This is a genomic window from Nocardioides ganghwensis, assembly GCF_014779655.1.
Classification (GTDB): Bacteria; Actinomycetota; Actinomycetes; order Propionibacteriales; family Nocardioidaceae; genus Nocardioides; species Nocardioides ganghwensis.
Genome location: NZ_JACXYX010000008.1, coordinates 1 through 57,671, shown reverse-complemented (window position 1 = coordinate 57,671; position 57,671 = coordinate 1). Strand labels below are relative to the sequence as shown.

The 57,671-nt window shown below is 69.1% G+C and carries 41 protein-coding genes and 1 pseudogene (1 of these 42 running past the window's edge); 29 read left to right on the top strand and 13 right to left on the bottom strand.

Annotation, left to right across the window (positions count from 1 at the left end):
- A protein-coding gene (locus IEZ24_RS11130) for a hemolysin family protein (RefSeq protein WP_129454042.1) crosses the window boundary here: on the bottom strand, positions 1-1,088 show its 5' portion. Its footprint begins 292 nt before the window's first position; 1,088 of the gene's 1,380 nt are visible here — the first part of the coding sequence; the start codon lies at positions 1,086-1,088; its stop codon lies off the left edge, out of view.
- Between the two features lie 234 nt (positions 1,089-1,322).
- Here IEZ24_RS11130 and IEZ24_RS11125 point away from each other — a divergent pair, with 234 nt between their 5' ends.
- Both IEZ24_RS11125 and IEZ24_RS11120 read left to right on the top strand, forming a co-directional pair.
- Complete coding sequence (locus IEZ24_RS11125) at positions 1,323-2,834, top strand: sulfatase-like hydrolase/transferase (protein WP_129454043.1); 1,512 nt, start codon at positions 1,323-1,325, stop codon at positions 2,832-2,834.
- Between the two features lie 4 nt (positions 2,835-2,838).
- The gene (locus IEZ24_RS11120; RefSeq protein ID WP_165356008.1) at positions 2,839-2,991 is read left to right on the top strand and encodes a hypothetical protein; all 153 of its coding nucleotides are present in this window, start codon (positions 2,839-2,841) and stop codon (positions 2,989-2,991) included.
- A gap of 106 nt (positions 2,992-3,097) precedes the next feature.
- Here the strand turns inward: IEZ24_RS11120 and IEZ24_RS11115 are convergent, their stop codons facing one another.
- The gene (locus IEZ24_RS11115) at positions 3,098-3,382 is read right to left on the bottom strand and encodes a hypothetical protein (protein WP_129454044.1); all 285 of its coding nucleotides are present in this window, start codon (positions 3,380-3,382) and stop codon (positions 3,098-3,100) included.
- Here IEZ24_RS11115 and IEZ24_RS22335 point away from each other — a divergent pair.
- Together IEZ24_RS22335 and IEZ24_RS11105 are read left to right on the top strand one after the other, a co-directional pair.
- Entirely contained in the window at positions 3,348-3,983 is a 636-nt protein-coding gene (locus tag IEZ24_RS22335; protein ID WP_129454045.1) for an STAS domain-containing protein, read from the top strand. The two genes, IEZ24_RS11115 and IEZ24_RS22335, sit on opposite strands and share 35 nt — an antisense overlap.
- Entirely contained in the window at positions 3,980-4,450 is a 471-nt protein-coding gene (locus IEZ24_RS11105) for a hypothetical protein (protein WP_129454046.1), read from the top strand. Before IEZ24_RS22335 ends, IEZ24_RS11105 begins: the two co-directional genes overlap by 4 nt.
- A gap of 33 nt (positions 4,451-4,483) precedes the next feature.
- Here IEZ24_RS11105 and IEZ24_RS11100 read toward each other — a convergent pair whose 3' ends face one another.
- The 3 genes from IEZ24_RS11100 to IEZ24_RS11090 are packed head-to-tail and all read right to left on the bottom strand — an operon-like array spanning position 4,484 to position 7,214.
- Positions 4,484-5,128 (bottom strand): GerMN domain-containing protein, encoded by a 645-nt coding sequence (locus tag IEZ24_RS11100; protein ID WP_129454047.1) that lies wholly within the window; start codon positions 5,126-5,128, stop codon positions 4,484-4,486.
- On the bottom strand, positions 5,125-6,498 hold the full coding sequence (locus tag IEZ24_RS22330; RefSeq protein WP_129454048.1) for an ATP-binding protein: 1,374 nt from the start codon (positions 6,496-6,498) through the stop codon (positions 5,125-5,127). Before IEZ24_RS22330 ends, IEZ24_RS11100 begins: the two co-directional genes overlap by 4 nt.
- Positions 6,495-7,214, bottom strand: a complete 720-nt coding sequence (locus IEZ24_RS11090) for a response regulator transcription factor (protein WP_129454049.1) — start codon at positions 7,212-7,214, stop codon at positions 6,495-6,497. The genes IEZ24_RS22330 and IEZ24_RS11090 overlap by 4 nt, the downstream gene beginning before the upstream one ends.
- A 261-nt stretch (positions 7,215-7,475) precedes the next feature.
- Between IEZ24_RS11090 and IEZ24_RS11085 the strand changes: the two genes are divergently transcribed.
- On the top strand, positions 7,476-8,402 hold the full coding sequence (locus IEZ24_RS11085; protein ID WP_207206726.1) for a threonine/serine dehydratase: 927 nt from the start codon (positions 7,476-7,478) through the stop codon (positions 8,400-8,402).
- Between the two features lie 242 nt (positions 8,403-8,644).
- Here IEZ24_RS11085 and IEZ24_RS11080 read toward each other — a convergent pair whose 3' ends face one another.
- Positions 8,645-10,132, bottom strand: a complete 1,488-nt coding sequence (locus IEZ24_RS11080; RefSeq protein ID WP_165356010.1) for a phospholipase D-like domain-containing protein — start codon at positions 10,130-10,132, stop codon at positions 8,645-8,647.
- Between the two features lie 247 nt (positions 10,133-10,379).
- On the opposite strand from IEZ24_RS11080, the gene IEZ24_RS11075 reads away from it, so the two are divergent.
- Positions 10,380-10,916, top strand: a complete 537-nt coding sequence (locus IEZ24_RS11075; RefSeq protein WP_165356011.1) for an AAA family ATPase — start codon at positions 10,380-10,382, stop codon at positions 10,914-10,916.
- 360 nt (positions 10,917-11,276) lie between these two features.
- Here the strand turns inward: IEZ24_RS11075 and IEZ24_RS22325 are convergent, their stop codons facing one another.
- A complete protein-coding gene (locus IEZ24_RS22325) occupies positions 11,277-12,998 on the bottom strand; it encodes a KGGVGR-motif variant AAA ATPase (RefSeq protein ID WP_129454051.1) in 1,722 nt (573 codons plus the stop codon).
- Positions 12,995-14,263 carry an FxsC protein gene (gene fsxC, locus IEZ24_RS11065; RefSeq protein WP_129454052.1) on the bottom strand — a complete coding sequence of 423 codons (1,269 nt, stop codon included), beginning with the start codon at positions 14,261-14,263 and terminating at the stop codon, positions 12,995-12,997. Before fsxC ends, IEZ24_RS22325 begins: the two co-directional genes overlap by 4 nt.
- 484 nt (positions 14,264-14,747) lie before the next feature.
- Between fsxC and IEZ24_RS11060 the strand changes: the two genes are divergently transcribed.
- Both IEZ24_RS11060 and IEZ24_RS11055 read left to right on the top strand, forming a co-directional pair.
- Positions 14,748-15,851 carry a hypothetical protein gene (locus tag IEZ24_RS11060; protein WP_129454053.1) on the top strand — a complete coding sequence of 368 codons (1,104 nt, stop codon included), beginning with the start codon at positions 14,748-14,750 and terminating at the stop codon, positions 15,849-15,851.
- Positions 15,852-15,880: 29 nt separating this feature from the next.
- Entirely contained in the window at positions 15,881-16,546 is a 666-nt protein-coding gene (locus tag IEZ24_RS11055) for a hypothetical protein (protein WP_129454054.1), read from the top strand.
- 290 nt (positions 16,547-16,836) lie between these two features.
- On the opposite strand, the gene IEZ24_RS11050 is transcribed toward IEZ24_RS11055, so the two are convergent.
- A complete protein-coding gene (locus IEZ24_RS11050; protein ID WP_129454055.1) occupies positions 16,837-19,416 on the bottom strand; it encodes a hypothetical protein in 2,580 nt (859 codons plus the stop codon).
- A 268-nt stretch (positions 19,417-19,684) separates the two neighbouring features.
- On the opposite strand from IEZ24_RS11050, the gene IEZ24_RS11045 reads away from it, so the two are divergent.
- The 3 genes from IEZ24_RS11045 to IEZ24_RS11035 are packed head-to-tail and all read left to right on the top strand — an operon-like array spanning position 19,685 to position 23,807.
- Positions 19,685-20,701, top strand: coding sequence for a lipase family protein (locus IEZ24_RS11045; RefSeq protein WP_129454056.1), 1,017 nt, complete (start codon positions 19,685-19,687; stop codon positions 20,699-20,701).
- A gap of 20 nt (positions 20,702-20,721) precedes the next feature.
- Entirely contained in the window at positions 20,722-22,323 is a 1,602-nt protein-coding gene (locus IEZ24_RS11040; RefSeq protein WP_129454057.1) for a TRAFs-binding domain-containing protein, read from the top strand.
- The gene (locus tag IEZ24_RS11035) at positions 22,320-23,807 is read left to right on the top strand and encodes a hypothetical protein (RefSeq protein WP_129454058.1); all 1,488 of its coding nucleotides are present in this window, start codon (positions 22,320-22,322) and stop codon (positions 23,805-23,807) included. The genes IEZ24_RS11040 and IEZ24_RS11035 overlap by 4 nt, the downstream gene beginning before the upstream one ends.
- 122 nt (positions 23,808-23,929) lie before the next feature.
- Here IEZ24_RS11035 and IEZ24_RS11030 read toward each other — a convergent pair whose 3' ends face one another.
- The gene (locus IEZ24_RS11030) at positions 23,930-24,853 is read right to left on the bottom strand and encodes an MEDS domain-containing protein (protein ID WP_129454059.1); all 924 of its coding nucleotides are present in this window, start codon (positions 24,851-24,853) and stop codon (positions 23,930-23,932) included.
- A gap of 528 nt (positions 24,854-25,381) precedes the next feature.
- Positions 25,382-26,110: an NYN domain-containing protein gene (locus IEZ24_RS11025; protein WP_129454060.1), complete on the bottom strand. Its 729-nt coding sequence runs from the start codon at positions 26,108-26,110 to the stop codon at positions 25,382-25,384.
- 484 nt (positions 26,111-26,594) lie between these two features.
- On the opposite strand from IEZ24_RS11025, the gene IEZ24_RS11020 reads away from it, so the two are divergent.
- The 18 genes from IEZ24_RS11020 to IEZ24_RS10940 all read left to right on the top strand — a co-directional run bounded on the left by IEZ24_RS11020 (position 26,595) and on the right by IEZ24_RS10940 (position 52,698).
- Positions 26,595-27,464, top strand: coding sequence for a BTAD domain-containing putative transcriptional regulator (locus IEZ24_RS11020; protein ID WP_129454061.1), 870 nt, complete (start codon positions 26,595-26,597; stop codon positions 27,462-27,464).
- 114 nt (positions 27,465-27,578) lie between these two features.
- Positions 27,579-27,797, top strand: coding sequence for a hypothetical protein (locus IEZ24_RS11015; RefSeq protein WP_129454062.1), 219 nt, complete (start codon positions 27,579-27,581; stop codon positions 27,795-27,797).
- Between the two features lie 63 nt (positions 27,798-27,860).
- On the top strand, positions 27,861-28,472 hold the full coding sequence (locus tag IEZ24_RS11010) for a DUF4255 domain-containing protein (RefSeq protein WP_207206727.1): 612 nt from the start codon (positions 27,861-27,863) through the stop codon (positions 28,470-28,472).
- Entirely contained in the window at positions 28,472-29,518 is a 1,047-nt protein-coding gene (locus IEZ24_RS11005; protein ID WP_129454064.1) for a hypothetical protein, read from the top strand. The genes IEZ24_RS11010 and IEZ24_RS11005 overlap by 1 nt, the downstream gene beginning before the upstream one ends.
- A 20-nt stretch (positions 29,519-29,538) precedes the next feature.
- Complete coding sequence (locus IEZ24_RS11000; protein ID WP_129454065.1) at positions 29,539-30,969, top strand: phage tail sheath family protein; 1,431 nt, start codon at positions 29,539-29,541, stop codon at positions 30,967-30,969.
- 43 nt (positions 30,970-31,012) lie between these two features.
- Complete coding sequence (locus tag IEZ24_RS10995; RefSeq protein ID WP_129454066.1) at positions 31,013-31,450, top strand: phage tail protein; 438 nt, start codon at positions 31,013-31,015, stop codon at positions 31,448-31,450.
- An 8-nt stretch (positions 31,451-31,458) separates the two neighbouring features.
- Entirely contained in the window at positions 31,459-31,896 is a 438-nt protein-coding gene (locus IEZ24_RS10990; RefSeq protein WP_129454067.1) for a phage tail protein, read from the top strand.
- A gap of 40 nt (positions 31,897-31,936) precedes the next feature.
- On the top strand, positions 31,937-32,113 hold the full coding sequence (locus IEZ24_RS22545) for a DUF5908 family protein (protein WP_224745205.1): 177 nt from the start codon (positions 31,937-31,939) through the stop codon (positions 32,111-32,113).
- A gap of 2 nt (positions 32,114-32,115) precedes the next feature.
- Positions 32,116-32,823, top strand: coding sequence for a CIS tube protein (locus IEZ24_RS10985; protein ID WP_129454068.1), 708 nt, complete (start codon positions 32,116-32,118; stop codon positions 32,821-32,823).
- Positions 32,820-34,568, top strand: coding sequence for a type VI secretion system tip protein VgrG (gene vgrG, locus IEZ24_RS10980; RefSeq protein WP_129454069.1), 1,749 nt, complete (start codon positions 32,820-32,822; stop codon positions 34,566-34,568). The genes IEZ24_RS10985 and vgrG overlap by 4 nt, the downstream gene beginning before the upstream one ends.
- An 11-nt stretch (positions 34,569-34,579) precedes the next feature.
- Positions 34,580-34,849, top strand: a complete 270-nt coding sequence (locus tag IEZ24_RS10975) for a PAAR domain-containing protein (protein ID WP_129454070.1) — start codon at positions 34,580-34,582, stop codon at positions 34,847-34,849.
- Between the two features lies 1 nt (position 34,850).
- Positions 34,851-35,318, top strand: coding sequence for a GPW/gp25 family protein (locus tag IEZ24_RS10970; protein ID WP_207206728.1), 468 nt, complete (start codon positions 34,851-34,853; stop codon positions 35,316-35,318).
- Positions 35,315-38,959, top strand: coding sequence for a baseplate J/gp47 family protein (locus tag IEZ24_RS10965; RefSeq protein ID WP_129454071.1), 3,645 nt, complete (start codon positions 35,315-35,317; stop codon positions 38,957-38,959). The genes IEZ24_RS10970 and IEZ24_RS10965 overlap by 4 nt, the downstream gene beginning before the upstream one ends.
- Entirely contained in the window at positions 38,956-42,750 is a 3,795-nt protein-coding gene (locus IEZ24_RS10960) for a hypothetical protein (RefSeq protein WP_165356012.1), read from the top strand. Before IEZ24_RS10965 ends, IEZ24_RS10960 begins: the two co-directional genes overlap by 4 nt.
- 1 nt (position 42,751) lies before the next feature.
- On the top strand, positions 42,752-46,624 hold the full coding sequence (locus tag IEZ24_RS10955; RefSeq protein ID WP_129454072.1) for a hypothetical protein: 3,873 nt from the start codon (positions 42,752-42,754) through the stop codon (positions 46,622-46,624).
- Between the two features lie 3 nt (positions 46,625-46,627).
- A complete protein-coding gene (locus IEZ24_RS10950; RefSeq protein ID WP_129454073.1) occupies positions 46,628-48,088 on the top strand; it encodes a contractile injection system tape measure protein in 1,461 nt (486 codons plus the stop codon).
- A 148-nt stretch (positions 48,089-48,236) separates the two neighbouring features.
- A complete protein-coding gene (locus IEZ24_RS10945; RefSeq protein WP_207206729.1) occupies positions 48,237-51,368 on the top strand; it encodes an eCIS core domain-containing protein in 3,132 nt (1,043 codons plus the stop codon).
- A gap of 7 nt (positions 51,369-51,375) precedes the next feature.
- Positions 51,376-52,698, top strand: coding sequence for an ATP-binding protein (locus tag IEZ24_RS10940; RefSeq protein WP_129454074.1), 1,323 nt, complete (start codon positions 51,376-51,378; stop codon positions 52,696-52,698).
- Positions 52,699-53,064: 366 nt separating this feature from the next.
- On the opposite strand, the gene mobF is transcribed toward IEZ24_RS10940, so the two are convergent.
- Complete coding sequence (mobF, locus tag IEZ24_RS10935) at positions 53,065-56,646, bottom strand: MobF family relaxase (protein ID WP_207206730.1); 3,582 nt, start codon at positions 56,644-56,646, stop codon at positions 53,065-53,067.
- 581 nt (positions 56,647-57,227) lie between these two features.
- Positions 57,228-57,545 (bottom strand): annotated as a pseudogene (locus IEZ24_RS10930) (transposase); the annotation flags it as partial.
- Positions 57,546-57,671 lie beyond the last annotated feature (126 nt).

The window sequence follows — 57,671 nt, the reverse complement described above, 5'->3', positions numbered from 1 at the left end:
AGGCCGGAGAGGGTCCAGCTGCCGTCGCGGCGCTGCCGGATCCGGGCGCCGAGGCGGTCGTGCTCGTCGGAGATGTCGCCGACGATCTCCTCCACGACGTCCTCGAGCGTCACGATGCCGGCGTGGCCGCCGTACTCGTCGAGCACGACGGCCATCTGGAAGCCGTCCTGGCGCAGCAGGGCGAGGAGCGGGTCGAGCCGCAGGCTGTCCGGCACGACGACCGGCTTGACCATCACGTGCTTGATGCGGGTCGTCGAGCGCTCGTGCACGGGGACGGCGACCGCGTGCTTGACGTGCACGGTGCCGACGACGGTGTCCTCGGCGTCGAGCACGGGGAACCGCGAGTGCCCGGTCTGGCGGGCCAGGTCGATGACCGCGGAGACCCGCTCGCCCTCCTCCACCGTCGTGGTGCGTACGCGCGGCGTCATGATCTCGCCGGCGGTCCGGCTGCCGAACTCGACGGAGCGCTCCACGAGCTCGGCGGTGTCGGCGTCCAGGGTGCCCTGGTCGGCCGAGCGCTGGACGAGGGACGCGAGCTCCTGGCTGCTGCGCGCCGACCGCAGCTCCTCCTGGGGCTCGATGCCCAGGCGGCGCACGATCGCGTTGGCCGAGCCGTTGAGCACCCGGATCGGGCGGCTGGTCATGGCGGTGAAGCCCCGCATGAAGCCCTGGGTGGCCCGGGCGGTCGCCAGCGGCCGGGCGATCGCGATGTTCTTGGGCACCATCTCGCCGAAGATCATGGTGACGACCGTGCCGAGGACCAGGCCGAGGGTCAGCGCGAGCGGCGAGACCGCCCCTTCGGGCACGCCGGACGAGGCCAGCGGCTCGCGGATGAGGTCGGCGATCGCCGGCTCCGCCAGGAAGCCGATCGCCAGGTTGGTGACCGTGATGCCGACCTGGGCCCCGGAGAGCTGGGTCGACAGCGACCGGAGCGCGAGCTGGACGCCGCGGGCGCCCTCGTCGCCGTCAGCGGCAGCACGCTCGACGCTCGGCCGGTCGACGGTGACGAAGGAGAACTCCGCGGCGACGAAGAGGCCGCAGGCGGCCACGAGGGCCAGGGAGGCGAGCAGGAGCAGGAAGGGGGTCACGACGCGCACCCGGTGTCCCGTGCGGTCGTGCGGGGACTTTGACTGTCGTCCATGGCGGGTGCTGCAGGCTCCTTCGTGCGGGTCGCGCCGGGTCTCGGCGAGAGCACAGGCTAGCGGTTGGGACCATCTCGGCCACAGTCGTCGTGTCGCTTTGGGGAGCAGGCCCGACCCGTCCTACTGTTGCGCCACACAGGGGCGGACGACAGGACCCTCAGGGTCTCGGCGAGGGGCACTATGCGAGCGTGGGCACAGTCGATCACGGCTGCCCTCCTCGTCGTACTCGTCGCCACCCTCGCCACGGTCAGCACCACGGGTGACTCCGGCGGCACGGGGTCGGTGCGGATGGTGCAGGGCACGCAGTCACCGTCCGCCGCCCCGGGAGACGCATCGCGCCCCAACCTCGTCTTCGTCCTCACCGACGACATGCGCGACGACGACCTCGACCACATGCCGATCACGCGGCGGCTGCTGGCCGACCAGGGCATGGAGTTCATCGACGCGATCTCGCCCCATCCGCTGTGCTGCCCGGCGCGCGCCCAGCTCGCCACCGGGCAGTACGCCCAGAACAACGGCGTGCAGCACAACCGGGGCGAGCACGGCGGCTTCGCGGCGCTCGACCCCGCCGATGAGGCGAGCGTCTGGTTCCGCGACAGCGGCTACCAGACGGCCTTCGTCGGGAAGTTCCTCAACGGCTACGGCCCCCACGACGTACGCCCCGCCGGCTGGACCCGGTGGGACGCGCTGATGCGCGGGGTCTACGACTACGTGGACTTCTCGATGACCGGCGACGGCGACCCGCGTCGCTACACCGACAGCTACGTCACCTCGGTCATCGAGGACCACACCAACCGGGCGGTCCGCGACTTCGCGCGCACCGACGACCCGTTCGTCGTCTACGCCTGGCACCTCGCTCCGCACTACCGCATCTCGCCCGAGGGCGGCCGCGGGCATCCCCCGGCCCTGCCGCAGGACCGAGAGCTCTTCGTCGGCGAGCGGCCCGCGGCCTTCGACGACCCTGCCTTCAACGAGTCGGACGTCTCCGACCAGCCCTCCTACCTCCGCAACCGCAAGCAGGTGTCGCGGGCTGAGGTGACGGCCGAGAACACCGCCCGGCTGCGGGCGCTCCAGGCGGTCGACCGGGCCGTCGGCTCGCTCGTGGAGACCCTGGACGAGCAGGGCGTCCTCGACGAGACCTACATCGTCTTCACCTCCGACAACGGCTATTCCCTCGGCGAGCACCGCTTCGTGGGCAAGGACGTGCTCACCGACGAGGTGCTCCAGGTACCGCTCGTCGTGCGCGGCCCGGGCGTCGCGCCCGGCAGCACCTCGGACCTGCCCGCCACCCTCGTCGACCTGCCGGCCACCTTCGCCGCCCTGACCGGTGTCGTCCCCCAGTGGCAGGTGGACGGCCTGTCCCTCGCACCCACGCTGCGGGGCGAGGTCCAGCCGTTCCGCGACACCACCCTGATCCAGACCGGGCGGACGCTCGGCGACGGCTGGTCACACCGCGGCGTACGCACCGAGCGCTACCTCTACGGCAGCGACGGGACCGACGCGTTCCTCTACGACCGGCTCCTGGACCCCGACGAGCTGGTCAACGTGGTTGACGACCCGGCCTACGCGGAGGTGAGGACGGCGCTCGAGCGGCGTCGCCTCGAGCTGGTGACGTGCGCCGGATGGACCTGCAACCAGCAGTTCGGTCCGCTCCCGGGACCCACCGGCGGCGTCGCCCGCAAGCCGTCGTGAGCCGGTGACCGAGGCCCTCCACCCAGCCTCCCTCCTGGTCGAGCCCGCGGCCGCGGACGACGTACGACACCTCGTGGCGGCCCTCGTCGGGGTCAACGCCAGCGCGCTCGTCACCCCGTGGGCGTCCCTGGCGACGCTGCTCTGGCTGCAGCGGTGACGGTCCGTGCGGATCCGCTGCTCAGGCTCGCCTGTTGGGGCGCGCGCCACGCTGTGCGTCGTGGCGGCCACCCTGACGCTGGTGTGACCGCAGCGCGGCCGAAGCGTCAGCGCCTCAGGACGAACTGCACCCGGTCCCCGGGCTCGGTGCGGGCATCGAGCTCACACCCGGCGACCCGCTCCGCGGCCTCGGGGCTCAGGTAGAGACGGGCACCCTTGCGCTCCAGCACGCGGTCGCCGAGCCCAGGGCCGTTGACGGCGTGCACCTCGAGCCCGCGATCCCCACCGGACCCGGACGGGGGCGCGATCCGCACTCCCGAGCGGTGCTCCAGCTTCGGGTGGTCGGTGACGCGGGCGATGACGGACAGTGCTTCCTCGGAGATGGCGATCACAGGTCCTCCTGCGTGTGGTGAACGGTTCCGGACCCGCGGCACGGGCAGCGGGCCCACTTCCATCACGTCATGCCCGAGGGCCCCGGACAAGGGCCGGGACCGAGGTGCCGGAAGGTCGTCCGAACGCCGTCACACGACTGCAACACGACGGACCGACCGATGCCACGCACCGCGGGAAGCGTGGTGCACCATGTCGGACCGCTCGGGACCACCTCCCCCATCCCCCAGCCACGACGCCGTCGAACGGGACGCTCGTCTGGCGCTCCGCGGGCTGTGCGACGCCCGTGCCGCGGCTCGGCACCGCGCTCGCGTGCGTGAGCTGCTGCAGCACGGTCCGTCGGCGCTCGTGGTCGACCTGGGGCGACCGCGACGCCTGTCGTCGGAGACGGTGGGCCTGCTGCTCTGGCTCCACCGCGCCTGCCTCGAGCGTGGGGTGCGCATCGTGGTGACCGGACCCCCGCGCCGCGGGGTGGACCCGTTGTGGCGCAGCGGGGTGCTCGCCGTCGCGTCCGGCCGCGGTCCGGGAGGCGACCTCCACGCACCACCGGGCCCGATCCCGCCCCGCCCGGCTTCCTCCCGGCCTCCCCACGTGTCCGCATGAGCGAGGAACCGCGCGCAGTGGGAGTGTCCGGCCAGGCGGACGTGGCGGACGTGGCGGACAACGCTGCTGATGCTCCGGGGACCACCCGGTTCCACCTCCAGGGGAGTCCCACGGCGACGACCGCCGCTCGGGACCTCGTTCGGGCGTGGTGCCGGGACCGGGCCGTTCCGGGTCAGGCAGCCGATCGCCTCGTCGTCCTCGTCCAGGCCGCGACGCGCGTGGCGCTCGAGCGCGACCCGCGTCGTGTCGCGGTCGGACTGAGGTGGCTCGACCCCGATCGAATCATCCTCGACGTCCGTTCCCGGGGATGCTCGTCGCCCGGACCGGTCGCCGGTCGACACGCGCACCGGTCCGCCCAGGCCAGCCCGGCTGCCATGGTCTTCGAGGTCGCTGCCCAGGGGTGGGGATCGCGGCTACGCGCGACCGAGTCGGTGCAGTGGTTCGTGGTCGACACCACCGCGACCTGACGGGGCTGGCGACGCACCCGTCCGACGCAGCGCCTACGGGCATCCGGGCCAGCGCTCCCGGCCGGCCCCCACGGCAAGGCGCGCGTAGTCGGTGCGCCGGACCGGTGCGTCGGTGAAGGCACCTCCCGGAAGGGGCACCGCGAGCGGTTCCTGCTCGCCGTCCGTGAAGCGCACCTCCGACACGACCGCGGCAGTCGTGACGGAGAGCGTCACCTGCCCGATCGCCAGTGGCAGGCGGTCGGCGCTGGTCTGCGTCGTGGCGTCCACGGAGATCACGGCGGTGGAGCCCTCGATCGCCTCGAGAGAGAGGTCGGCGGATGGCATCCACGCGCTCGACCATCCCTCCGTCCGCACCTCGTCCGTCGGTCCGGACGACAGGAGGTCGAGGAGGTGCGCCACCTGCGCGGCAACCGGCTCGTCGCACGAGGTCGACGCCTCCGACGGCACCAGGCGGTCGTCGGCATCGACCCAGAAGACGAGGGCGCCCGAGGGCCGCGTGCTGCCAGTGGGAGGCGGGGACCCCGCGGACCGGTCGGCCGGTGCCAGCAGCCGGTAGGGCACGTCCTCGGCGTGGACCTTGGTCGCGCCGCCGTCGGGCAGGCCGCAGCCGGAGGCGACGAGACCGGCCGTCGTCGCCGCGACGGCGAGGCACCACCTGCGCTTCGACCGGGTCGTCATGCGACGACCTCCTGCGCGACCGGCAGGCGCACGACGAAGCAGGCGCCCACGTCCCGCCCCGACATGCACCACACGCTGCCGCCTTGGTTGCGGATGCCTCGCTCGACGATGCTCAGCCCGAGTCCGCTCCCGCTGCCCGGCTTGCGGCCTCCGGCGCGGGCGAAGCGCTCGAAGACGCGCTCGCGGTCGGCCTCCGCGACACCAGGACCCTGGTCCTCCACGAGCACGTCGACGAACCGGCCTCGACCGACCACGCGCACGCCGGTCAGTCCGCCACCGTGCATGTCGGCATTGGCGATCAGGTTCGCCAGTGCGCCGACCAGGGTGGGTCGGACGACTCTGACCGGGGTCCGCGAGGCCTCGCCCGCGACGAGGAGACCGGGCTCCTTGCCGCACGCGCGCAGGGCCTGGGTCACGGCGTCCCCGATCTCGATGGTCACCGGGTCGCTGTCGGCGACCGCCGCATCCAGGCGTCCCAGCAGAAGCAGGTCCCGCAGCGCCCGCGTGAACCTGTCGAGCTCGGCTGCCATCAGGTCCACGGCCTCCCGTGACGCCGGCGGCAGTCCCTGGGAGGACTGGAGCAGGCTGAGGCTCGTGGTCAACGTCGTCACGGGCGTGCGCAGCTCGTGGCTGACGTCGGCCGCGAACCGTGCGTCGTGCTCGATCCGCTCACGCAGTGCCTCGACCATGTGGTTGAACGCGCCGACCAGCGCCGCGAGGTCCGGGTCGCTCGTCGGCGGCAACCGAGCGTCGAGATCTCCCGCCGAGACGCGTACCGCGACCGTCGTCACCTGGTCGAGCGGGGCCAGGACCCGGCGACTGGCGGCGCGGCCCAGCAGGGCGCCTCCGATGGTCGTCAGCGCGGCGCAGATGGCCAGGGCGACCTGCAGGGTCGTCAGCGTCGCATCGAGCTCGCCGGCGACGGCGACCTCGTAGTAGGACGCGTCGGCCTCGGCGAGCGGAACGCCCACCACCACCGAGTGCGGTGTGGTGGCGTCGCTCCAGCCCACCACCACCGAGCCGTCGAGCACCGCCTCGCGGAACGGGCCGATCGCGTCCTCCCCCTCAGGGTCCAGCGAGGACGAGTAGCGCCGCCCGCCCCGTTCCACGACCAGGGTCGTGCCGACCGGCTGCGCGATCGCGCCCAGCACCTCGCTCACCTGAGCCCCCGAGGTGAGCAGGTTGTCCCGCACGAGGGCCGCGTCGGTGTACGCCTGCCGCAGGGCCGTGCGCTCCCGCTGCTCGACGAGGTAGTGCCGCGCGGAGAAGTACGTCCCCAGTGCGAGCGCCGTCGAGAGCACGAGGGCCCCGACCGCGAACGCGACGACCACCGACGTGCGGAGACCGACGTCGACGTGCGGCCGGTTCACCTGACGTCCAGCCGGTACCCCAGGCCGCGCACCGTGACCAGCGTCTCCGGCGCTGCCGGGTCCAGCTCGAGCTTCTTGCGCAGCCGACGCACGTGGACGTCCACGATCCGCTCGTCACCGAAGTAGCCGTGCTCCCAGACGTGCTCCAGCAAGGCGGTGCGGCTGAGGACCTGTCCCTGGTGGTCGGCGAGCACGCAGAGCAGGCGGAACTCGGTGCTGGTCAGGTGGATCTCGGCGTCGCCCCGAGCCAGGATGGCGCCGGCACGGTCGAAGACCAGCGGTCCCGCCCGGCTGTCCAGCACCGCGCGGTCCGCGGACGTCGGAGCGGGTCCGTCACCGGCGAGCGCGGGACGGCGCAGCAGGGCCCGGAGGCGCGCCTGCACCTCCTCCACCACGAAGGGCTTGGTGACGTAGTCGTCCGCGCCCGCCTCGAGGGCCGCCACGATGTCGGTCACGGCGTCGCGTGCGCTCACGACCACTATCGGCGCCTGCGACAGGGGTCGTGCTCGCCGGATGAACGAGAACCCGTCCATCCCGGTCAGCATCAGGTCCACGAGCATCAGGTCGATGCCGCTCTGCTCGTCGACGAGCGTGAGGGCGTGCTCGGCGTCCGCGGACTCCAGTACCTCGTACCCCTCGTTCTCCAGGACGAGGCGCAGGGAGGTGCGCAGCCCCACGTCGTCCTCCAGCACGAGGAGCCGTGTCGCAGCAGTCATGCCGCCATCGTTGGCGAACCCGCGGTCCGAGGGCACACCCGGGGGGTGTTTTGTCACACAACTGCAACGAGCCGGTCTGGGTGGGGTCAACCCCTGCTGGCACGGTCGTGGGTGCCGGTGGGATCAGGGGACCCACCGGCGACCAGTGGGGGATGTCGGTGGTCCGGCCGCCTGCGAGCAGCGCTGAGCTCGCCGGCGGCCGGACCCCGGCCGTCGGGGAGCGGGCGCCGGCCCAGCGGGCGAGTCTCGGATACTGGCGCGGTGATCATCACCCGCGACGACCTCCTGGCTGCCCGCGACCGGATCGCCGGGCGCGTACGGCGCACTCCCCTGCTCGCGCCCTCCGACCGTGACCGGGTCTGGCTCAAGTGCGAGCACCTCCAGCACTGCGGTGTCTTCAAGACGCGCGGCGCCTTCAACCGGCAGCTGGCTGCCCGCGAGCGCGGCGAGCTGGGAGCTGCCGGCATCGTCGTGGCCTCGGGCGGCAACGCCGGCCTCGCGCAGGCGTTCGTGGCGCGCGAGCTGGGCGTACGGGCAACCGTCTTCGTCCCCGAGACCGCACCCGCGGTGAAGGTCGAGCGCATCCGACGCTACGGCGCCGAGGTCCGGCGCGTCGGCGCGGAGTTCGCCGAGGCCCAGGAAGCCGCTGTCGCGTTCGCGCACGAGCGGGGAGCCGCGTTCGCGCACGCCTACGACCAGCCCGAGGTCGCGGCGGGAGCCGGCACGCTGGCCGAGGAGCTGCTCGACGACGAGCCCCGCATCGACACCGTCGTCGTGTCCGTCGGAGGCGGCGGCCTGTACGCCGGGGTGGCCGCAGCCGCAAGGGGACGGGCGCGGGTCGTCGCCGTGGAGCCCGAGCTCATCCCGACGCTCCACCGGGCGATGGCAGCGGGACGGCCGGTCGACGTCGACGTGTCGGGAGTCGCCGCCGACTCGCTCGGTGCACGCCGGCTCGGCGACCTCGCCCACGCCGCTGTCCTGGCCGAGCCGCCGGTCACGGTCCTGGTGGGCGACGACGACATCGTCGCCGCGCGTGAGCACCTGTGGGCCGAGCACCGGATCGCGTCCGAGCACGGCGCAGCGACCGCGATGGCCGCGCTGCTGTCGGGCGCCTACGTCCCGGCAGAGGGCGAGCGCGTGGCCGTCGTGGTGTGCGGCGCCAACACCGACCCGAGCACCCTGGCCTAGGCACCGGCGCCGGGCCGGCCCCCGACACAGCAGCGGCGCGACCCCGAGGGGGCCGCGCCGCTGTTGGTGCGTCATTTCGAGCCGTCCCACCGCCACTGGGGGGATCCGTACCTCGGCGGGAGGTCGAGGTACGGGTGGGCGGTGCTGGGCGCGACGGAAACGCGGCCGCTCACCTCCTCAGCGTCGCCCGGCAGCCTCCTGTTACGGGGTGCTCGGAGAAATCTCGAGTGGTCTGGACCGGCTCAGTCGTTCTCCCAGGTCGGCCCCGGGCGGTAGGGGTCCGGCTCGATGGTGACGACCGGGCGCCGGACGGTTCGCCACACGGTGCGCGTCGAGCCGTCCTCGTCGCGCACGGTGCGCGCGACCCGGAAGTTCACGTACGTCGTGGTGTAGGCGTTGCGCGAGTTGCGCTTCTTCTTCCACTGGTAGTCGAAGTTGCGGACGTACTTCCGGGTGAGCGTCCTGCCGCGGATGGTCATCCAGAGCTCGTCGTTGCCGGGGCTGAGGCTGGCCCAGTTCGCGGACCCCGTGACGACCATGTGCGTGTCGGGGTTGCCGTTGTAGTTGCCCTGGATCGCGACGTACTTCTGGTGGCTGTAGTAGGTCAGGATCAGGTCGTCCTTGCCGTCCTTGTTGAGGTCGTAGTCGTCGTCGGGGTTGTAGTCCAGGCCGGTCGAGCGCAGCGGGATGCGCCCGCGCGCCGTCGGAGCACCGACGACCCGCTTGGTGTGGTACCCGATCAGCCCGTACATCACGCGAACCTTGCACCCCTCGATCCACTTCTGCCGGATCGCAGAGGCGAGGTAGTCACCACGGTTGCCACGCATGGTGTGCATCGACACCGCGAGGCGGGTGCGCTTCTGCCCGCCGGAGCCGTCGGGCGTCAGGCACTGGACCTTGCCCAGCAGGTCGAGCACGAGGTCGTTCTTCGGCCCCGACGGCTTGGGCCACGCCCACACCGTGTGCTTGTCGACGGAGTCGTCGCACGCCACGCCGTTGGCAGGCGTGCCGCAGAAGAACTGCGGCGGTTGCCTGGTGTCGTGGTCCTTGCGCATGTCGTTGAACAGGCGGACGAACTGGCGGAACAGCTCGTGGTCCCCGGAGGTGAAGTAGAGGTCGTTCCACTGGTGGATGTCGGCGTTGAGCATCAGGTTGGCCGACCCGACGGCCAGGACGTCCTTCGACCGCCCGGACTGGGAGAACGAGTAGAACTTCGTGTGCATGTTGTTGTACTGGTTCTGCTTGCTCCGGCACCCCGCCTTGCAGCGGTAGATGAAGCTCGAGCGGTAGCGCTTGCCGCCGATCTCCCTGCGGACCGCCCGCATCGCCCTCGTGTACTGGTGGTCGTTGAGGATCATCTGCACCTTGACGCCCCGGCGGTGCGCCGCGATGAGCGCCCGTGCGACCGGCATGCGGTCGAACGAGTAGACCGCGATCCGGATCGTCGACCCCTTGCGAGTGTGCTTGATCGTGTCGATGACCTTGCGCTCGATCCGGAACCAGCCCTTCTTGCGACGGGGGTCGTTGAAGAACGGGCCCTGTGGCGCCTTCCACCGCTTGCGGTCCTGGGCAGTGATCCGTGCAGCGACGCTCGTCGCCACCCCCGGCTGCCCGGCGGTCATCACTCCCCCGGACGCGGGGGGCGCGACCGCCGTCGCGGCGGGCACCTCCGCGACGTGGGTGCCCAGGGCGAGGCACAGGGCGATGAGCAGGACGAACAACCTCGACACAGATACAGCCTTCCTGGCCGCCACCGTCGGTGACGACGTGGTGTTGCGGCCCCGTCCACACACCCGTGGACACGGGCGCGGACGAAGCACGTCGACCGGCCCACGGTGCACGCGGTCCGGTCCTGTCTCCAAAAGGACGACTCCCGGGCCCACAAAGTTGCGGCGGGAGCCCTTCTTCCGTGAACACGGTCGCGCCCAGCAGCGAGCGTGGCACCCGAGCAAGCCGCGGTGTGACAGGCTGGATCGCATGGGCAGCGGGGCGGCGTACGTCGTGGCAGGGCCACCGGCTGTGGGCAAGAGCACAGTGGCGAGGCTGCTCGCCGGCGCTGCGACCCGAGGGGTGCACGTGCCCGTCGACGATCTGCGCGAGATGGTGATCTCGGGACTGGTGCTCCCTTCGCCGGACTGGCCCGCGGTGCTCGCCGACCAGGTGGCCGCCGCCCGCGAGGTGGCGCTGACCGCGCTGACCGCGTACGCCGTGCGCGGCTACACGGTGGTGATCGACGACTTCGTCGACCCGGCCGGTCTGCGCGAGTACGACGACGTCGTCGGCTCCGGGGCGGTCACCGCCGTCGTGTTGCGCCCCGACCCGGAGGCAGCGATCGGGCGCGCGCGGCAGCGCGAGGTGACGGCAGAGGGCGCCGCGTACATCACCGAGGGCGTGCGCATGGTGTCCGCCCTCCTGGAGGACCTGCTCCCCCGGCTCACCACCGTGGGATGGCACGTCGTGGACAACACCGATCTGGATCCCGAGCAGACGGCGGCGCGGATCCGAGCCCTCTGATCGGAGTGCAGGCGGCTCGATACTGGCATCCCACCCGGCGGAGCCGCGCCCTGGAACGCAGAAACCCTTCCCTGACCTGCGTACATCCTGGTCAGAGAAGGGTTCCGGCTCGGTCGGGCTGACAGGATTTGAACCTGCGACCCCTTGTCCATCGACAAGGGCTCCGACAGGTCGCCGCCCATTTGCTGAAACATGCGCTGACCTGCGGAAACACCAAACCAGGTTGAGCAAAGTTTTGCACTGGCTTGCCCACGAGAGGCGGCTTTCGACCGAATACTTGGTGAATAAGTGCGGCACGCTTCAAGGCGGTCTTACCGTTCTTTGTGGCCATCGTTGCCCACCCCTCGTGCCTCGGCAGGATCAGCGCAGCAACACCAGGAGCGCCGCCACCACCGAAACCAGTGCGACTAGTGCCGAGGCGATGGCGATCCACTGCGAGCGCACGTTGACCCTCTCTGCCTTGAGCACTGACTCGATGACGTCGTCGCTGCGGGCGCTCCTGCCGTACGGCGCTGCGCTCGACGGAGCTGGGGACGGGAAAGGGTACGGTGTCGGCGCAGGGGTGGTGGGCCGGCCCTCGGAAGCCAACTCCACCGCCGCGACCAATCGGTCGATGTCGCGCTGGGTCACCGGGTCGGGCAGGACGGCGGGCGTCAACGACGCCAACCTGCCCAGACCGTGACGCTCGAGCACGTCCGGGGCCGGCAGCGTGGCCCCCCCGACCAGCACGGGAATCACCCTCCTCCCGGACTCCAGAGCGATGGTCACCTCCCTAGCCACGAAGTCGCCGGGTCCGGACTCTTCCCAGCCCGGGCCGACGACCACCAGCACGGCGGCCGACTGTGCGATCGCTCTCTCTGCGGCGGCCTGCCAGTCGTCTCCCGGGACGAAGGCACTGTCGATGAACACGCGTCGCATGCCGAGCGACTCGGCGAGCCGGTCGTAGAGGGGCGTCACGTACCGACCATCGACCCTGGAGTAGGAGACGAACACCGTGGCGCCCTCGACCGAAACCTCTGGCGACGTCGCACTGCGCCGGGCCTTGCCTTCGTAGATCGCGAGCACCTCTTGGCGCCGCGACTCCGACATGCGGACGGCGTGCACGGGTGTGTGGGGAACCGGGCCGGGGGGCCGCTCGCTGACGATCAGGTTCGCCAGCCGCTCCGCCGCGCTGAGCAGCGTGTACGCCTGACCAGGGCGATCCTTGAAGGCGGCCAGGGACTCCTCGTAGGCGTAGTACGGCACGTACAACACCTCGACGTCCGCCCAGTACGCCTCGCGGGCTCCGTCGCTGTCACCGGGCACGAGCGACCCAAAGGTCTGCATGGCGTAGAGACGCCGGGCATCGAGCTTGTCGGTCTCGCTGTTGTCGATCCGCATCGGCACCGGGAGCACGCGCAACGCGGCGTTCTGTCTGCGCGCCGACGCCGCGACCCCTGCCGCGCCGTCCACGCTCTGATTGTTGAGGGTGAAGCAGGTCACCAACGTGTCGGGGAGCTGCACCGTGCAGATGCCGGAGGTATCGCTGACCCCGGTGCGGCTATCGAGAAGTACGACGTCAAACCTCTTACGCATCAGGGACGCGGCGCGGTCCAGCATCAGGCCGCCCCCGAACTTCTCGTAGAAGTCCCGCCAGCTGAACCCGTTGACCCTGGTGGAGTACGACGCGCCTTGCCTCCCCGCAGCGACGAACTCCAAGGTTCCACCTTGGCCGAACTCCCACTGCACCGGAACTGCCAGGCGGGTGAGGTCAGCGGCGTCTGCGAACCAGGGCTCGCTCTCCAGATCACGAGCCTGGGCAGGGCCGTAGCTGGTGCTGGCGGAGTGTGCCAGCGTGGCCGCCACGCAGTAGTCGGACGCGAAGTCGATCACCCCGTCGGTCAGCTTGAGGTCCTCGTCGGCGAGGAAGGGGCGGAAGTAGCGGTGCATGCCCGGAGCTTCGAGGTCCCAGTCCACGGCGAGCACGCGGTAGCCGTTGGCAGCCAGCAGCCAAGCGACGTTGGCCAACATCATCGTCCGCCCCGTTCCGCCCTTGAAGGAGTAGAACGTGACGATGGTTCCCCGCCGATCGGACTCGGTCACGATTGGTCCGGGACGTTGCTCACGGACGGCGGCCCGGGAAACCGTCGCTGCGGATCAGCAGCAACTCCGATCTGGTACCTGCGCAGCACGCGGCTCTTGGCACTGGCGAGGGCCGTGGAGAGCTTGGCCTCCAAGTCGTCCTTAGATGCCACGCCCACGATGAAGGTCTCCAAGTCGGGTACAAGGTTCCGGTTGACGAAGGTCGCCTCGATGACGCTACGAAGCACCTCCCGGTCACGAACAGTCTCTGCGTCGGTGTCGTTGAAGGGGATGATGACCACGCAGGTCGGGAGGTTGTGCCGGTCCAGATCCCGCATGAGTCGTCGGTAGGACTCCAGCCGCACCGTCCACGGATCCACGACTACGACCACGATCTTGTTCTCCTCGGTGGCCGCGCTGAGCCGCTCAGCGAGGTCGTCCCCAATCTCCACACGGTCGTAGCGGAACTTCTCCCGCGCCGTGATCGCCTGGGCGATGATCCCGATCTCGTCCTCCACCGGCGGACGGAACGGTTGCCAGTCCAACCCGCCCAGCTCGCCGTAGGCGAGGCGCTCCTCTCGCAAGCCGGTCAGTTCCTCAGTCCGAGCTGCGACGTAGACGAACTGGGCGAACAGATGACTCCCGGGGGCGGCGTTCTCAGGAACGATCTGGACCCCGGTTGTCTGGTCGTGCCAGGCACTCTGAATCTCTGCGATTGGCGGGAGGGACATCGGGGCCACCGGCACGCTGGTCACCGCCGTGGCTATTAGGTCGGTGAGCTCGAGAAGGAAACGTCGGTAGAGGTCCCCCTCGTTGACGAGGCTCTGGAGATGGATGAGACCTCGCCGGGCGTACTCCTCGGGGTAACCGTCGTAGTCGTACTGCTTGGCCTGGATTACCGTGGGTATCGGGTCCAAGTGGGACTTACCGACCAGCAGCACCGGCTGCATCAGGAACCCGACCCCGGGCTCGTCAAGATGCGGAGCGAGCCTGCGGGAGAACGCCGCCCACTCCTTGCCGCAGTAGGGCCGTGAGAAATAGGTGCGCGAAAGCACGGCAACGAAGGACCGGGCGGTTTCGAGCGCCTCTTGCAGCTCCGCAGACCAGGCCGCGCCTGGCTTGATCTGGGTCCGATCCCGGAACCCTTCGCCGTAGGCCGGCCCCAGAACCACCTTGAGCTGCCCGCGAAGGTCTTGGTATAGGCGCTCGACCGCCCCCGACTCGTCGTCCTCCCGCGCGTAACTAAGAAAGAAGGCCGGAGGTCGCGGCGGTCCGGGTTCATCCATGGAACGGCCCGCCCCCTCTCCAAGCGCGCACGTGTGCAGCCGACCCTAGCCCGCTGACACCTGAGTCCATTGGTACAGCGCGGCGAGACTCTTAGCAACCGGCAGCGCCGAGCGGCTGGGTCCGCTACCGGGCCCCCAGCGCGCGTCCGAAACGACGAAACCCCGCTGGGTCGGACTGGTAGCCCGCGACCGTGCGACCGCCAGGGGCCGGTCAACCTCGTGAACGGGGTCCGGGGTGTCCGGCGACATCGACCAACGTTCGAGGTCGAGACCGGACTCGTGCTGGTGCCCGACGTCGATGTTCGCCGCAGCCTGTCGAGCTCCCCCGATATGGAGACGGGAGTAGGCGTGCTGGACGGTCGTCGCGGCCCCGGACCGGCGACTCGGCCTGGACGATCAGTGAGTCGCTGGGCCTCTACATCTTACCGGCGCGCGGAGGGAATCGCTCTTGCGAGCCCCGATCGGTCAAGCGCATGATCGCGGGATGAGGATGCTGCGTGTCTGCATGTATGGCGGCACCGACCTCGACGGCATGCCTGCAGGTTTCGTGCAGTCTCTGGCGGAGGAGATTCTCATGACTCTGCCCTCGGTGCTCGTTACTGGCGGGTTCTTGCGTCGGGGCGATCGTCCCCAGGCAACCTCGACGGATTCGGCTGCGCTCGAGGGCGCCCGCCGCGCCGCGGACCGTCTCGGAAAGGACCTGCGAACGCTCTTCGAGGCGTGGGTCCCTGAGGGAAGTCTGGACGGTCGCCCGGATGTCGACGGCGTTGTGAGGATGGGTGAGGACCTCGGCGTGACTGTGCGCATGATCGCAGGGCGCACGGCCCTCGGCCGGCGGCTTTCGATGGTCGGGGGCGTCGACGTCGTTCTCACCGTCGCCGGCAAGAGAAACACAGAGGTCGTGCTCGAGCAGGCCATCGATCTGGGCGTGCCCGCCCTGCCCATCCCCCACACGGGTGGCGACTCGAAGAAGGCGTACGAGACGTACGGCGATCGGATCGAGGCTGCGTTCGCACCAGGCGAGGTCGAACGGTGTTTCGCGTTGTTGAATGAACGAGGCCTTCAGGACCCTGCAGCTGTACGGTCCGTTGTCGAGGTCATCCGATCCGCTCGCGTCGGTCGCTGCCTCGTCCTCCAGCCCTACCGCGAGGACGATGACGAGCGCTACTCCTCGGTGATCAGACCAACCGTCGAAGAGCAGATGGAGGCCGTGCGTCTCAAGGATGTCGGCAGGAGCGAGCAGATCTACTCGTCATTCTTCGACGCGGTGGCCAACAGCACTGCGATCATCGCCGACATCACTGCCATGAACGACAACGTCATGTACGAGGTCGGATACGCCCACGGCCGGGGCCTCCAACCGCTTCTGTACACCCTGGACCCCGCACGCATAGGTCGCTTGCCGGTGTACTTTCGCACGCTCAATGTCCACACCGTGTCCGAGGACGAGCTGCCGGGCCTCATCCGCGACTACCTGCGCCATGTCAAGCACCGCCAAGTCGACCCGATGGCACTATCGCTCCCCCGCCAACGAGGCAGCGCGCCCGACCTGCAGGTGCCCGACGTGACAGAGTCCGGCTCTCCCTGATGCCGTCGAGCAGCCCCCGGAGCATCCGCGTGTCCGATGAAGATGACGTGCCGCGTGTCCTCGAAGAGGCCGGATTGTCGAGCGGACAAGTGCTCGTGCTGGTGGGTGGCGCGGGTGGGCTGGAAGCCGACGAGGAGGCCCGGCTCTCCGACCTGGTCCGCGACTACGTGGTGCCGGTGATCGAGCGCATCGGCGCGATGGTCGTCGACGGCGGGACGGACTCGGGCATCATGCGGGCGATCGGTCGGGCCCGATCAGACGCCGACGCGCACTTCCCGCTCATCGGCGTGGCGTCGGCCGGCACCGTGCGATCGCCGGGAGATGGGGGCGAGGCCGACGTCGATCCCCATCACACCCACATCGTTCTCGTTCCGGGCCACGACTGGGGAGACGAGTCGCCCTGGTTGTCCGAAGTCGCGTCCGCCCTCACGACCGGGCACCGATCCGCAACCCTGCTCGTCAACGGAGGGGAGATCGCCTACGCCGACGTGCATCACAGCCTGAGGAAAGGACGCCCCGTGATCGTGCTGGCCGGTTCGGGGCGCACCGCCGACACGATCGCATCGGCCCGACGGGACCCGTCGGCCGATGAGCGCGCCGCGCGGATCGCGGCCTCACCGCTCGTGCGGATCGTCTCCGTCGACGACCCGAAGGCGCTCGCGGAAGTCCTCTCGGACGCCTTGTCTGCTCGGTGACCGCCTCAATGCGGGCACCATCCGCCACGACCTGCCCATGACGGCGGCCACGACGATCCCCTCGTTGGCCGGTACACGCCCCGTCGCCCTGGTCGGCGGGGCCCCGTCGCCCTGGTCGGCGGGCGGGTACCGCAGGACGGGCTGGTCGGCTGGAGCGGATCGGGTGTCGAGGGTCGAGCCTCGCGCCGTTCGCTGGTGTGGCTCTCGGTGCTGCTCATGGCTGTGTCGCGGGTGACGACGCCGTCCACACGGGCAGGACCGGTGTTGATCCTCGGCGGAGCGAGAACCGTTCACTGCGGGGCGTCGCCGGCCTGGGTCTCCAGGTCACCGATCCCCTCGATCAGCTGCGCGGCCTCCCCGACGATCCACGGGGGCAGCGCATATCCTTCGTGCTCGGTGACCAGGACGTCCAGGAGCCGGCGTCGCCGGAACGGGTTGTCGAAGCCCGCGGCGACGGCGTCGACCAGCTGCTCGATCACGTCGAGCTGAGTCGTTGCCATGCCCTCGGACCACGCAGACGCCTGGAGTCGCGGCTCGAACCACTGCTCCCACGTACCAGCCACCGAACGCGCTCGAGCCTCGACGCGTACGCGCTGGTCGCGGTACGCGAGCATGTCTGACGCCGGAATGGCGGTGCCTGCCGTGCCGACTCCGGACGCTGCCACGGCAGCGGTGACCATCCCGGGGAGAGGGGTCCCACGAGCAGGATCGAGGCGGAGTGCGGCGCAGACTTCCAAGTCCTCCGTCGAGAGTCGCTGCCGAAGAAGCAACTGCCGCGGGTAGGCGTCGGACCGTCGGACCCGTGGCAATGCGAGGACGTCGGCCTCGACCGGCGTCGGTTGCGGCGGCGTACGCCGTGCACGTTGCCGTTGCCCGGCCCGGGGACCGTCCAGCGCCGGCCGATGCAGCGTCACCGCTCCGGAGTCCGGCGTGTAGGTGATCACCGTGGCGCCGGCGGCGAGGTGCGAGCCCACCACACGCTCGTAGATCCGGCAGATGGGCGGCAGGTCCGCCTGTGTCACGACCACCAGCACCGAGGCCGTGCTTGGGACGATGCGCGTCCAGCCGAGACCGTCCTCGGCGAGTCCCCTAGCGTCGGCCCACATGCACGCCACCTGAGGATGCAGGCCCTGCCCGTGGTGCGCCGACGCCACGCCGAGCTCGGTCAGGTCCAGCACCCCTTGCAGCGAGCTCCAGAAGTCCTGCGCGCGCAGAGCCCACACCAGACTCAGTGTCCGTTGGGTCGTGTACACCCAGATGCCGACCGGATCGACCAGCGAGTCGACGGTGGGGAAGCTCGCGCGCGCTCGACACAACTCCTCGTGATGTGGCACGGTCGTGAACCCGGCCGCGGCGAGCTCGGCCACCTGCACGGCTCCCTCATCCAGATCGGGAGGGACGTCCAGCACCCAGCCGCCGCCGCGGCGAGGGATCGGGATCACGCCGCCGACGAGGTCACTGTCGTCGGTCTCGACCTTGCCGGTCAAGGGCAGCTCCGAGATCAGACGCGCCACGACCGGAAGATCGGTCGGGTGGGTCGCCTCGAGGCCGCTGTGCTGGATCGCCTCGACACCCAGCACGTTCAACGCGCCGATGAGCTGATCGCTGAGGGCCGTCCATCGGGTGTGTCGGGTGCCGACGTCGAGACTGGTCCCCCACGACGGCGTCAGCTCGGCCATCGCGCCTCGCAGGCCACCGCACAGCTCGAGGAAGCACCAGGCGCGTTCGACGTACTGGACGTCCCCGGCGATGACAACGGTGGCGGCCCGCGACTGGATGGCGTTCAGCTGCAGGATCTCGGCTCGGAAGGCCACCTCCTCGTCCTCGGTCCGGGGCGCCTGGAACATGGAGACGTAGTCGTACCAGATCAACACCCGCTCCCGGACGTCGCGGAGGAGGCGGTCGACCGGCGCCACGTCGAGAGCCGTGGCGTCCCGGTCGAAGGACTCCTCGTTCGTTGCCCCCTGCGCCACCTCTCTCACCTGCGAGGCCCAGCGGCGGAGCGCGGCATCTCCGAGGAGACCAAGATGGTGCGCCCGCCGCAGATGTGCTCGGAACAGCTCGGGCAGCCTCGAGCGGGTCGTGAACTCGTCGCCACCAGCGAGCACCGCCGCCGCCAGTGACAGCGTCAGGCCTACGTTGAGGGCCAAGAGCTGCGCCCCGTCGGGATCCGGATGGTCCAAGCTCTCCCAGCGATGTGACACGAAGATGCGCAGATGACCGTCAGTGCCTGTGCCGGGCACCGACGCGTATGCCTGCTGACGCCGGGGCCAGCGCTTCCAGGTCGCCACCACCGACCACGGCTGCCAGCTGCCGAGGCCCCCGTCCGCGCGAGCCTGCGCGGACGGCCTGACCCGACTGGGACCCATGGCGTAGCCAGTGATGACCTCCAGGCCCGGGGTCTCCGTCATGCCGTACTGGGTCCACAGGTCGTTGTCCCTGGACTCGACTGGAGGTCGTTGGCTGAAATGGATGTCGCGCGCCTCGCCCTCCCACTCCTTGGCGAGCGTCTCGAGTTCGCGCGACGACACCCACGGGGACGGCGCATTGAGACCGGTCGATCGCCGGCTGGCGAGTGCGGTGATTTCCCGCAGGGCCAGATCGTCCGCGGGCAGGCGTTGCAGGCGTAGGGCGGCGTCGCTGCCGGACCAGATCCCACCGCTCTGGGTGCCATACGGATCGACGTCCATCCGCTGGCTGTAGTACTCCGTCAGCAGCTCGGCGATCGGACGCCGACCCGGGTAGGACCACGTCGCCGGCCTGCAGCGCAGTTCGCGGTAGCCCTCGGCGCGCTCGACCACCTCGACGGTTTGGTCATGGACCTCGATCGCCTGACCGTGTCGTGGCGACCCCTCGTCGGCTTCCGACATGCCCCCATGAAAGCACTGCTTCCGGCCCGCGGCGATCCGTCGCCGCACCAGGGCTCCGGCGCGCAGCGGAGCGGTGCGCTCCCTGGGCCCGGGTCCCGAGCCGAGCAGCCACCGCACGCCGAACCGCCCGCGCACGCCTGAAGGGCCTGGAGACGTTGCGGATGGACCCGCGCACGGCAGCGCAGGACCGACCCCTCTCTGGCACGGTCACTCGAAAAGCATCTGTCGAGCTCTTGCCTCGGCGCACTCCACTGACGTAGACCGAGACATGGGCCACGTCACGTTTATCCACGGAATCTCGAACAAGGTCGCCGAGGGGCCGTTGCTGAAGGCGTGGCTCGACGCCCTGCGCGACAACGACGGGCCCGACCTGGGCTCTAAGGACGTGACGACCTCGATGTGCTACTGGGCAGACGTCCTCTACGAGAATCCGTTGTCCGAGGCTGCGGCGGGGGCGGAGGCCGCCGGTGAGGACGCAGAGCTCGCGGGCGCCGAACACCTGGACATGGCGTGGTTCCGCGACCTGCCTCGAGCCGAGCAGGCACAGGTCCGAGAGATCGCGGCCGAGGTGGGAGCCGTGACCTGGCTGGCCGAGAGCACGCTGTCTGAGAGCGACCTTGCCGACGCGGATCCGGGTGACGACGAGGCGTACGCGGATGCGGACGACGTCGGACCGTCCACCGAGCTCGGCGCGCCTGCGAAGCCGAGCATCGACTTCGAGCGCGTGCCTCTTCCCGGTCCCCTCAAGCGGCGGCTGATGAAGGCTTTCCTCCGGGACGTCCATCACTACCTCTGGGACACGGCCCACGAGCCACGTCCGGGTGAGCTCTATCACGTCAGGACCGAGGTGCGACGACGTGCGCTGAAGTCGATGTTGGCGGCTGGCAGCTCACGCCCGCACGTCGTGGTCGGCCACAGCCTCGGAAGCGTCATCGCGTACGACGTCCTCCAGAACGTCGACGGTGCGCCCGAGGTTGACGGCCTGATCACGGTCGGCAGCCCTCTCGGGCTCGACGAGGTCCAGGACCAGCTGAAACCCGGATGGTCGCGCTGGAACGGCTTCCCAACGGAGCGAGTGAGGGGTGAGTGGGCGAACGTCTTCGACCGTCTCGACCCCGTGTGTGGTTTCGACCCGGTCCTTGCCAACGACTTCCGGCGCGGCGGCAGCAGCGTGGTGATCGACATCGAGGAAGCCAACTGGGGGCGTTGGCGACACTCGGTCGGCAAGTACCTGAGCAAACCACTGCTCCGCCGCGCCTTGGCGGACATGCTGGAGCTCCGGTGACAAGCCCAGCCGATGTGGGAGTGGTCGAGCGGCTTCGGAAGGCAGCGACGGAGTTCAACACCGTCGAGATGCAGAAGACATGTGCGCAGTTCATCCTTGATGTGCGGCAGCGGAACGTTCCCGTGGACGCTGCCACTGCGCTCCAGGTGCTGAAGATCCTCCAGAGCAAGCGCCAGATCTCCTTGGTTCACGGCGTTGCGGAGGCGTTGCTGGCTCACGGTGTCGACAGCGTCGAGGTCCGGCACCGCTACGCGCTGGCCCTCTTGGACTACGACCGGACGGCCGTCGCCGAGTCGCTCTTGCGGACTCTCCCCAAGGGTGCAGGGATGGACCCGGAAGTGACCGGCGCGATCGGCCGGGTGCACAAGCAGCGCTACCTCACCAGCGGCCCAGCAGCCGGGCGCCAGCGGACGACGGACCTGCGCAAGGCGATCGAAGCCTACGAAGCGACGTACCGACTGGATCCCCGCAAGCACTACTACCACGGCATCAACACCGCCACCCTGCTCGCCCGGGCTGCCGGCGATCATGTGTCGGTGCCCCGTCACCGAGACCCGCTGGCGGAGGCCAGGGTCATCGCGAAGGACCTTCTCACCAAGATCAAGCGAAGACGGAGTCCGGGGGTGTGGGAGCTTGCCACGGCTGCCGAGGCCTGTCTGGTGCTGGGGCGGGACGACGATGCCGTCGCCTGGACGTGCCGGTACGTCGACTACCTCGGACCGGACGCCAACGCCTTCGAGTACGCCAGTACCTTGCGGCAGTTCCAGCTGGCGTGGCGGCTCGACGCGCATTCGGAGCCAGGAGTGCGGCTGCTCCCGCTGCTGAGGGGCCGTCTGCTGCAGGCCGAAGGGGGAGCCATCTACGTCGACCCCAGCGAGTTCACCCCGGAGTCGCTCAAGCGGTTCGAACGTGTCGACGACTTCATGCGGGACCGCAGCGACATCGACTACGAGAAGGTCTTCGGCTCCGAGCGCTTCAGGTCTCCCAAGTGGCTCCGCGAGGCGCTCGACAAGTGTCGGTCAGTGGCACTGATCGAGGACAAGTACGAAGACGGCCAGGGAACCGGCTTCGTGCTGGCGGGCAAGCTGCTCCGGCCTGAATGGCCAGACCGCGTGCTGCTCACCAATGCGCACGTGGTGCCCGAGGCTCTCGGCCCCGACAAAGCTCACATCGTCTTCCGCGGATTGGACGGCGACGAGTCTGGAGCAGGCCACGTGGACCCCGTGGGCAGCACGCTGTGGGAGTCCCCTCGAAACGAGTTCGATGCCTGCATCCTGCCATTGCCGGACGACCTCAGCGACCAGGTGCGCCCAATGCCCCTGCGAGCGAAGTTCCCGAGTCTCGACACCGAGCCACCGCCCCGTGCGTACGTGATCGGCTACCCCAAGGGAAGCCCCAACATCCAGGTGTCACTGCACGACACACGCCTCCTTTCAGCCGACGAGAGGTACGCCCACTACCGGTCCCCCACCGAGCAGGGGAACTCCGGAAGCCCAGTCTTTGACAGCGAATGGCAGGTGATCGCCCTCCACCACGGCGCCGTCGACGCCTTCCGCGGCTCGGGGCAGGCTGCCAACGAGGGAATCCGGCTCGACAAACTGGTCGACGCCATGCGGACGTGAACTCGGACGGAACTGACCGCCTCATGCCCAGTCACGACGACCCGTCTCCCGACATCGACCTCGAGCTCCTCGACAGGGGCTCGAAGGCACTTCTCGGCTACTTCGTGCACACTTGGTTCCGCCACTACTTGGGTGCCGCGTCCGAGAGCCTGGAACGGCTGCACGAGCGCGGATTCATCGAGACCCCGACACGGCCGACCGAACTGGGACGACACGTCTTGTTCGACTTCGGAGCGCTGGACGAGGAGAAACTCGCCTACATTCTCGGCGTCTACTTCTACGTTCAGACCTGCCACAAAGCGGCAAACAATCGCTTGATGAATCGGTACGACGGCAAGCAGGTGCTGTACCTCCGGGGATACGACGTCGAGGGTTCGGTGTCGATCGGCGCGGGCTCTGCCCTGGGTTCGTCCACCTACCACACCCAGACGTTTGGAATGAAGCTGGCCGAGATGCTCGGTGACGACGTTGCGCTGTTCAAGGTCATCAGCCCGAAGGACGTGTACTGGGACACGATCACCGCCCAGGACTTCTTCAGCGACGGCTACGGAGAGCTCATCAGGTGGGTGGTTGCGCGGCCGAGCGCCATCTACCTCAACGCCCGAAGGTGGCAGGAAGGCGTCCTCGATCTCCTGGACCGGATGGATCACTACGTCGTCTACGTCTCGTCGACGACGCCCAGTCTGCTCTGGGAGCTTGCCCAGCTCGATGTGGACGGGCGCCGCGACCGCGTGACCGTGGTGCTCGACGCCGCCGCGATGAAGGAGACGCGAAAGCATCTGGGGGTGCAGGAGGGACTTCGCGGACTCTTCGGCGAACAAGTGATCTGGTCCAAGCAGGGTCCCCCTCCGGAGATGACCGAGGGCGAGCTGACAGCATGGGTGTCAGAACGGTTCCTCGTGATCACCCCGGAGGAGCTGGGAACGAGCGGCGGCCTGAGCCGAGCTGGGATCGCTGGCGACAGCTCGCTGTTGCGGCCGGGAAACCGTGAAACCTGGTTTGATTTCGACTTCAGTCCCGCTCTCGAGGACGAGGATGTCGCCCGTCTGCGGGCCATGTCCGCCGATCTCGGGCGTCTCGTCGACGAAGCCCTCGACAGCCACGTCGAGTGCCTTCCTCTCACGGTCGTGCACCTTCAGCTCCGGATCTACGCGACCTTGCTCTTCGCAGAGCACGATCGAACCGGCCGAACGCTTGCGTCGTACGCCGGTCTGCTGCAGGCAGCGCTCGAGTACTACGAGCCTGAGGAGCCGCGGATTGCCGCGCTCACGCCGCAGCGCCGCGAGGCTCATCTGAATATGCTGCGTGAGCATCTCGAGCTGACGCAGTACATCGGACTTCAGTTGCTCTCGTCGGGCAAGACGCACGAGTTCGACGACTACTCAGTCGAGGCGACCGCCACGTTCGCGACCGAGTACGAGCGGGCCCTCGATGCGACGCGGGCCGTGTTCACGCGCCTCGGAGGTCCTCTGCCCTCCCCCTAGTCCGCGAATCACGATCGCGCAGGACTGCGAACTTGCCGACTGTCCAACGTGCCTGGACGTCAGAGCCAAACCGCACAGCCCCGCCCCTTCTCGGATGTTCTTGGCAGCCGATCCGCGCCGGGTCAGATGTTCAGCTCGGCCCACGCGACTTTGCCGCCGGGGGTGGACTCGCAGCCGGACCGCAGCGACAGCGTCGCCACGATGGCCATGCCCCGGCCGTCCTGGTCGCCCGGACGTGCGTGGTGCCGCTCGGGCCAGGCTCTTGATCTGTCCTCGACGGCGACGCGCACGACGCCGTCGGCTCGAGTGAGCGACGTCCGGAAGGGCGAGCTGCCGTGCGTGATGGCGTTGGTGGCGAGCTCGGAGGTGACCAGCGTGACGTCACCGATCAGGGCGTGAAGATCCCAGGCAGTCAGGGCGTCGCGGACGAAGTGACGCACGGACGAGACAGCCGCCGGGACGGGGAGGTGGATGCTGGAGAGGGCCGCGTCAGGACAACGCGGAATGTCGCCCGCGCCCGGGTGGGCCCCGATGAGGCTGACGCGGTCGTGCAGGTCGCATGCCCGCGCCACGTCGCTCAGACTGGAGCCTGACAGCAGCTCTCCGGGGTACGCGCACAGCAGTCTGATGGGCTGCGCCGCAATAGCGGTGTTCCACAACGACTCGAGCTCAAGGGCGGCCGCCACCTCGCCGCGCTCCCAGAGCAAGGCCACCATCTCGCCAAAGGCACTGACGGGACCCCCGCCGGTCGGCACCAAGGATGCGACGACCGCCGCGAAGCGGGCGGGGTCGGGACGCCCCTCGACCATGAACAGGCTCATCGTTTCGTCGGCATCGAGGGTGACGAGGGTGCCGTCCCGCTTCGCACCCACCGGGTCGGCCCCCAGGCCGGCCAGCACGTCATCGACGGCACGACGGTGCGCGGTGCGACTGATCGTGACGACCGGGATGCCGTTCTCGAGCGACTCCGCGACGAAGCTGGCTACGCACGCGACCAGAGCGCCGGGCTCGTCGTACGCCGCGACGACGTGCTCCCTCTCGGCCATTCAGCACGACTCCTCCGCCGCCACCGAGCTCCGAGGTCCCGGTTCACCGTGTGTTGTCCCCCGATTGTGCGCTCTTCAAGCACTCCTGTGAAGGGGCTGCGGCTGACCCCGATGGACGGGCATCGCATGACATTCCACAGGGCTACGCCCACCGCCCGGCGCACGGTCATGTGCGACGGAGGCCAGAACGCTGCGACTTGGGCTTGGCATCACGTGCCTGCTTCATCATCGCCAGCGGGCCGGGCGAGCCGGGTCCAGCGGTGCGCTCCGCGCACGGGACGCAGATCGACTCGTCGCTGATCATGTCGCCGATCGCATCGAGGGTGACGAATCGTTGGTGCAGCGTTCGCCTACGGCACGTGGCGCACCTCGCCAAGTGCTCGAGCGCGAGGCGTCGACCCGCTCTGGGGCCATTCGCTGAGCTGATCACATCCGGCATTCGCACGACCTACCTTTCGGCGTCGGTGAGGTGGGAAGCCCACCCAAACCTGCTTGGTGCTGCGGGCCTTGCGCCCCACCTTCAATCGCTCAGGCGCGGTGCCTGCCCGCACGCGTGCTCTCCGTCGGCCGAGCAGCCAGCGTCGCGAAGTCGATGAAGTCGTCACTTCTCGCCCTCACGCCGTACGGCGTGGACTCGGGGCCGACGGTGACGACGCGGACACCGGAGCCGTGCAGCCGGGTGACCAGCGGGACCATCGAGCCAGGGTTGCCCACGATCACGACCCCGTCGACTGCAGAGTTGCGCGCGAGGTCGACCGCATCCACGGACATCGACACCAGCGCCTGCTCGTCGTCAAGGTCGGCACCCTCCTCGGAGAAGTGATGCACGGGCTGGATGCCGTGCCGGCGCAGCAGACCAAGCCACTCGCCCATGTCTGGCCGGGTCCAGTCGGCATAACCGCGGCACACAGTGATCGATCCCATGCCGGCCAGGACCTCCAACAGGCCGTCGGCAGTCTCTGGCGGCGTCGCCCGGGCGTCGACCAGCAGGGCTAGCCGCTGTGCCAGTTCCGGCGGTGACGGAAGCATGTGCGGGAGCTCGGGAGGCTCCTCGGCGAGCCCGACCGGCGCCTCGGCCGCGATCAGTTGCGAGCGACGAGTAGGCAGCGATGTGGGTGGCCGCACCCTTGTCAGGGTGCTTGTGGCCGCCTCGCTGCAGGTTCGGTCCGGCTGCGGCCTGGCGATCCAGCGTCTGACGAGGGTGGTCAGCTCGTCCTCGCTGTCGGGTTCTGGCTCGCGCTCGACTGCTGCGATCATTGTTCGCCCCTGTCCCCCCACGAATACATGCGTGCATCCCCCACGGACGCCCGCTGCTCCTCAACGCCCACCTTCGGCCGGAGGACGGGACGCGGAGGAGGATTCGATGAAACTTGAGAGTTTGTCCGAGTTCGCTTGATGAACGAGTCGTCGGCCACGATCGTGCAAAGAGTGCCTTTGTCGCGGACCGACGGTCCGGCCTTAGCCGAGATCCGGGTGTCGCGCAGGTCCGTCAGACGGAGCCGCGGGCCTGCATGATCGCCCTCAGCTCCGCGGCAAGCTACGTGTTCTTGGCTCGCGACCCCAGTCCGGAGCTGGCAAGCCCGGAGCACCGCCGTCGCCCGATCCCCAGCCGCCGTAAATGAGGATGTCTCAAGGATGTCCGGCGGTCTAGACAAGTTACTTGTCCCGAGTGGATCGATCTGGCGTGCCCACGCGGAGAGCCTCTAGTTTGGTTAGCGCGTCGTTCATCTTGGGGGGGCCGATGACTGAGCGTCTCGAACTCATTCTTCTGGGAATGCCGCGCTTGATCGGAACCACAGGACCGATCCCGTTGTCCCCGGGGACATCGCTGCTCTGCGCCTACTTGGCACTCGCGCCCGAGGACGGGCAACGACGTCAGGTCGCGGCAGCGCAGCTGTTCGCCGATTGTCCGGAGCCCGTCGCACGACGTCGCCTCAGCACGGCACTGTGGCGCCTGCGCACCGAGGTCCGGACGGCGACCGGGGTTGACCTCGTCAAGTGCACGCGCGACGACAGGATGCGGCTGAGTCCCACGGTAGAGATGGCCCTGGACACACAGGATTTCGAGGGCCTCGTCGCGCCCGCGTTGGAGGCACCGCCCGATGCGCTGACTGCCGACCTCGCCTCCCGACTGGAGCGTGCGGTGTCCCTCCATGGCGGGCAGCTGATAGAGCCTTGCGTCGACGAGTGGGTCCTTGCCGAGCGCACGCGAATCGAGACGATGTACCTGACCGCCTTGGACTATCTTGTCGTCCATCACGGCAAGCAGGGTGCGCACCTCAAGGTTCGGCGCTTTGGCGAGCTCGCCCTGGCCATGGAGCCGCTCCGGGAGGACGTCCACCGTCACCTGATGACGGCGTACGCCGCCGCCGGGCGAGACGACTTGGTGGAGCGTCAGTTCGAGAGGTGCCGACAGGTCCTGCTCGATGAGCTCGGCACAGACCCGCTGCCGGAGACCATCGGGCTGTACGCCCGGCTGCGTCACGGCGACTCCGCCCTCTCGCCGTCGCTCTCGGCGCTGCGGACTGACCTCGAGCGTGCGCGCCGCGAGGTGGACCGGCTCGCCATCGTTGTCGATCGAGCCCTCCAGCACCTGCGCCAGATGGGCTGACGCCCACTCCAGGGTTCGGTCGTGACGCACCCGTGATGGCGGCTCGCCGTCATCGAGACGCCACGGTGACACCCTCGCGCGAGGGTGTACGGCAGTCGTGGAAAGGCGCATTGGGTGGTCCCTCAGTGGAGACGTAGATACCTGCTCGACGTCTGGATCGAACGGCGGGTCATCGACTCGTTGCCGGCCATCGTCCGCGGCCGGTTGCGTGACCTGTCGATCGCCGAGGAGGGATACGTGGGCTCGTTCGAGGAGGTGCAGGCCCGCATCGAGGCGGACCTCGACGCGGACGGTGTCACGCCTCGGCGCTGGGAGCGTGGACGTCATGGCTAGTGGTCCCGCGGATACCGGCGTCTCGGCCCAGAGCACGGCGGTGGCGACGTGATCGCGCACGGCATGACGATCATCAAGAACGAGCTCGAGCGCAATCTCGGAAGCTTCGGCGGCAATTCGCCGCACGCGGAGCTAGGGAACGTCGCGGAAGTGTCGGCCGGCAGCCAGGGCAACGGCCAGGGCCGCAACCGGGTGCTGATGTCATTGGTCAACATCCAGGAGGAGCGCACCCTCAGGAACGGGCAGACCTATGTCCGCGACGACGCGTCCCTCAGGGTGCGCCACGAGAACCCTCCGATTGTCCTCAACCTCGCCATGCTGGTGGCTGCCACGCACACCGACTACGACGATGCTCTGCGTGCGCTGTCTCGGGCCCTGCTGTTCTTCCAGTCCCGCACCGTGTTCACCCACGAGAACGTGCACCCGGGGTCGATGACGGCCGGTGCGCCGGTCAACGACCGCGACCGGCTCGCGGAGTTCCGGATGGTCGTCAGCCTCTGGTCTCCCAGCATGGAGGAGATCAACGACATGTGGGGGATGCTCGGCGGCAAGCAGTTCCCCTTCGCGTTGTACGCCGTGCGGGCACTCGAGCTGCGCTCCGGCGCCGCCCTGAGGGAGTCGGGCCTCATCACCGAGGTCGTGCAGGACTACGCGCACACGAGGGGCGCGACCTGATGGGCGAGCGGCTGCAGACCGTGTTCCTCCGGCTCTTCGAGGTCCGGGTCTTCCATCACTACTGGCTCGACGAGGGTGCCGTCGAGTTCAGCGCCATCGCCGACGACGAGGCCAGGACGTCGCGCCTCCTCACGTACGACGTTCGCAAGGTCCTCGTCGTCGAGCCGTCCGCGGGGACCGTCCAGCTCATCGCTGGGATGCAGGGCATCTTCCGGGCCACCGGCCTCGGCATCGTCGTGGCGGTGCCACAGCGCACCGCGGTGGACCTCGACTCGACCTTCGAGTTCCACGTCCGGGCGGCGGCCTTCGACTACACCGCCTACACCGCGATGACGCTGCGGCCACAAACCGTCGTGGACGTCGCCGACCCCGCAGACGGCACGATCCACCGCTACAAGGCCAACGTCCCCGTGCTGTCGAACCTCACGGGTGCCGGACGCGGGAACGGTGCGGCCAAACGACTCTTCCTCTCGACCGAGTACGCAGGGTCGACGGCAGGCGACGGTGTCGAGGCCCTGGTGACCTCGGGGAACCAGGTGCGTCAGCTCACAGGCGACCCCCCCGGGGCGCCGTTCCACGTGCTCGGCGCGAGATCGGAGCTCCCCGTGTACGTGCACCAGGGCGACGTCCCCGCCGTTGTCCCGCCCGCCGGATCGACAGGCGCACCACCGCGAGGTGTCGAGCTCGCCACGATCACGAGAGTTCGGCCGTCGGAGACCCCGGGCGTCCCACCGGACGTCGTCGCGATCATCCGGCTGGCACCCCGGCGGAGTGACGACAACGCCTTCAGCTTCGCCAACGCGAACGGCACCGTGCGAACTCCGACCCGGGTCTTCGAGATGCACCTTCGCAACCGCTGGACGACCCGGAGGTACCGCAACCAGCGCGACGGGAGCATCACCTCGGCCGACGCGAGCCCGACCCCACTCACGTACTTCGGCAACGAGGGGACCGATCGCAGTCCACGGGCAGACGCGCTGGCGGTCGAACGCGACAGCAACGACCCCACCCGGGTCACCCAGCTCATTTCCGAGATCTACGTCTAGCCGACCAGGAAGGGAAGGCCATGGCCACTACGTACAAGACACCCGGCGCCTACATCGAGGAGATACCGAAGCTCCCGCCGAGCGTGGCGCCCGTCGACACCGCCATTCCCGCGTTCATCGGCTACACGGAGAGGGCGACCAACGAGATCGCGGACGACCTCCTGCTCAAGCCCAAGCGGATCGAGTCGTTGGTTGAGTTCGAGCAGTACTTCGGCGGCCCACAGCCCGAGACAGGACTCGCGGTGACGATCACCACCACGACGACGGCTTCGCCCGGCTCGCCGATCGGTGTCACGTCGAGCGTGACGGTCGACGAGGACACGCGGTCCAAGCACATCCTCTATTACGCGCTGCAGATGTTCTACGCCAACGGCGGCAAGTCGTGCTTCATCGTCTCCGTCGGTGACTTCAAGGTCGTCGCCGCCGATCTGGTCCTCGCCGAGCTACAGGCAGCCCTCGAACCACTGTCCAAGGTGGACGAACCGACCCTGATCGTGATCCCGGAGGCGCAGTCCCTACCGATCGCGGACTACGCAACCTTGCACGACGCCGCGCTCACGCAGTGCAACGACCTCAAGGACCGGTTCGTGATCATGGACGCGCACGGTGGCGCCGAATCGCTGTCCGACCCTGATGCGAACCTCATCCAGGCGGTCGCGAACTTCCGCAATGCCGGTCCGGGCCAGTTCCTCAAGTACGGCGCGGCCTACGCACCCAACCTCTCCACGATCCTCGACTACGCCTACGACGAGGCCGCGGTGCAGGTGTCGCACGTCGTCGACGGTGGCGCATCCACGACGGCCGCGCTGGATGCCGTGGCGACCAACGAGCTGCGCGAGCGGGCCATCGCGGCGCTACGCGCCAAGGACCTCGTGCTGCCGCCCAGCGGAGCCATCGCCGGCGTCTTCGCCAAGGTCGACAACGACCGGGGAGTCTGGAAGGCGCCGGCCAATGTGCCCCTCGTGGCCGTCGTCAGGCCGACGATCGAGCTCGGCAACGTGCAGAACGACGCCATGAACGTCGATCCGACCGCCGGCAAGTCCGTCAACGCGATCCGTCCGTTCGTGGGCAAGGGGACGCTCGTGTGGGGCGCCAGGACGCTCGCGGGCAACGACAACGAATGGCGCTACGTCAGCGTGCGCAGGTTCTTCACCTTTGTGGAGGAGTCGGTCAAGAAGGCCACCGACCAGTTCACCTTCGAGCCCAACGACGCCAACACCTGGGTGAAGGTCCAGGCCATGATCGAGAACTTCCTGACCACGCAGTGGCGTGCCGGGGCCCTGCAGGGCATCAAGCCCGAGCACGCCTTCTACGTCGCTGTCGGTCTCGGCAAGACGATGACGCCGCTGGACATCCTCGAGGGCCGGATGATCGTCCAGATCGGGATGGCCGCGGTGCGCCCGGCGGAGTTCATCGTCCTCCGCTTCTCTCACAAGATGGCCGAGAGCTGAGTCCGTCCCCAACCTCATGACCACCTGACGAACGGAGAACGCAATGCCCCAGGACTATCCGATCCCGCGATACCACTTCCAGGTCGACTGGGGTGGCTCGAAGCTCAGCTTCACCGAGGTGACCGGCCTGGTGATGGAGCGCGAGAAGATCGAGTATCGCCACAGCGACAGCAAGGACTTCAGCAAGATCGCCATGCCGGGGATGGTGAAGAACAACAACATCACCCTGAAGCGCGGGAAGTTCGAGGGCGACTTCGAGTTCAACGAGTGGCTCGAACTGGTCGCCAACGAGCGTGACGGCAACCGGCGTGACATCACCATCCGGCTGCTCAACGAGGCCCACGAGCCGGTGGCGGCGTGGACCGCAGCGCGCTGCTTCCCCGTCAAGGTCACCGCGCCCGACCTGAAGTCCGACGCCAACGAGTCCGCGATCGAGAGCCTCGAGTTCGCGCACGAAGGCTTGAAGCAGCTGAAGACCTGAGGCGGACCGTGACCGAGTACTACCCGCCGTGGGGCTTCTACTACCGGGTCGACTTCCCCTTCAGCGGGGACGCCAACGACACCAGGTTCCAGACGGTCTCGGGACTGACCGTCGAGTACGACACCGAGGAGTACAAGGAGGGCGGCGAGAACCGCTTCACCCACAAGCTCCCGGTGCGGACGAAGTACGGCGACCTGTCGCTCAAGCGCGGGATGCTCGTGGGGTCGCAGGTGATCTCCTGGTTCACCGATGCCTTCCGCGACCGCGACTTCCGGCCGAGCGCCGTCTCCGTGATCCTCATGAACGAGGAGGGGCAGCCGTTGCGAACCTGGAAGGTCGCCCACGCCGTACCGAAGAAGTGGACGGTGAGCGACCTCAACGCGAACGAGAACTCCGTCGTTGTCGAGACCATCGAGCTCACCTACCGCTACTTCACAGTCTCATGACCGCCGACAGTCGCAGCCGTCAGCTAGAGGGAGGACCGTGATGCCTGTCGAGATCAACGAGCTCCACATTCGCGTCTCCGTCGTGGCGCCGCCGACCGGCAGACCCGCGGGAGCGCCGACGCCACCGGAGGCTGCAGGCGGGACGACACACGAGGCGCTGGTCGCGGAGTGCGTCGAGCACGTGCTGCAAGTCCTCTCCGACCGACGGGATCGATGACCATGGCGACCGAGGGCAAGCTCGAGAAGATGCTGATCCTCGCCTTCGACTCGGCAAAGGCGGCCGAGACGGGCGGGACCACGAACGCGAAGGCCACCTTCGAGGCACTGATCAACCCCGAGACGTACACGCTCGAGTACAAGGTGAAGACCGCCGACGGGCAAGGCCAGGGCACCAGCGGTGCCCAGACCAAGTTCGAGTACACGCTTCCCGAGGAGCTCACCTTCGACTTCCTCTTCGACAACACCGGGATCATCGACGGACGGCCACGCCCTGAGGGGATCCACGCGGACGTCGACGCCTTCCGCAGGCTCCTCACCGAGTACCAGGGCAGCTCTCACGAGCCGTACCACCTCAAGCTCGTCTGGGGGAACCTGGTCTTCAAGGGGCGGGCCATCGAGGTCGGCATCACCTACAAGCTGTTCAACCCCGACGGCCAGCCGGTCCGGGCAGTCGTTCGCGTGAAGTTCAAGGGGTCGATCGAGGACGAGAAGCGGGCCGCGGTCGAGGACCGTAGGTCGCCCGACCTCACCCACCGCAGGCTCGTCAGGCCGGGCGACAACCTTCCGCTGCTGTGCTTCGAGGTGTACGGCGACCCCCGGCACTACCTCCTCGTCGCAGCCGCGAACCGGCTCGACGACTTCCGCTCGCTGTCCCCGGGGCAGGAGCTGCGGTTCCCACCCGTCGACCTGGCCGGAGCCGGACGATGAGCGACGCCACGGTCATCCCCACGCCCGCAACGCCGGACGTCTGCTCGATCAGCCTGCTGATCGATGGGGAGGAGATCTCGACCGCCTTCCACGTGCTGTCGGCGTCGGTCTTCCAGGAGCTCAACCGGATCCCCTCGGCATCGGTGCAGCTGCGGGACGGCGAGGCGTCGCAGCAGACGTTCCCGGCCAGCAACACCGAGCACTTCGTCCCGGGCCGGCCGATCGAGATCCGGCTCGGCTACCGCGGTGAGACCGAGGCCGTCTTCAAGGGCCTGGTGATCACGCACCGGATCCGAGTACGCAAGAGCGGGAGCCTGCTGTCCCTGGAGTGCCGCGACGAAGCCGTCCGGATGACCCGTGGCCGCAAGAGCCGCCTCCACCTCGACACGACCGACGGCGACCTCATCGACGGGCTGATCGGCGAGTACGGGCTGCAGCGCGACGTCGCGAGCACCAAGCCGACGCTCCGCGAGGTCATCCAGTACGACGCCACCGACTGGGACTTCGTCGTGTGCCGGGCCGAGGCGAACGGCCACGTGGTGGCCGTGCGCGACGGCACGGTCACCGTGCGGCCACCTGCGACCGACGCCTCGCCGGTGGTCGCCGCCCAGTTCGGCGCCACCGTGCTCGAGCTCGACGCCGAGATCGATGCCCGCCACCAGGTGCCGGGCGTCACTGCCACCACATGGAACGCGACCGACCAGGAGCTCCTCGAGGTCGAAGGCTCGGAGCCGAGCCTTCTCGACACCGGCAACCTCTCACCGAGCGACCTGGCCGACGTGCTCGGGGGCGACCCCGTGGTCCTGCGCCACGGTGGCGGGCTCGGCGATCCCGAGCTGCAGGCCCTGGCCGACGCGCACCTCCTCCGTGACCGGCTCGCCAAGGTGCGTGGCAGGGTCCGCTTCCAGGGTTTCAGTGGCGTCACGGCGGGCGACGTCGTCGAGGTCAACGGCATCGGCGACCGCTTCGCCGGCCCCCAGCTCGTGTCGGGAGTACTCCACACCTTCGCCAACGGCAACTGGGAGACCGACGTCGCTTTCGGCCTGAAGCCCGAGACCCAGCTCGAGAGGTTCCCGGTGACGGCGCTCCCGGCCGCCGGGCTGCTGCCCTCGGTCAATGGCCTCCAGGTCGGCGTCGTCGTCGCTCTTGAGGGCGACCCCGACGGCGAGGACCGGATCCAGATTCGGCTGCCCCTGGTCAGTACGGGCGAGGACGGGGTGTGGGCCCGCGTGGCCACGCTCGACGCGGGAGCCGGGCGCGGGACCTGTTTTCGGCCGGAGCTCGATGACGAGGTCGTCGTGGGATTCCTGGACGGCGACCCGCGTCATCCCGTGGTCCTGGGGCAGTGCCACAGCAGCGCCAAGCCCGCGCCGGTGCCGGGAGCGGACCTCAACCACGTCAAGGGATACGTGAGCAGGTCGAAGCTGAAGCTGACCTTCGACGACGACGGCAAGGTCGCGTCGCTCGAGACGCCCGAGGGCAACCGGCTGAGCCTCTCCGAGGCCGACAAGGCGGTGAAGATCGAGGACCAGAACGGCAGCTCGATCACGCTCGACGCCAACGGCATCACGTTCGAGAGCAGCAAGGACATCGTCCTCAAGTCCTCAGGAGACATCTCCCTCGAGGCCGGCGCCAATGTCACGGCGTCTGCCCAGGCGCAGTTCACCGCCGAGGGCCAAGGCGGGGTCAAGGTCTCCTCGAGCGGCACGACCGTCGTCAAGGGATCGCTCGTCCAGATCAACTGAGAGGAAGCAGGATGTTCCCGGCAGCCCGAGTCACCGACCAGATCGTCAGCCCGGCGACGCAGGGTGCACCGGTGCCGATCATCCCGCCGGGGACGCCCACGGTGCTGATCGGCAACCTGCCCGCGGCAACTCTCGGGGACAGCTGCGGGGTCGACACCATCGTCAAGGGATCCAGCACGGTGCAGATCGGCGGCAAGCCCGCCGCCCGCGTCACCGACCCCACCGCCGCCGGTGGCGTGGTGATGCCGCCGGGCAAGCCGACCGTGCTGATCGGGGGCTGACATGGGACCGACGCAGCCCGAGAACCGCTCGTTCCTCGGTCGGGGCTGGTCCTTCCCGCCGGCGTTCGACCGGCGGGTCGGCGGAGTCCGGATGCTCGACGACGAGGACGACATCGTGTCGAGCCTCCAGATCCTGCTCTCGACCGCGCCCGGCGAACGGATCATGGTCCCGCAGTACGGCTGCAACATGGACGAGCTCGTCTTCGAGAACCTCGACACCCGGATGCGAACCCTGATGGCCGACAAGATCGAGTCGGCGATCCTCTACCACGAGCCACGCATCGACCTCGAGCACGTTCGTGTCGAGGACGACCCGGCCGAGGCGATCGGGGGTTATCTCCTGATCGGGGTGATCTATCGCGTCAAGGCCACCAACTCGCGGTTCAACTTCGTCTTCCCCTTCTACCGCGACGAAGGCACCGACATCAACCTCACCACGACGGTGCAGCTCCTCCCGGAGGCGCCATGACCTCCTGCGGCTGCTCGGTCAGCCACGACCCGGGCCAGCTGCTCCGCGACGGCACGGACCAGGAGCAGCGGGCACTCAGCGCACCCGACCCTGCCAGCGCTCCCGTCGACGATCGCCGGTCCGAGCACGCGATCGTCTTCGCAGCCGCCTACAGCAGGTACCTCCGTTACGTGGGGTTCGACGACACTGTCGACCCGGCCGACCCGGACTGGCACCAGTTCTTCGGCTCCGACATCTCCTCGCTACTCGCGGTCGTCGCCGTCGACCGCGTCGATGCCTACCGGACGGCGCTGCAGGGCTGGCTTTGTCGTCTCGAGGACCCGCCACTGACGGGGTCCGAGGCCGACATGAAGGAGGCGTTGGGCGCGATCTTCGACGCCGTGGGGAGCCTCGCCCGAGGCATCGACGCCGTGGCCGTGGCACTACCACCAGCGGATCCGCTGCGTGCGACGATCGTCAACCTGGTGCGCGCGCAGCTGAGCCCCATGCTGCGTCGCTTGATCGGGTACCACGTCGCCGGCCAGGCCCTCGGGGTCGTCGACCCGGCCGTACCCGCTCCCAGCGACGTCCGCATCCTCGGCCGGTCGGTGGAGCCGTTCCAGCGTTTCCTCGTGGACCCCGGCGCTGCGCTGTCCGGGGAGTGGCCCGCCGGCGTGGACCTCCCGAACTGGGCGTCGTACGTCGCGGTGGACCCACTCCCCCACACGGACGCCTACGGGCAGGGCGCCACGGTGGTCGACCGCGCCAACCACCTCGCCACCCACCACCTCTTCCGTGCGATCTGCGAGTCCTTCCTAGGGGCGTACGCACGCGTCGTCGACGGCGCCCGGACCGCCCTGCATGCGAGCTTCGACTCGAACGGCCACCAGCCCCACTACGCTCTGTTCCTGGCTTTCGTGCGCCTGCTCGAGCACACTCGCACGCAGGCGAATCAGCTCACGGCGCGGCATCTCGACCACTACTACCGTGACGTGCTGCGCCTGAGGGACCTGCCCTCGGAGTCGGGCCACGCCCACGTGCTGGTGGAGCTCGCGAAGCACGTCACCTCCCACCGGCTGACGGCCGGGGCGCTGCTGCGGGCGGGCAAGGACGACGTCGGCGAAGACGCACACTTCGCCGTGGACACCGACGTCGTGGTCAACCGCGCCTCGGTCGAACGGCTCGCCAGCGTGTATCGGCACCACGACACTCCCGGTGAGCGGTTGCCGCTCGAGGACGGTCGGCTGTTTGCCTCGCCCGTTGCGGAGTCGGGTGACGGTGTCGGCGGCGAGACCGACGCCGTCGGGGGGTCGTGGCACCCGTTCGCCAACAAGAACTACGAGCACGGCAGGCTGACGGGGATCCGGATGCCGCCCGCCGAGGTCGGCTTCGCCATCGCGTCCCACCACCTGTGGCTGGCGGAAGGTGAGCGCACCATCGTGGTGCGGCTCCACACCTCAGCAGCGATCGCCGGCGGGAAGACGGCCGCGGTCGACCTCCGGTGCCGCCTCACCACGGCAGACGGGTGGCTCGAGCGCAGCGTCGCCGTCCTCTCCCTGGACTCCGAGGGCGGCGAACTGCAGATCGAGCTCGGCGGCAACGACCCGGCCGTCACGCCGTACGACGCCGCGACCCACGGCTACGGCTTCGACACCCGCCTCCCGGTCCTTCTGATCACGCTCCACCATCACCCCACGACCCCGTGGACGACCTACACCGTGCTCGAGAAGGTCGAGCTCACCGGAGTGACCCTTGATGTCCGGGTCAAGGGTCTGCGGTCCCTCGCCCTCGCGAACGACCAGGGACCGATCGACCCGTCGAAGCCGTTCCTGGCCTTCGGGGCCGTGCCTCGGGAGAACAGCGCGCTCGTGGTCGGCTCGACCGAGGCGTTCCAGAAGTCCCCGGGGGACGTCACGCTGCACACGACGTGGATGACGAGTCCCACCGCCTACGGGAGCCCGGGGACGCCCCAGGTCACCGCGGAGGTTCTCGACGCCGGCACCTGGGAGCCACTGTCCATGCCGTCAACGGACGTCACCGCGACGGTCCTCGAGATCGGTGCGGTCCCCGCCCCGCACGACACCGACCCGGTGCTCGAGCAGGGTGTCGCCTACGACACCGGCAGCCGCAGCGGCTTCATCCGGTTGCGGCTCGACACCGGCTTCGGCACCGAAGCCTATCCGCTCGCCCTTGCCAAGTGGATCGCCGCCGGCGCCGGTGACGGTGAGCCGAGCCCCGTCCCCGTCCTGCCGTTGCTGGAGTCGCTGACGCTCGACTACACCGCGACGCAGGAGCTCACCCTCGCGGACCCGACAGAGGCCGCGGGGCGCTTCTTCCACATGATGCCGTTCGGGCACCTGGCGCCCTCGCCAGCACCGTTGACAGGGGCACTGCCACTACTCCCCCGATTCCTGGCCACCGGCGGCACCGATGCCCAGGCGGCCCTCTACATTGGGGTGCGCGACCTAGCCCCACCCCAGGACCTGACGCTGCTGTTCGAGGTGGTCGACGGGTCGGCGAACCCCCTCGTCGTCAAGCCCGACGACCACCTCCACTGGAGCTACCTGTCGGGGAACGACTGGGAGCCGTTCCCCACCAACGCCGTGTCGGACAGCACCGACGGGCTGCTCTCCTCGGGGATCGTCACGATGTCAGTCCCCGCCGACGCCTCGACCGAGCACACGGCGCTCCCCGCCGGACTGCACTGGATCCGGGTCGCGGTGGCCGAGGCGCCCGATGCCGTGTGCCGGCTGCTCACGGTCGCGGCGCAGGCGCTGCGGGCCACGTACGTCGACCGCCGCAACGGATCGTCCTCCCACACCCGGCAGCTCCCCGCAGGGACGATCACCAAGCTGGACCCGCCCGAGGCGGCGGCGAAGGGTGTCACCCAGCCGTTCCCGACGTTCGGTGGTCGGCCGGTCGAGTCGGCCGAGGCGTTCAGGTCTCGCGTCAGCGAGCGACTCCGACACAAGGACCGGGCCATAGCGCTCTGGGACCACGAGCACCTCGTGCTGGCCGCGTTCCCCGGGATCTACCAAGCCCGCTGTCTGAACCACACCCGCTACGAGCCGAACACGTCGGGCACGGGGCTCTACCGTGAGTTGGCACCGGGGCACGTGACCGTCGTGACCATCCCCGACCTCGCGGTGGCAGAACGCCGCGACCCGCTGCGGCCCGCGACCAGCCTGCGGCTGCTCGGCGAGGTCGAGCGCTTCCTCGCGGCACGGATGTCGTGCTTCGCGACCCTGCACGTGCGGAACCCGCGCTTCGAGGAGGTCCGCGCGGGACTCAACGTGCGGTTCCGCCCCGGTGTCGATGAGACCTTCCAGGTCCAGGAGCTCAAGCGGGAGATCACGCGATTCCTGTCCCCGTGGGCGTTCCGCGACGACGCCCGACCGTCCTTCAACGGCCGCATCGCCAAGTCGGTGCTCGTCAACTACGTCGAGGAGCGGCCCTACGTCGACTACGTCACCGATGTACGCCTGACGCACATCGACCCGGACGGCGGGATCGAGAGCGGCGACCTGGACCAGGTCGTAGGGGCGCTCGCCATCTCGATCCTGGTGTCGGTCCCGGCCGAGCAGCACCTGGTGAACGTGATCCGACCCGACCAGCCCGCGTCCGGTGAGCGGTGTGGGTGCGACCCGGAGGCCGCCCGATGACGACGAATCCTGGCCCCCTCGACGGCGGAGCCACCGCGCTCGACTTCTACGCGCTGCGCCGCGAGGGCGTTGGCTGGATCCAGCAGGCAGGGAGCGACGACTGGACCGACTACAACCTCCACGACCCTGGGATCACCATCCTCGAGGCGCTGTCGTTCGCGCTGACAGAGCTCGCGTACCGGACCGAGTTCCCGATCCCCGACATCCTCGCGTCGGTCGTCAGCGGCACGAGCCCGCAGGATCCCTACCCCGACCAGACCTTCTTCTCGGCGAGGACGATCCTCACCGTCAACCCCACGACCCCGGCCGACCTGCGGCGCCTCCTGATCGATCTCGCTCCGGTTCGCAATGCGTGGTTGCTGTGCAAGGCGTGCGCGTGCGACGCGTCGTACTACGCGTGGTGCGAGGACGACGAGCTGGTGCTGTCCCATGACACGACCGGGCGCCCCGACACCGCCTCCCCTGCCGTGCGGGTGGAGCCGCGCGGCCTGACCGACGTGTTGCTGGAGCTCGAGCCCCATCCCGACTTCGGCGACCTCAACAACCGCACGATCGTCCGGCGCCGGGTGGTCACTGACGCGGAGCTTCGTCGACACATCGTCACGGTCGAGGCCACGTTCCCCGACTGGCGTCTGAGCCGCCGCGACGAGCGCGACCGACTGGCCCGGGACGACCGGCCCATCCAGGTCACCGCCTCAGGCCCCAACCGCACCAAGGCCGGCACGACTCCCGTCGACGACGCCGAGCTCAGGGCGAACTGGGGAGAGGTGTTCTACGTCGACCTCACGATCGTGCTCTCGGACACGACGTCGATCGACATCGACAACGTCTCGGTCCGGATGTTCGGCAGCTCGGCGGCCCGCGACCGGATGACTGTGGAGGACCTCATGGCGTGGCTGGCCGATCCGCGTGCCGACGGGTTCGCCGATCACTACCGGAGGAAGCTGGCCGTCGTCGACGCCGGGATCAGCACCGCCCGGGTCGCGCTCGAGCGCCACCGCAATCTCGATGAGGACGTCTGCCGCGTGGAGCTCGTGGAGATCGTCGACGTCGCGGTCTGCGCCGACGTGGAGGTCGAGCCTGGAGCTGACCTCGAGCTGGTCCAGGCACGCATCTGGTTCGAGATCCAGCGGTACCTCGACCCGCCGGTCGAGTTCCGCACCCTCGAGGAGCTGCGGGCGCGCGGAGTGCCCGTGGAGGCGATCTTCAACGGGCCGGAGCTCGACAGCGGGTTCGTCACCGACGAGGCGCTGGAGGGCAGTCAGATCCAGGCGGAGATCAGGGTGTCGGACATCCTCGACCGGCTCGTCGACATCGAGGGCCTCGTCATGGTCGAGCACGTGCGGCTCACGGCGTACGCCGGCGACGGCACCGCGATACCGGGCATCTCCGACCCGGGCTGGAACGCCGGGGCCCCCGTGCTCGATCCGGAGCGGACCACTGCCTCGTGGCTGATGTTCCTGCCAGCGCGGCATCGTCCGCGGCTCCACCGGCGCCTCTCGTCGTTCGCCTTCACGTCGGGCGGCCTGCCGTTCCTGCCCCGCACGGACGAGGCCGAGGACACGCTGGTGCAGCTGCTCGGCCAGGCCGCCCACCCGAAGCTGCTCGACACCGACCTCGACCTCCCGGTGCCGGTGGGGGCCCGTCGCGACATGCGCGCCTACCACCCCGTCCAGCACAGCCTGCCGCAGACCTACGGGTTGGGCCCGGCCGGACTGCCGTCGACGGCCTCGCCCGTCCGACGGGCCCAGGCCAAGCAGCTTAAGGCCTACCTGATGGTGTTCGAGCAGCTGCTCCACGACGCCTACCAGCAGGTCGCGCGGGTTGGCGACCTGTTCTCCCTCGACGCCGGGATCGACCACACCTACTTCACCGGCCTGGAGGGCCCGTCGCGGGTCGCGGGGTACGAAGACGTGGTCGAGGGGTTGACCAGTGACGCCCTGGCGGAGATGAGCGAAACCAGGACCGTGTTCGTCGAGCGGCGCAACCGGTTCCTTGACCACCTGCTCTCCCGGTTCGCCGAGACCTTCCGCGAGTTCGCCCTGCGGCTCGCGAGCATCGAGGGTACGGCGGCCGCCAGGGCCGCACTCATCGACGCGAAGCTTGCCTTCCTGCGGGCGCTGCCCGAGCTGGGCCACGACCGCGGCAAGGCCTTCGACCGGTCGGGCGAGCCAGACGACCCGGCCAACGTCTCTGGTCTCCAGCGGCGCGTGACCCTGATGCTCGGCCTGCCGGAGGTGAGCTTCTCCTACCGCGCGAACAAGCAGGCCGCCGCGCCGGGCTTCGCCCATGCGCTCCATCTGGATGCGACGGCGCAGGTTGTGCTTCATCCACCCCATGACGTCACCGCGGCACTGGCCGCCCTGATCACCGACGAGGACCTCGACACGTTGTCGGACTGGGGGCTCACGATCGACGACGCGGGCGTCGTGCTGACTCGCGTCCCCCCGGGCCAGCCACGCCAAGAGACGACGATGCCTCTCGATGGAGCAGTCGCCGACCTGGCCGCGGCCCTCCGTGGTGCCCGTCAGACCGCCCTGTCGTCGCTGACCCGGCCGGATCACTTGGAGGTCGGGCCGGTCGACGCCAGCGATCCGTCCAGCGCGTGGCAGATCAACCTCGGTGACCCCCTCACCGGGCTCACCGGAGTCGTGGACGGTGACTACCCGTCCGAGCGGACTGCCGCGGACGCCGCCGCCGACATCGCCGGCGCGGTCGCCCACGCCAGGTCGGTCGTGGTCGAGCACCTCCTGCTGCGCCCGAAGTTCCCGGGCGACGCGCTCTACCCCGCGTGCAGCGACGGGAACTGCTGCACCTGCGGCGACGAGGACCCGTACTCGTTCCGCCTCACGTTCGTCGTGCCGGGCTGGACCGCGCCGCTGAGCACGGACATCACCATGCGCGGCTTCGCGGAGCGGACGATCCAGGAGCAGACGCCGTCGCACCTGCTGATCAAGACGTGCTGGGTGGGCAACGACGGCTTCGTCCACGATCCCTGCGATCCGGTCGTGGACCGCCTCGCCGCCCTGTTCGGCAGAGCCGTCGACGACACGGACGCCGCGTGTGCCTGCGCGGCCGAGACCTACGAGGCGTATGCCGAGAGCTTCCGGAGCTGGCTCGCTGCGCACTCGCTCAGCGTCCTCCCCGCGCCTGTCGCGGCCGCGGCCCTCGCCGAGCTCTTCGCCGGCGAGGTCGACCTGACCGGGGTGTCCTGCGCCGACGCGGTCGACGACGCCCTCCGCGATGAGCTGCAGCAGCTGATGGTGGAACACTTCGCGGAGGTCGCCGGCCACGGCTACCAGTTCGAGCGCTTCCACGACGCGTGGTGCCGGTGGGTGGAGGCGGACGCGGCGGTGGACTGGCGCGAGGAGCGCTTGCAGGAGACCGTCCTCGAGGAGCTCACCGGCGCCGTGACCACGCTCGGGGCCACGCCAGACGCGCTCTGCAGGTGCGCCGCCACCGTGCTCGCCGGCTTCGGCGCCGTGTTCCGCGGCTGGATGGAGACCAACATCGCCGCCGGCCGCGAACCCGCTGGGTTCACGCCGTTCCCCGCCCCCGCCCTCGCCCCGTGCCCGGACCTGACCTTCGACGCCGGTGCGCTCAACGACCTGCGGGAGCTGCTGACGCAGCGCTACGGCCGGTACATCGAGGTGTCCTACCGCCTGGACCGGTTGGTGCACGTGCTCGCCGACCTCCGCAACACCTACCCGCGCGCGACGCTCCACGACTGCGACGCGGGATCCGACGTCAACCCCGTCCGCCTCGGACATTCGGCACTTGGGAGCAACTGACATGGACACGACGCAACTCACCTACCCGATGTTCGAGGCCAACCAGGTGCTCACGAAGGCGCACCTCAACGACCTGTTCGAGTACCTGGACGAGCAGCAGCGCCTCACCCGAGCGAACCTGATCGGGATCGGGGTCGTCTGTGGCCTAGAGGTCGAGGTCACCGGATCCGGGACCGTGCGACTGTCACGCGGATGCGGCATCACCTCGCAGGGGTACCTCGTCGTCGAACCCGCGGACCTTGAACTCGTGGCGGTGCGGCCCTACCAGCTGCCGGGCGACGACCCGTACCCGCCAGGTGGGCCTTACGCCCCGTTCGTGCAGCCGGGGACCGATCCGCCGCAGCAGTACGACATGTGGGAGCTCTTCCCCGACGACGACGAACCCGGCGCACAACCGCTGGGCTCCAGTGGCCTGGTGCTCGAGGACAAGGCGCTCGTGCTCTTCCTCGAGCTTCGCCGGGGCGGGCTGCGCACCTGTAGCCCGAACAACTGCGACGACCGCGGCTCCCAGGTGACCGCGACGGTGCGGCGTCTCCTGGTCGACACCTCCGACCTCCACGAGGTGGCGGCCGCGTCGCCGAACGTCGCGACGCTCGAGGGCGTGGGTGCCCGGTTGCAGCTGCCCGACCTTCGGATGCCGCGCTACGACGTCCCCAACTCGGGTCCGGTCGAGACCGAGGAGGTGCTCGCCGCCTTCCAGGGCCCGTTCCGCACCCACAAGCTGGTCGCGGCGACCGCCGCGGCACTCATGGCGGCGTACGACGCATTCCAGCCGCTGGTCCTCGGCCAGCATCCGACCAACCCCTTCACGACGTTCGTCAACCGCTACGGATTCCTCGACGCGAACCCGACCACGACCACGCAGGTGCGCTTCCTCCAGTACTACTGGGACCTGTTCCGCGACCTGCTCGCCGCCTACGACGAGGTCCGGTGGGCCGGGCTTGACCTGATGTGCGCCTGCTGCCCGCCCGAGGGCCTCTTCCCGCGACACCTGGTCGCGGGCGCGCTGGCACCGGTGGGCACCGCGCCCGACCCGCTCCGCCACCGCTTCGTCGCCTCGCCCGCGGTCGGCCGTTGCGAGCAGCGGACGGACCGGTTCCGGGTGCTCTTCGACCGGCTGGTCGCGATGACCCAAGCGTTCACCGATACCCCGTCGTTGCCCCCGCCGAGCAAGGCTGCCCCTGACCAGCAGATCAGGATCACCCCGAGCCACGCGGGGGACGCGCCCCTCGGCGTACGCGCCATCCCCTACTACTACGAGCAGGACGGCGCCCCTCCCCTGTACCGGCTGTGGGACCCGATCAAGACCGAGCGGCATCGGGCCCACCACAACGTGGGCTACCGAGCTGCCCAGCAGCAGCCCGCGCCTCCTTCCTTCGTCACCCAGCCGCTCGGGTTCGACCTCCAGCCCCGGGACTTCCTGCGGATCGAGGGCCACCTGGGCAAGGGCGTCCGTGACGTCGTCAGCACCCTGCTCACGCTGCGGAGCCAGAACCGGCTCCCCTTCGAGGTGGTCGCCCTGCGCACTGGAGCGTTCGACGAGGACATCGAGGTCGACCTCAGCAAGGAGAGGTGCCGGTTCGACGACCTCGACGCCCTCTACGCCGCCCTCACCTCCGAGCTGACCTGCTTCCTCGCCAAGCAGATCCAGTACTTCTACGACCTGCCCAGCGGCAAGCTCGTCGATGCGCCCGAGGTCATGCCGACGATCACCGTCCTCCGCAGGTGGGCACCGGCCTACCGCGTACGACCGGGCACGCTGGGGCGCGCCATCGAGGCCAACCTCAGCTGGACCCCCGGCACGCCGTTCGTGGGGTTCCTCCAGCCCGAGGGCGTTGCGCCGGAGGAGGCGCAACCGACCGACCAGCCCGACGTGGCATACAGCGTGTACGCGTTGACGACCGCCATGAACGACCTGGCCGACCGGGTCGCCGAAGACATCGGCTCCCTCGACATCACGTCGTTCGCCGAGCGGTACGCCCATCTGGTCGCGGTCGCGGGGCAGTTCGACGCCGCCCGTCGCCGGGTCCAGCTCGACCACCCCGGGCTCTCCGATCGGATCGACGACATCGTCTTCCGCTGCCGGCTCGACCCGCTGGAGTCCCTCGCCGCGGAGTACGAGCGGCGGCTCCGGGACGTCAAGCAGGCCCAATTCCTCGCCCACTACGCGCAGCACCACCCGGGTCTGCAGCACGGCGCCGGTGTCCCCATGGGCGGCACGTTCGTCGTGGTCTATCACGAGTCGCCCGTCACCCGCCGCGTGGAGCCGACCCGGGAGCTCCCGCTGGGGGTGCGGGAGGAGCTCGTCCGGCGGCCGCTCACCCGCGAGGGCGTGACACTCGGGTCCCGGGAGGCGCTCGCCGCGCGTCGCGAGGCCGACCCGCTCGACGGCGCCCTCGAGCGGCTCCGTCACAAGGTCGAGCTCACCGCCGACCCCGATATCCAGCTCATGGTCCGCACGCTCACCGGCAAGCCCCTCGTGCCGAAGGTAGTGAGCGGTCGGGGAGCCGCGGCACAGGTGTACGCCGCCACCGTCCGCGACCTCACGGAGGGCGAGGTGGTCGCGGACTTCTTCCTTCCCTACCAGTGCTGCTCGCACTGCCCGCCAATTCAGTACACCCTGCCCCCGGTGCGGCTCCGGATGAATGTCGCAGTCGCCTGCACCGGGGACGACGGGGCCGCGGACGTGACCGTGACCGTGGAGGGTGCGAGCGGCAAGGTGTCGGTGCGGGTCGACGACGGCTCCTTCACCGAGCTCACTGGACCGCTGCGGCTGGCGGATGGTGAGCACACGATCACGGCGCGCGACACCAGCGGTGCCGAGACGACCCCGACGACGATCACGGTCCCGCCGGTGCTCGCGATCGGTGACCCCGAGGTGACCGTGGACGCAGCCCGGAAGACCTTCCAGGTCGGGTTCGAGATCACCGGCGGGACGCCGCCGTACGTCGCGAGCCCCGGCACCGTGGCCGGGACCGTCTACACCAGCCCGGCACTCCCCACGACCGAGCGGCTGACCGTCACGGTGAGGGATGCTGCCGGCTGCGTGGCGGAGCGCACCATCGAGTCAGGTGTCGAGCTGTGCACCCTCCCGTGCGGCGGTGCCGCCGAGAGGCGGGGACACCGCTGGTGGGTGCCCGAGGCGAGGGAGGGACTGCCGCTCAACGACTACCAGGCCGGGGTCGAGGTGTTCCGCGTGGTCGAAGCCGACGGGACGGAGCACGACCTCACCGACCGGGTCGGCGAGGTCTTGGCCCACGGCACCAGCCCGATCCGCTCCACCACGTTCCTGCCCGTCGTCACGAAGTGGCTGGAGGCGGTGAACGCGGTCGTCGCCGAGGAGGTCGGCTCCGACCAGTGGCTCGTCATGGCGTATGAGTCCGCGGCCGAAGGGACGTCCACGGGCGTGCTGTGGATCGACCGGCTGGTGTGCCTGGAGCTCGAGTTCCGGATCACGGTCTCGTTCCTCCAGGGTCGCGCGGAGCACAAGATCTCCGTTGTCTACCACTCCCAGGGCACCGAGGTGGCCACCGGCCAGTCGGCGGTGCACATCCCGCCGTTCGACGGATCCACGTCCAACAAGTGCGAGTCCGACGAGCAACACCCGGTGTGCGACGGCACGGACCTCAAGGTGGAGATCCACCAGGAGCGCCTGGACGAGCGCGTCGTGGGACTGAAGGCCGAGGTCACCAGCGGGTCGGTCGACGCCTTCCTCTGGGAGGTCGAGGAGGCGGAGCCCTCGCTCGCCAACGGCGACCACGTCGTCGTGGCCTTCCGCGACGTCGACCCCGGGCCGAAGTCGGTCCGCCTGACCGCCTACGACGAACGCGGCTGCTCGGCCGTCTTCGGCACCGTCATCGAGATCGACGGCTGAGCCATGGCCCTCCCCGCCACGATCGCCGTCCGCCGCCACGTCCTGGAGGTCGAGGTGCGTGGCAGCGAGAGTGACGGGCTGCTGGTGCAACGACACCTGTCCGGCACGGTCCACGGGCTGGTTGCCCGGGCACTGGAAACCGCCCTGGCGGGCGTCGTGCCGGAGGACGACCGCCTTGTCGTCGACCGGCTCGACATCGAGGTCGACGACGTGCCGTACGACGCGCTGGACGATGCCCTCGCCCAGGCGGTCCGCCGCGACGTCGAGGCGTTCTTCCGGCGTCACCTACCCCCGCCGGACAGGCGCACGGGCCGGTCGGCTCACGCGCCGGACCCGACGACCGGCGCGAATGGCCCGATCGTCCGATCGGGCCCCGCAGCGACGGTCGAGGAGGCGTTCGTGGCGTTCCTGCGGGACGGTCGGCTCCCGTGGGCGTTCCGTCCCGCGCACGATGACCTCGAGCGGGCCGTCTCGGAGGCCTGGGCCGGCGACATCCTGGCCGACGCGCTCGGCCGGGAGGCACTGGTTCATGCCCTCGATGCACCGGTGGTCCGGCTGCGCGTGGTCAAGCAGTTCTCCGCGTCGTTCGTCCACGACCTGGTCGACCGCGTCGCGCCCCGCGTGGCGGGCCCGCTGGCCGAAGCCTCCGGGTTGCGGGCAGCCCCTGGGCCGGACGGGCCGCGGTGGTGGTCGGCCTTCCTCCGCCAGGTCGAGCTTGCCGCCCTGACAGCGGTCGCGGAGCGGCGGACGGTGACGGCCCAGGAGCTCGTGCGACGGGCGCTGGCCGCGCTACCGGAGCAGGTGCGGGCAGATCCTGAGCTGGCGCAGCATCTGGGGCGACGATGGCCGCGTGTCTCGCTCGACGTTCCCACGACCCTCGCGCCCGAGCGACCGCGTGCGGCACGCGCGGCCGTGAGGGGCAGCGCCCATGAAGCCGGCCGGATGCCAGCGGGGGCGACGGGGGACGTCACCTCCCTGCTCGTCGATCACGCCGGGCTCGTGCTGCTCCACCCGTTCCTGCCTCGCTTCCTCGCGGGACTCGGGGTGACAGCCGGAGAGGAGCTGCTCGATGCCGACCGGGCGGTCGCGCTCCTGCATCACCTTGCGACCGGGGACGCGGTGGTGCCGGAGCAGGCGACGCCGCTTGCCAAGGTGCTGTGCGGCATGTCGCTCGGGGAGCCGGTCGAGCGCGACCCGGACCTGACCGAGGACGAGGTCACCGAGGCGACGGCCCTGCTCGAGGCTGTCGTCGGCCACTGGGAGGCGCTTCGGAACACCTCGCCCGACACGCTGAGGGCGGAGTTCCTGACCAGGCCCGGGACGCTGTCGGCGGAGGGCGGCGACTGGGTGCTCCGGGTCGAGGACCGGTCGGTCGACATCCTGCTCGAGGAGCTGCCCTGGGGCATCTCGATGGTGCGGACGCCCTGGATGGAGCGGATGCTGCGAGTCGAGTGGCGGGCCTGACGTGCGCACGGCATCCGCGAAGACACCGAGGTCCCACTCGGCCTCGGTCCACCGGCGGGACAACTTCTTCAAGGGGTCCGGGTCGGCCGGCTTCTTCCGCTCGGTTGCGCGGTCGAGGTCCGCACCGGAGGTGCAGCCCAGCCTCACTGTGAGCAAGCCGAGCGACCCGCTCGAGCGCGAGGCCGAGGCGACCGCGGTGGCGGTGAACCGGATGCCCACCGCGCAGGTGCAGCGGAGGACCGAGCCCGGTGACCAAGTGCAGCGGACCGGCGTGGGGGCGCCGGCGTTCGCGCCCCAGGCACACACGGAGATCCAGCGCGCCACGACGGGCGGGCAGGCACTGCCGAGCGGGGTCCGCGATGACATGGAACCCCGGTTGGGCGCCGACCTCGGCGACGTACGGATCCATGCCGACGAGCAGGCCGCCAGTCTGAGCAACCACATGAGTGCGCAGGCCTTCACCTACCGCAACCATGTGTTCTTCGGGCGCGGTCAGTACCAGCCGGAGATCGACTCGGGTCGCCACCTGCTCGCCCATGAGCTGACCCACACCATCCAGCAGGGCGCGACCGTCCAACGGCAGGCCGTGCGGAACGACGTGGACCAGCGGCGGCCGGAGGTGAGCACCCCCGGTGGCACGCCGACTGTGCAGCGCCTCGGCGTGCAGGACGCCCTGGACTACTTCGCTGACAAGGCTCACCACATCCCGGGGTTCCGGATGCTGACGCTCATCCTCGGGTTCAACCCGGTCAACCAGCGCTCCGTGGCGCGTACGCCGGCCAACTTCCTGAGGGCGCTGATCGAGCTGGTGCCCGGTGGCGCCCTCATCACCCGTGCACTCGACAACCACGGCGTGATCAACGAGGCAGCAGAATGGGTCGACCAGAAGGTGAGCCAGCTCGGCGACATCGGCGGCCAGATCGTGACCGGACTGGGCCGGTTCATCGACTCGCTGAGCTGGACCGACATCTTCGACCTGGGCGGAGTGTGGGACCGCGCCAAGCGCATCTTCACCGATCCGATTGGCAGCCTGATCTCCTTCGGCACCGGCGTGGTGACCGAGCTCCTCGCGATCGTCAAACGCGTGATCCTCCGACCACTCGCCGCGCTCGCCGAGGGCACGCCCGGCTACGACCTGCTGAAGGCCATCCTGGGTCAGGACCCCGTCACCGGCGACCCGTACCCGCGAACCGCCGACACCCTCATCGGCGGTTTCATGAAGCTGATCGGTCAGGAGGAGGTGTGGCTCAACATCAAGCGCGGCAACGCAGTGGGGCGGGCCTTCGCCTGGTTCCAAGGTGCGCTGGCCGGACTGTTGGGCTTCGTGCGTTCCATCCCGGCCCACATCGTGCAGACCCTCCGGTCACTCACCTTCCAGGACGTGGTCACCGTCGTCGGTGCCTTCCGCAAGATCGCCTCGGCCTTCGTCGGGCTGGCCGGGCGCTTCTTCAGCTGGGCCGGCGGCCAGGTGCTGAGCCTGCTCGAGATCCTGTTCTCGGTGGTGGCGCCAGGCGTGATGCCCTACATCGCCAAGGCCAGGACAGCCTTCCACCAGATCCTGCGCAACCCGATCGGCTTCGTGCGGAACCTGGTGCGCGCCGGACGGCGCGGCTTCGAGAAGTTCGCCGGCAACATCGTCACGCACCTCAAGACCGCCCTCATCTCCTGGCTGACCGGCCCGCTCGGCGAGGCTGGGGTCTACATCCCCAGGTCCTTCAGCCTGGTCGAGGTGGTCAAGCTGGTGCTGTCGGTGCTCGGACTGACCTGGCAGAACGTCCGCGGCAAGCTGGTGAAGATCATCCCCGACCCCGTCCTCGGGGCCCTGGAGAAGTCGGCGGCCGTGCTCACCACGCTCGTGACCCAGGGGCCCGCAGCCGCATGGGCGCAAGTCCAAGGCGAGCTCACCGAACTCAAGACCCAACTCATCAGCCAGGTCACCGGCATGATTCAGACCGAGGTCGTGAAGGCCGCCGTCAAGAAGCTGGTCAGCATGATCAACCCCGCTGGAGCCGTGGTGCAGGCGATCATCGCGATCTACAACACCGTCTCCTTCTTCATCGCGAAGGCGCGCCAGATCGGCGCCGTCGTCGCCTCGTTCGTCGACTCGATCTCGGCCATCGCGGTCGGCAGCGTCGAGGCAGCGGCCAACCGCGTCGAACAGACGATGGCCCGCACCCTCACGGTCGTGATCGCGTTCCTGGCGAAGTTCGCCGGTCTCGGAAACATCCCGGACAAGCTGGTCGGGATAGTTCGGAGGATCCGGCAACCCGTCGACAAGGCGCTCGACAAGATCGTGGGTTGGCTCGGCGGGCTGCTGTCCAAGCTCCTCGCCTCGGCGCGGGAGGGTGCGAAGCGGCTGCTCATGTGGTGGAAGAAGACCGAGCCGGTCACGGGAGGCGAGCAGCCCCACACCCTCACGTTCACCGGCGAGAAGCGCTCGGCCAAGCTGGTCATCCGATCCGAGCCCGAGAAGCCGTCGGCCTTCCTCACCAACGAGCACGACCGCCTCAAGCAGGACCCAGGCAAGCTCACGAAGCCGCTCGCGGCGACACAGAAGCACGAGGGCGACATCGCCACCCTCCAGACGTTCCTCGCGTCCGTGGACGACAACGAGCGTGCCGCAGCGGCCGGCAAGCGGGCGAAGGAGGCAGACGCCAAGTCGGCCACGCTCGACACGACGCTGAAGGCCCTCGCCAGCGTGATCGGCAAGGCACTGACGGAGTGGGGCGGCGACGGCGCGATGCCGGACACCATAGAGATCGAGCGCTCGGGCGGCTTCACCGTGACCCAGAAGGCCGGAATCGCCCGCGAGTACCTCGCCCAGAAGGCGCGCCTCGTGGGGAACGCATTCGCGAAGACCTCCCACCTCGTGAAGGACGCCCGGGGCCGCGAGGTCAACGTCGCCGCCGACATCGACCGCCGACATGTCGTGTCGTCGGACGACATGGCCAAGCACTACGGAATCTTCCTCGCGAAGAAGCCGCTCTCGGAAGCCAAGCTCCTGCTTGAGCAGCGCGGGTCGATCGAGGGAGCCCGCCAACCGGTCGAGGGCAAGAGGCCGACCGCCCAGGCGGTTCTCAAGGCTGCCGTACGCCGCTACCGCCGCTTCTTCGGCTACGCGAAGAACATCTTCCTCGGCGACAGCAGCGAGAACCGCTCCATCCAGCAGTACCTCGACGCGGGCCATCCCGAGATGGCGCGACAGAAGCTCCGCGACCACGTGCAGCGCATCAAGCGGGGCTGGGCGCTCGACTCGAGCTTCACCCCGTCGGAGAAGTGAGGTGATCATGGACGAGATCGCTCGGCTCACCCGGGACCTCCAACGGCTCGAGGACCTGGTCGGCGATCGGCTTGCCACCCACCTGGGCAGCGTGTCGGGAGAGGTGCCTTCCCCGGCCGAACGCGGCTTCGAGCTGGACCTCTTCTCCGTGCTTCGCCCTGGGGAGCCGCTCACCCCTCCCGAGCACGTCGTGCTGCTGCTCGCCTTGGCGCCACACCTGAGACCCGCCTTCTTCGACACGCTGATCGCCCGCCATTTGCCCGAAGGAGGCGACCTACCCGAGTTCGGCGGCGTACGCCTCGAGTCCTACCGCGGCGTGCTCGCCACGGGCGAGACAGCCCAGTTCGTCATCGCCGGCGACGACATCGGCGGGCGCCTCGAGGTCCAGCGGATGTTCACCACCGCGCACTGGTTCTCCCGACAGCACCTGCTCTGGCTCGAACGGGTCCGCGAGGGCGCGCCAGCGACGAGCGGTCGTCTGGTGCTCGACCCCGAGGGCGTCGAGTTGATGACCACCGGGACCGCGACCCTTCCCGGCTTCAGCACCGACTTCCCGGCGGAACACGTCGGGACCGAGATGAACTGGGACGACGTCGTGCTTCGTCCTGACACATGGCGCCAGATCCGCGACATCGAGAGCTGGATGCGCTTCAACGACACGGTGCTCCACGAGTGGGGCATGGGCAAGCGGGTACGCCCCGGTTACCGCGTCCTGTTCCACGGCCCGCCGGGGACCGGCAAGACCCTCGCCGCGGCGCTGCTCGGCAAGGCGACCGGTCGGCCGGTCTTCCGCGTCGACCTCTCCCGGGTGGTGTCGAAGTACATCGGCGAGACGGAGAAGAACCTCGCCGGCCTGTTCGACAAGGCCGAGGGCAAGGAGTGGATCCTCTTCTTCGACGAGGCGGACGCACTCTTCGGGAAGCGGACCGACATCCGCGACGCCCACGACAAGTACGCCAACCAGGAGGCCTCGTACCTGCTGCAACGGATCGAGACCTTCAGCGGCCTCGTGATCCTGGCCACCAACAGGCGCAGCAACATCGACGAGGCGTTCCTCCGCCGGTTCCAGTCGGCCGTCTGCTTCCACCCCCCGACGCCCGAGCAGCGACGCGAGCTGTGGCAGCGATCCTTTCCCGAACAGGTCGTGGTCGACGCGGACGTGGACTGGCGCGACATCGCGGGACGCTTCGAGCTCACGGCAGCGTCAATCGTCAACGTCTCACACCACTGCGCCATCGCCGCTCTCGACACCGACATGCGGCCCGTGGACCGGTCCATGCTGGAGGGAGCGATCATGAGGGAGTTCGTCAAGGACGGAAAGATCGTCTGACCCACCCCGCGAACGGACCGGACATGAGGGCCTCCGAATTGGGAGCGGTGAACTAGACGGCTCCACTCCACAACCGCAGGCCTCACCTGTCAGGCCGACTCACCGCCCCGCGGCGGGACAACTTCCCTGGACATGACAACTAGGCGGCCAGAACAACGTCGACTCGACCGTCGATGCCCGACCGAATCTCACCCGCCAACCGGGACACCTGCCAGCGGCCATATTGGGAGGTAGCCGCCGTTTGACCCGCCACCGTGCTGCGTCCTCGTGCCCGTGGCGTTGCTGATCGTTGGGATCGCGGCCCTCGACGCCTCTTGGCGAATCCGTCCCGGTGGAGAACTACAGAACTGCGGTCGTGGATGCCGATCAGCTGATGGTTCGTTCCGGCAGATGCGCGTTGGGGCGCCCACCGCTTCTGGATGCATTTTCCTGGTCAGCGATGGCGCGAGCTCGACGGATCGCCTGCCGGGCGTGTGCAGCGTCGCGCTTCTGCGCGTCAGTGCGCGGCTCGTCCAGCGTGCCGCACGTGTCGACCTGGTAGCGGTCGCGGTAGGCGGCGACTGTCCTGACCTCGTCCAGCCATCGGCTATGGGCTGCGTCCGTTGGAGGTGGCGTGCCGAGGCGCTTGAGCCAGGGCTCGTCAGCCTCGAAAGCCTCGTCAGCGAGTGCCACGGCTCGCGCCTCCATCAGCAGCTGCCGCTCAGCCAGGGCCGTGCTCATCTCCGGGCTCATCGGGCCCTCAGCCACGGGGATCAACCCGACGATGTACTTCGGCTCGCGCGGGCGCATCCCGCGGCCAAGGCGCGCAGCCCTGCGGAGTCGGCTGATCAGCACCGCTCCCACATCGTGGGCGTCTTCGAGTGATCGCTGTGCAATGAGCGCCGGCAGGAGCTGGTTGACGTCGTGACGATTCGCCTCGGCACGGCGCAGCTCGGCCGTGAGAGGGCCGAACGAGTCGGACTGGAGCACCGAGGCCAGTTGCTCCTCGGTCAGTCCACAACCATCCAGCAAGCTGACCCACCGGTCGCGTTGCGCGACGGCCGCGATGGTCTCGTACTCCGCCGAGAGCTGCGCGATGGATGACCACCGATCCTGCTCGGCAACGAGCGTCTGGTGGGCGGACAGTTCGACTCCGGAGTGCTTCAGCACGCCGTACAGCACGGTGCGGACGCTGACGTCGTCGGGCTCTGGCGGGGCGTGCACCTCATCGGGATGGTCGAGAGCGACGTACGCGACGTTGGCATCACTCCCCCGCGTCATGGAGACATAGAAGTTCTCGCGCGTGGTCGCAGACGAGACGACGACGTGTGCCGTGTCCACGGTGATGCCCTGGGCCCGGTGAGCCGTGACGGCGTACCCGAGATCGACGTGCTCCGCGACGTACGCCGCCGGCAACGTCACGGAGTCAGTGTTCGAGGCTGCGTCGCTGGAACCGAGCCTGGATACGGTCATCGATTCGTCGTGGTACACATGGGTGACTCGCCAGCGGTCGCCGTTGCGGACCCACCCCCCGCACCGCCCGCCGTGCATGGGGTGCAGGCGGCGGTCATTGCGGCGAGTGATGACCAGGTCTCCTATGGATGCCCCGGCGCCGTCGCCCAGGCGCACCTCGATACTCCCCGCTGGACCGCCACCAGCGATGCGCTCCGCGCGTGCCCGTGCGTTGAGGCGCTGAACTGTCTCGGATGCTTCGGCCACCAGGATCGTCGTGCGACCGGATCGGACGTCGTCGCGCCACGCGGCGTAGGCGGCATCCATCATCTCCTCGGTGGTGCCCTCCCGGACTCGCTCGTGCTGGACGTACGTGCTGATGATCTCGGTGCGACCGGTGCGCAGGTCGAGTGAGGCGGTCTTCTCCCATCCGTGCGTGAAGCGGTGGACCTCGGTGAGCTCGGGGACCTCGGGACGGGCAGAGACAAGGAGCGTGAACGCCCCTCCTGCCTCGACGGACTGCAACTGCGCCCAGTCGCCAACCAGCAGCACCTTCGCACCCGCTGCGGCCGCGAGGGCCGTGATGCGGTCGAGAGCGAGGGTTCCGGCCAGCGTCGCCTCGTCGATGATCACGAGCTGCCCCGACCGGAACCACGCGCCTCCACCGTCATGGTCAGCGTCGCGGTTGTGGTCGTGGTCGTGGAGCCACTTGGCGGTGTTCTCGCACCCGATCCCGAGGTCCGCGGCCAGCACCTGCGCCGCCACAGCGCTCGGAGCGAGACCGACGACACTGCCCTTCCCGTGCACGGTCGTCCAGGCAGTCTTGAGGGCGTGCATCGCGGTCGTCTTGCCCGCACCGGCGGGTCCGACGAGGAGGTCGACCTGCCGCCCGGACACGACGATCTGCGCGAGCGTCTCAACCTGCTCGGCACTCAACAGGTGCTGCCTGCGCGCCACCCGCTCGATCACATCGCGGCCGACTGCCGGAGCGGTGCGGTCCTCGGAGCGAGCCAACAGCTGGTCCTCGGCCGCCAGCAGCTCCGCAGAGGTGAAGACGACACTGTGCCGTGGCCGGAACACGGTGCTGCCGTCCTCACGCCGGAAGACCTCGGGACTGATGGCCAGCTCGGGTGGCGTCAGTCTGAGAGACTCCTGTTCCGCGGCGTCGACGACCATCCCGACGACCGCCTCACGGTCCTCCGCACTCGCGAAGCGCCACCCCATGGTCTGCCTGGACGCCTCGGCCCACAGGTTCCAGTGCCGCCAGGTCGACCACTTCTCGCTGACGGCACCGACCACCGAGACCCCGACCTCAGCTATGACCTGCAGCGGGATGTCGTCGGCCCGCAGGGTAGGGCGGGCGACGGGACGGGCGGTGACACTGCGTGCCCACTCCACGGGGCTCTGTCCGAGGATCGTGTGCGCCCGTCCCCGCCACTCGCCTGTGAGATCGAACAAGGACCGGACGACCTTGTCCGGACGCGTCTCCAGGGTCGCCTTCGCGCGCAGCTCGATGATCCGCGTCGCGGACGGGCGATGCCCGTGCCGGTCGACGTACTCGGCGATCAGGCGGTCGGTCTCCTTCTCGATCATCCGCGAGCGGGAGGAGAACTCACCGATGAGCGACTCGGGTACGCACTCGAGTTCCCAGGCCGGGTTGTGGTTGTTGCCTCTGTCGCGCTGTTCCCACTCGATCCCGAAGGCACGGGTGATCCGGTCGGCGAGGACGGCGTTGTAGTGCGCCGACAGCGCGACGACGGCCGCATGGAGCGGGCGCCCGTCCAGGCTGCGCCAACGCCCGTCCCCGGCGGTCTTGACCTTGTTGGAGATGACGACGTGCGTGTGGAGCTGCGGGTCACCCACACGAGAATCCCAATGGTCGTACGCCGTCGCGAGGATCCCGACGATGTCGGCCTGTGCCACGGCACCGTCGCCGGCGTCCACTCCCCTGCGGGTCGTGGCGACCTCGCGTTCCAAGAAGGCGATCACTTCTTCCATCGCCTGGTGGTGGGCCTCGAGGATGAGTGCCTGGGTTCCCGCGTCGGCGACGCCCCACAGCACCGAGACCGACTTCGGGACGCTGAAGGTGAAGTCGTAGCCCGCGACAGCACGGCGGGTGCCGGCCGCCACCTCTTCGCGCGTGATCTCGGCCGCCGCCTCGCGCCGCTGCCCGGCGCTGAGATCACGAGGAAGCTTTGCCACCCGAGCCGCCACCCGGGCCTTCACCCCGTCGTACTCCGGGAACGCCCGCCCCAACGGTGAGCCGGTCACTGGGTCCCGACCTGAGCCGAGCAGCAGTGCGAGCTGCTGGGGCGTCACCTCGTCGCCCTGCCTGACCAGCCCGTTGCCGAGGGCGTGGAGCCCCGAGCCCAGCCAACGACCCGGCGGTGTGCCCTCCTCGGCGTAGTACCTCGTGAGTGCGGTCGACTCGCCCATGTCGCGATCGCCCCGGACCACGCTCTTGAGCAGGTAGTCGTATCCCCTGCCCGCCGACATCACCCGCATCGAGATAGTCACCGACGCACACCTCCTTGGAATGCAGGTGCCCCGGTTGTTCCACAGTCCGACCAAGCATCGAATTGTCCACAGGCCGCAGGCCCACAGAACCCCCCTCGATCTGCAAACGGTGTATGTCGATAAGGACGAACTGCAGGGCGAGGACGGGCGGAGGAGGATCAGCCTCAGCAAGTGGATGCGGGCGGGCAGAGCGGCCATGAGCCAGGCGCGCGAAAGATGCAACGTCAGGGCGACGCTTCGATCGCGCTTCGGTCACGAGCCAGCTTCTGTAGCCCGCACTCTTCACCGCCGCCACGACCATCGCTGTCGACGCGAGCGTTGACGACCTGGTGGCCGGCGCCGCAAAGCGGTAGGTCCGAACTGCTGACGATCCGCCCCACCAAGGCACATCTCAGGGGATCAGAAGGTCTGCACGCCATACAATTGACTCGAAGGGCACTGGCTGCGGTTTAGGCGCCATCGCACACCCTTCGAGCCCCAAGGGCCCGCCACGCAGAGAACCCTCGTAACGGCGCCAAGTGACATCGTCACGCGGCCACTGCAGACCTTGGGACTGCTGCACGGACGGGTGACAGTTTTGGTTAGGCCGCCTGGGTGGCGGTTGTCGTCATGATCAGCTCGTATTCGACCGGGGTCAATCGTCCGAGAGCAGCCTGCCTCCGTCGACGGTGGTAGGTCTTCTCGATCCACGTGACGATGGCGATCCGCAGCTCCTCTCGGGTGTTCCAGGCGCGGCGGTCGAGCACGTTCTTCTGCAACAGGGCGAAGAACGACTCCATGGCTGCGTTGTCGCCGGCGGCGCCAACGCGGCCCATGGACCCGACCATGTCGTGGCGGTTGATGGCGTGGACGAACTTCCTGCTGCGGAACTGGGACCCGCGGTCGGTGTGGACCACACTGAATCGCCCCGGGTCTGGTGGAGGCTCTCAATCCATGGAGGATGAGAGTCATGGCAGCACCCAGGAAGTACCCCGACGAGCTGCGTGAGCGAGCGACCCGGATGGCGGTGGAGCTGCGGGCGGACC

What these genes read in the sequence shown, in the direction of transcription:
- IEZ24_RS11125 (WP_129454043.1), top strand. Translation starts at nt 1,323, where the DNA reads ATGCGAGCGTGGGCACAGTCGATCACGGCTGCCCTCCTCGTCGTACTC.
- IEZ24_RS22335 (WP_129454045.1), top strand. Translation starts at nt 3,348, where the DNA reads ATGACGGACAGTGCTTCCTCGGAGATGGCGATCACAGGTCCTCCTGCG.
- IEZ24_RS11105 (WP_129454046.1), top strand. Translation starts at nt 3,980, where the DNA reads ATGAGCGAGGAACCGCGCGCAGTGGGAGTGTCCGGCCAGGCGGACGTG.
- IEZ24_RS11100 (WP_129454047.1), bottom strand. Translation starts at nt 5,128, where the DNA reads ATGACGACCCGGTCGAAGCGCAGGTGGTGCCTCGCCGTCGCGGCGACG.
- IEZ24_RS11090 (WP_129454049.1), bottom strand. Translation starts at nt 7,214, where the DNA reads ATGACTGCTGCGACACGGCTCCTCGTGCTGGAGGACGACGTGGGGCTG.
- IEZ24_RS11075 (WP_165356011.1), top strand. Translation starts at nt 10,380, where the DNA reads ATGGGCAGCGGGGCGGCGTACGTCGTGGCAGGGCCACCGGCTGTGGGC.
- fsxC (WP_129454052.1), bottom strand. Translation starts at nt 14,263, where the DNA reads ATGGATGAACCCGGACCGCCGCGACCTCCGGCCTTCTTTCTTAGTTAC.
- IEZ24_RS11060 (WP_129454053.1), top strand. Translation starts at nt 14,748, where the DNA reads ATGAGGATGCTGCGTGTCTGCATGTATGGCGGCACCGACCTCGACGGC.
- IEZ24_RS11050 (WP_129454055.1), bottom strand. Translation starts at nt 19,416, where the DNA reads ATGTCGGAAGCCGACGAGGGGTCGCCACGACACGGTCAGGCGATCGAG.
- IEZ24_RS11045 (WP_129454056.1), top strand. Translation starts at nt 19,685, where the DNA reads ATGGGCCACGTCACGTTTATCCACGGAATCTCGAACAAGGTCGCCGAG.
- IEZ24_RS11030 (WP_129454059.1), bottom strand. Translation starts at nt 24,853, where the DNA reads ATGGCCGAGAGGGAGCACGTCGTCGCGGCGTACGACGAGCCCGGCGCT.
- IEZ24_RS11025 (WP_129454060.1), bottom strand. Translation starts at nt 26,110, where the DNA reads ATGATCGCAGCAGTCGAGCGCGAGCCAGAACCCGACAGCGAGGACGAG.
- IEZ24_RS11020 (WP_129454061.1), top strand. Translation starts at nt 26,595, where the DNA reads ATGACTGAGCGTCTCGAACTCATTCTTCTGGGAATGCCGCGCTTGATC.
- IEZ24_RS11010 (WP_207206727.1), top strand. Translation starts at nt 27,861, where the DNA reads ATGACGATCATCAAGAACGAGCTCGAGCGCAATCTCGGAAGCTTCGGC.
- IEZ24_RS11005 (WP_129454064.1), top strand. Translation starts at nt 28,472, where the DNA reads ATGGGCGAGCGGCTGCAGACCGTGTTCCTCCGGCTCTTCGAGGTCCGG.
- IEZ24_RS11000 (WP_129454065.1), top strand. Translation starts at nt 29,539, where the DNA reads ATGGCCACTACGTACAAGACACCCGGCGCCTACATCGAGGAGATACCG.
- IEZ24_RS10995 (WP_129454066.1), top strand. Translation starts at nt 31,013, where the DNA reads ATGCCCCAGGACTATCCGATCCCGCGATACCACTTCCAGGTCGACTGG.
- IEZ24_RS22545 (WP_224745205.1), top strand. Translation starts at nt 31,937, where the DNA reads ATGCCTGTCGAGATCAACGAGCTCCACATTCGCGTCTCCGTCGTGGCG.
- IEZ24_RS10985 (WP_129454068.1), top strand. Translation starts at nt 32,116, where the DNA reads ATGGCGACCGAGGGCAAGCTCGAGAAGATGCTGATCCTCGCCTTCGAC.
- vgrG (WP_129454069.1), top strand. Translation starts at nt 32,820, where the DNA reads ATGAGCGACGCCACGGTCATCCCCACGCCCGCAACGCCGGACGTCTGC.
- IEZ24_RS10975 (WP_129454070.1), top strand. Translation starts at nt 34,580, where the DNA reads ATGTTCCCGGCAGCCCGAGTCACCGACCAGATCGTCAGCCCGGCGACG.
- IEZ24_RS10970 (WP_207206728.1), top strand. Translation starts at nt 34,851, where the DNA reads ATGGGACCGACGCAGCCCGAGAACCGCTCGTTCCTCGGTCGGGGCTGG.
- IEZ24_RS10965 (WP_129454071.1), top strand. Translation starts at nt 35,315, where the DNA reads ATGACCTCCTGCGGCTGCTCGGTCAGCCACGACCCGGGCCAGCTGCTC.
- IEZ24_RS10960 (WP_165356012.1), top strand. Translation starts at nt 38,956, where the DNA reads ATGACGACGAATCCTGGCCCCCTCGACGGCGGAGCCACCGCGCTCGAC.
- IEZ24_RS10955 (WP_129454072.1), top strand. Translation starts at nt 42,752, where the DNA reads ATGGACACGACGCAACTCACCTACCCGATGTTCGAGGCCAACCAGGTG.
- IEZ24_RS10950 (WP_129454073.1), top strand. Translation starts at nt 46,628, where the DNA reads ATGGCCCTCCCCGCCACGATCGCCGTCCGCCGCCACGTCCTGGAGGTC.
- IEZ24_RS10940 (WP_129454074.1), top strand. Translation starts at nt 51,376, where the DNA reads ATGGACGAGATCGCTCGGCTCACCCGGGACCTCCAACGGCTCGAGGAC.